Raw genomic sequence first — 57671 nt, forward strand, 5'->3', positions numbered from 1 at the left:
CTGCTCACCCCCCTCGCCACCCTCGGCACCTGGGCCGCCACCCACGGCAACGCCGTCACCACCACCCAGACCAGCCCCACCACCTGACCCACCCCCAGCCCCCAGCCCGGGTTGGGGGCTGGGGGCCGGGGCCTGGGCCAGGGCCGGGGCACAACGCCAAACCGCCACCCGCATCCCGGCCCACACCCGGATGCGGACACCCCCTGGGCACACCACCGACAAGCCCATCCGCCGCCGGTCCCCGCCGCCTTTCGCGGGCGGCCGGCGGAACCGGCCAAGCCCCGCTCAGCTCGGAAGTGAAGGCTCCGAAAGAGGAGACGTCGCTCATCCGCTACGCCGTCGAGCAAGCGGTAGAGACCACGCTCGCCCGCTATGCCCCCGATCGATCAGCCTGATCCGAAGCTAGAATTCGTAGCCGCTCCAGCGCCGGAGGGGCCCGCGGAGACGCGACCGTGCGGGTCGTCGCTGTCGGTAAACGATCGAATGACGACAGGGGCGGCGGGCGTCCAATGAACCCAGTGATTCCGGGGCCCGACGGCGGCTCCGATCCAATGAGATCCGATGACGGATGACGACAGGGTCAGATGACACCCAAGGGTCCGATGCGGCGGCAGAAGCGGGGAAACAGCGTGGCCAATCTCGTCTACAAGCGGGTGTCGACCGATCAACAGTCCACCGCCCGCCAGGACCTCGTCCTCGCCGAGGCCGGGATCGAGAACCCTGCCGTCTTCGAGGAGGACCCGGGCACCTCCAGCCGCCTCCGCCCGCTCCAGCGCCCGAAGTTCGGCGAACTGCTCACCTATGCGCGGCCGGGCGACACCGTGCACATCTCCGAGATGTTCCGCCTCGTGCGCGGCAACCAGCACATCCTCGACGTCCTCGAAGTCCTGCACCGCGACCAGCTCGCCCTGCGCATCCACGACGGCGCGTTCTCCGCCATGGACCTCACCGCCCGCCACCCGCGCACCGGCGAGCTGCTGTCCACCGTGAAGTTCATGGTCCAGACCCTCGCCGCCGCCGGCGAACTCCAACGTGACCTTCAGCGTGAGCTGATCTACGACGGACTGCGCGCCGCCGAGGCCAAGGGCAACAAGGGCGGACGCCGATGTGCGCACCGCCTTCCTGGAAGGCCAGTCCATCGCCGCCCTGGCCCGCGAGCACAACGTCAGCCGCGGCGCCGTACGCACCGCCGTCGACGACCTCCTGCCGGAGCGCGTCGCCGCGGCGGAGAAGACGCCGGCGCCGGAGCTGCCGGTCACCCTCGACATGCCGGGCAAGGTGGCCGACTTCCTCCGGAGCTCCGGGCTGGACGACGTCGAGCGAGCCGCGCTCGACCAGGGCGTGACCGTACGGCGCGGCCAGGGCTACACCACCCTGCGCGTCACCGCCGTCCCCTCCGTGCACCGCCAGTTCCTCACCCGCTGCCAGCCGCTCGACGGCGGCCACGACCTCCCCGCGATCCCGGCGCAGCGCAAGGTGCACCGCGAGTACGAGAACCGGGTCAGCGCCCTTACGCCCTGAACACCGCCACCAACCAGGCATCCCGCTGGCTCTTCCCCGGCCGCCGAGCCGGCCAGCCAGCCCGCCCCGACCACCTCTCCGCGCTCCTGGGCGAGATCGGCATCCCAGTCGCCGCCGCCCGCGGCGCCGCCGTCAGACAGCAACTCCTCGAACTGCCCGCCCCCGTCGTCGCGGACGCACTCGGCTACCACGACAAGACCACCAGCCGACTCCTCCGAGAGACCGGCGGGACCTGGAGCCGATACGCCGCAGGCGACCACACCCGGTCACCAACGGGCTGGGCTCCCCGGGGAACCCACGGCAGTTGAATGCGCGAGCCCACCAGTACCGAGGCCGTTCAAGCCCTCGGCGGAGGCCATCGCCGACCGGGCGAGCAAGCCGCACCGCCACCGGGCCCCGTCGCTGCCGGTGCGGGGGCCAGCGGACGAGAAGGACGTGAGTGACGTTCCGGTTCCGAATAGGGTGACGCCGTGCCTCAACGTTCTGGTCAGCCGCCTCTCCCATCCCGCCAGCAACTTGCCAGCCTGCGGGACTTCGTCCATGGAAGGACCTACTCGGCCGCCTCGGTCGCCATCCGGCTCGACGGCGCTCCGCCGCATGCCGAGGGGTCACCCCTGAACGACGTGAGCAAGGTCGCAAATGCCCTGTACGAGGTCGTGAACACTCTCGGCAGGCCGGTGCTCGACGCGGTGCATTCCGGGCAGCCGAACGACGAGGCGTGCGACTCGTGGATTGCGCTCTTGTTGATCGCCCAGCACTGGCGGGACTCACCTGATCTACCAGCAGACCTGAAAGCCCTGGTCGATGGCGCGCTTCCTCTCTGACGCACCTCGCCCGGTCAGACCCCAGAAGGCTGTCACGTTCAGTAGCAATGACGGAACGAGGTGGGCCAACTCGCGACGGTTGAATACGCCAGTATCGACCCCCAGCTTCGCCGCCCTGCCCGCCATCGCGCTCGCCACCGTGCTGTTCCCCGCGCTGGTGTCCGTCGTCACCCCGCAGGCGAAATGACGCATCGGGCCCCGGCCCACCGTCGGCCGCTGCCGGTACCCGGCTGCTGGTGACAGGCCTCCTCGGGGCAACGCCCCCACCCGCCCTCCCTTCCCGCTCCGGGAGGGAGGGCGGGTTCTTTACCCGGTTCTTTCTATAGGGCGTCAGCACCACCGGACGCCGGTCGACCGGCGTCCGGTACGACCTGCGCGGACGCGGCGCGCCGAGCCCGCGAACGCGCAGGTCGGGGCCGCCGCCTCGGGCAGGACCTCCGCAACCCAAAGACGATGCCGAGCGAGCTGCGCGGCTGACGGCATCGGAGCCCGCCATCCGCAGCCGTTCCCCCGCTCCGGGTGGCTCCCCTGCCCGGCAGGACGGGGCGCCGTCCTGCCGGTGCGCGGGCCGAAGGGCCCGGGCGCTCAGGTTCTGACGGGTTTGCCCGTCGAGACCAGCAGGAGGACGGACGAGCCCGGTGCCACCGGTTCTGCGCCGCCCCGGGGGGCACTGCTGATCACCTGCCCGGCGGGAGCGTTCCAGTCCGTGTGCCGCATGATCGTGCAGCTCAGTCCGAGTCCGCGCAGCAGGCTTCCGGCCTGTTCGACCGGCATGCCGGCCAGGTCCGGCAGCGCGATGCCCGCTCCCGCGGTCTGCTCCTGCTCCTGTGTCGGAGTCGCATCGGCGCTTCCGCTCTTGGGGGTGCCGGTGGCGAGCGGGGTGCACGCCCCGTTCGCCGGTGGGGACAGGGACAGGGAGGCGCCGGGCGCGGGCGGCACGGGCTTCAGCGCGAAGAACCCCACCGTGGCGCACGCCAGCACGCAGCACGCCGCAGCGGTGCCGAGGAGCGCCCGGCGGGTGCGGCTGCGGCTGACGACTCGCTCGATCGCGGCCGCGTCGACGACCGGCGCCGTCGGCCCGTCGGCGAAGGAGGCCACCGCGGCACGCAGCTCGTCTTCGAGGCCCGGCTCGAACGGGGCGGCTCCGGACGACGTGTTCCTCACTTCGTACCTCCGAAAGCGGCCGACGGGGTGTGCGGCGCCTGGGCGCCCGATACGGAATCGCGCAGTTTGGCCAGGCCGCGGGCGAGCTGGGACCTCACCGCACTCGAGGAGATGTCCAGGACGTCGGCGACCTGCCGGGCGTCCAGATCGTGCAGGTAGTACAGGACCACCACGCTGCGCATGCCCATCGGCAGCCCGAGCAGTGCCTCGATCAGTTCCGCGCGCAGATCCACCTGCCCGAGCCGGTCCCGGGGGTCGGCCGTCTCGGGCACCCCCGACAGCCCGGGGCGCTCGCCCAGGCGCGACAGCCGCCGCCAGCGGTCGTTGGCCAGGTTGACCAGCACTTTGCGCACGTACGCCTCCGGCGAGTCCGCCACCTCGACCTTCCGCCAGTGTCGGCACGCCCGCTCCAGTGCCTCCTGCACCAGATCCTCGGCCACGTGCACGTCACCAGTCAGCGCATACGCGGTGCGGAACAACGCTCCCGACCGCTGTGCGACGAACTCCGTGAATCCGTTGCCCGGACCGCTCCTGCGAAACCTCACCCGCCGACCTCCTCTCCTCGTCCCATCCCGATCACTGCCCCCATGACGGCGGAACGGGGCCGGGTGCTGCACCGAGCCGCCGGCAGTGACGTGAATCACAGCTGGGACGGAAGGGTGTCCCAGGACCTCGCGCCGCGGCGTCCTGCCCCGCCAGGACCGCCAGCTCCTTCTCTTCCAACGCTGGCTGGCCGTACGGCTCGCGGCGACCACGGACCCCGAACACGAGCAGTTCCTGCGGCACTTCGCCCACTGGCACCAGCTCCGCAAGCTGCGCGTCAAGGCCGACACCGGCCCGCTGAGCGTCAGCACCGCCAGCAGACCACCGCCAGCAGACCACCCAGGCCGGCGCCTTCCTCACCTGGCTCACCCACCGAGGCAGCACGCCGGCAACGGCAACCCAGGCCGATCTCGACGCCTGGCACACCGAGCACTACGCCACCCGCCGCGCGGCGCAACCCTTCCTGCGCTGGTGCATGGACACGCAGCGCATGCCGCGCCTGGCCATCCCCTACCAGGCGACGGCCAACCCACTACCGCTGGGCCAGCACCAGCGGTTGACCGCCCTCCGTTGCGTCCTCGGCAACGAAACCGCGCCGCTGGGGGTCCGGGTCGCCGCCAGTCTCGTCCTGCTGTTCGCCCAGCCCCTCACCCGCGTCGTCCGCCTGACGACCGGCGACGTCCTGGACGACGGCCAGCAGGTCCACCTCCGACTCGGAGACCCGCCCTCGCCCCTGCCCGAGCCTGTCGCCGCTCTCGTTCGCGGCTACCTTCGCTCACTCCCGGCCCACGCACCGGCGGTGAACCTATCCACCCCGCTGGCTCTTCCCCGGCCGCCGCCCAGGCCAGCCGATGAACCCGAACAGCTTGCTCGGCCCCCTCCGTGACCTTGGTGTCCCGGCCCAGCGAGCACGCACCTCCGCCATCCGGCATCTCGTCCTCCAAGCCCCCGCGCCGGTCATCGCCAAGGCCCTCGGCTACCACGACAAGACCGCCACCAGGCTCGTCACCGAGGTGGCGGCACCTGGAGCCGATACGCCCCCGGCGACCACACACGGTGACAGCACCATCGCCCGGCATCAGGAACACACGACACTTCAACATGCGCGCCTACCAGTCCCGAGGCCGGAGTGGGTGGAAACATCACCGACAAGACCGCGGCAAGGTCCCCCGGGGCCCGTCCCGGGGTGCCGTCCCCCGGGGGTGCGGCCCGCGGCGGGGACGGGACGGGAACGGGCAGTAGGATCGGCGGCGTTGCATCCCGTACACCACCGCTAGGAGGCTTTTCATGGCTCAGGTCACGCTGAAGGGAAACCCGGTGCAGGTCGGTGGCGCGCTGCCCACCGCCGGCAGCCAGGCACCGGCGTTCACGCTCGTCGGCGAAGGACTCGCGGACGTGTCCCTGAAGGACTTCGCGGGCAAGCGCAAGGTCCTGAACATCTTCCCCAGCATCGACACCCCGACCTGCGCGACCTCGGTACGCACCTTCAACACCCAGGCCGCCTCCCTCGACAACACCGTCGTGCTGTGCGTGTCCGCCGACCTGCCGTTCGCCCAGGCCCGGTTCTGCGGCTCCGAAGGCCTGGAGAACGTCAAGACCCTCTCCACCCTGCGCGGCCGGGACTTCCACGACACCTACGGCGTGGCGATCACCGACGGCCCACTGGCCGGCCTGACCGCCCGCGCCGTCGTCGTCCTCGACGAGAACGACACCGTCCTGCACACCGAACTCGTCGCCGAGATCGCCGACGAACCGAACTACGACGCCGCACTCACCGTCCTCAACTGACCCACCCCGCACCACCCCCGACCCGCACCACCCCCTTGCTCCACGACGGCCCGCCCCCTGCCACGACCCCCTTTCCCAAGGACACGGCCCAGGAGACGGGCCGCCGCACACCCACCCCACCACACCCCAGAGGGAAAACCCGCCCCCCCCACGACCCCCCCCACCACCAACCCCCTCCAACCCGCACGGCAAACCCACCCACCACCACCCCCAGCCAAAACACCTTCCCCCGACCAACCATTCACTTTTCGTGAATGGTGAATGACGGGTGCTTTTGTGGTTGATCGGAAACAGGAGTGGTGTTCTATCGTGCGCACCCACCGGAACGCGGCCGGGGCCCGTCAGAAGGGGCCCCCGCCGACGAGCCCGGCCAGCACGCCACCGGACGCTCCCGCGACGGGCTGACCACCGGGATCCACCTGGCAGCGGACGGCCGGTGCCGGCCGCGCATCCGGCCCCTCCTGGCCCTGGTTACCGGGCCTACGCGTCTCGGGCCATCCGTGAGCACCTGCGCAGACGCGGAATCCGGGCGGTGATCCCCCAGCCCGCCGACCAGATCGCCAACCGCAAGCGCTTCTGCCCACAGCAAGCCGGCAGTGTGCCAGACCTCGGCCTGCCGTGGCGCCAAACCTCCTGCCACAGCCACAAACGGGTCAAACCAGTGTCTTCGCGGCTCGATTTACGGCACCATCGAAGCCCATACGCAGGAGCAGTCTCCTGGGGGAAACGCATGACCACCACGCCGCCGAACGCGTCAGATGGATCCAGCCCCGGGGTGACGCCGGGTCAGCCCCCGGCATCGCCGTCATCCACGAACATCCCTGATCCTGGTGCTGTCGCAGGGCCTGTCCTACCACCAACCGCCCAGCCGTTGTCGGCTCCCCCTTCCTCCCCTCCCCCTGTGCCGGCCCCGGCCGCTTCCACGGCAGGGCGCCTTCTGGACGACGTGACCAGCGTGCTCGCTCCGGATGGGGCCGCACACCGTGGCGGCAGGCGTGTCCGGTTCGTCGCCTTGACCGTGGCTGTCGCACTGGTGAGCAGCACCGGAGGATGGTGGCTGGCCCACGAGCTCGACAACATGGGATCGGTCGACACCGCCCGTCATCAGGACGCGGCTCAGCGGGAAGTGGACGGCGCACGACCGCCGATCGACGTCACGGTGACCCAGGATACGTTCGAGGAGTACGACCCCGTCAGCTTCCCGAACACGTGGTACATCGTCCTCGACAAGCCGCTCTCCGCCCAGGCGCAGCAGGCACTGACCGCGATCCCGGTCAACCCGCGCGACTTCCGAGAACACGTCCGGAAGGTATGGGAGTTGTTGAGGCCGATGGGCGGTCGGCTGCTGACCGACCAGCCCACGCTGGTCCGGGCGCCCGAGCACTTCACGTACAACGGCACTGCCACCTCCTTTCGACTGGGCCTGGAGAGCCGGAAGACGGCTCCCGTCAACATCGACGACATCACCGCCGACGACGTCGACTGCGTTCCCGCCGATGCCGCGACGGTTGTGCGCTACCCCCCGGAGGGGGAGTCCCCCATGAGAAATCTCGCACTGGATCTCTCCGGACGCAGCAAGGTCCTGGTGGTCGAGGACGAGGGCGGCCAACAGGGCAAGCCGTACTTCCAGGGGGCGTCGATCGCCCTGGGCCAGAACCAGACCGGGAGCAACCTCAAGATCGACGCGATCACCAAGAACGAGACCTGCACGTTCAAGCTCAAGGCCGACTACCGCGTTGCCGGCGAGGCCGCGCCCGGCGCTCCACTGGAGATCCTCGCCCAGGGCAAGCCCTTCAAGGCCGAAGGTGTCCCGGCACGCGCCGTCCAGTACTTCGAACGCGGTTACGGGGATGTCCCCTGGTACTGCGCCGGTACGGTCGAACCGGGCATCTGCGACACCGCCGGATGGCTTCAGGAGCACGTCAAGTAGGGCTTGAGCACGCGGCTCGACCCGGACGTGGCACGTGTTGGACGAAGGAGCCGCCCGGTACGCCTCCGCGAGGAGGCGGGCAGGCTCACCGAAGGATATTCCGCATGCGCTCGACTGGCTTCGGGCCCGGTCCCGGACGTCTCGTCCGAGGGCGACGACGGTGTTCCGGCCGACGGCCGTATCGATGTGCAGATCAGGAACGGCCGTTATTCCAGCCACGTCCCGTCGCGCATGATGACTCTGCCCCGTAGTTCCGGCTCGCCACGCCAGGCGCGCACATTCGTCGGCACCACGCGCAGGTACAGGAAGGAACCCTCCTCCGTACGCGGGTCCCAGCCGAACTTGGCGGCGAACGCGTCCGCCGCGTCTCCGGGGACGTCCTGGTCCGGGAAGCACTCCGCCTCACCCTGGAGAAGCACCACGTCGAAGGTGTCGGGCAACGCCAGGCGCACGCGCGGGTCCTCGCGGAGGTTCCGCGCAGTCACGGAAGTGGCACTGGTGCACATCCACACGGCTCGCCCGTCCCACCGGAACCACAGCGGCACCTGGTGCGGCCCGCGCTCTGGATGCGCTGTCGACACCCATACGTCCCGCTCGGAGACGAGCCGTTCCAGAGTGTCGCGCCTACGCTCCGCAGTCTGGCGGCGAACAATTCCCGTGGTCTGCATGAGTGCCGACGTTAGCCAGCAGGTCCGAAGCGCGCATCAGGCGAGGGACCTACTCCCGGTGACCGATGAGCCCCTCGGCCTCCGCATCGGGATCGGCCGGTCGGGGCAGAGTACGCCCTGCGCGGCGAGGGCTGACAGTGCCAGGCCTGACCAGCGCCGACACCGGCGATGCCTTGATGCCCGCACGCCGGCTGCGACAGCGTCGCGAGAAACAGCCGGCAACCTGACGGCGTTTCGGTGTCAGTGCCTGCGAGCACAATGAAGTACCGCCGCCGGCTTGGGGGAAGAACTGGCGCGGCTGATCCCGCGTCCCGCGAGCCCGTCGGTTCGGGTTCGCGGAGAACCGATCGGCCGCTGCCCGTGGTGCACCTCGTGCGGCACGTCATGGGGGGAGCGGTCAGATGGGCTTCATCGTCATTCTTGTCATCGTCCTGATCGTCATCAAGGTCGTCAGCCTGATGCTGCGGAGCGACGACCCGGGCAGGAAATCCCGTCGCAAGCGTGGAGGCGGGGACAGCAGCGGCGGGGGCTGGGGCGACGGTGGGGGCGGAGGTTGCGGCGGCGGAGGCTGCGGAAGTGGTTGTGGCGGAGACTGAGGCGGCTATCGCAGGGCGTCGCCGCATCCGAACCGGCTCGAGTGTGAGGGATGCGGCCACCGATGGACGTCAGCGTCGAGCCCGGATCACCACGGCGCCATGACCAGCTCGCCGATCACCGTCAGGCCGATCCGCGTCGCCAGCCATGGAGCACGTTCGGCCTCGGCCTGCTTGACGTGCACGAACACCGTGTGGTCGGCCGCCGGCTCCTCCAGGTCGACATCCCGGGCATTCGCGCAGACGGTCACGTAGGCGCCCCTGGGACCCCCGGCGCCGAGGCCGATGTCAGGGGCCTCGGGCCAGCCGAGGAAGTCCCACATCGAGGTGACGGGTGTCGGCGAGTTCCAGCGGCCGAGCGGCAACCTGCAGTGCCTCCTCGCGGTCCGCCGTACGCAGGATGGGTTGGGCATAGGAGTTGGACATGACGGGCAGTCTGCCAGGGCTTCGCGCCGGGCCGTACCGGTTAGACGCACGCCCTCGGTGCGGTCCCAGGCCCCACCGAGGGCGTGTCGGCAAAAGGGTCTGAGCGAGGGGGCCGATCCCCCCCCCCGGAACAGACCGAGGCTCTCGCCGATGGTGACGACGTCTGTCATGGAACCGCTCCTGAACCGCGGGTCCGGGAGGCGCTGCGGGAGGCTCCACGCGTGTCTCCCACGCCTCTCGTGCCGCACGCTGTGACCCCGCGTACGACTACAAGGCTCACCCGGAACCGGAGGTCGTGCATCCCCGTGGCAGGCGCTCGCGGGCCCGGACCTGCTCCGTGGGGGACAGTAGCGGGTCGCCGGGCGGTGCGGCCGGGCGTGCCGTCCCCTACGCCAGGTCCTTTCCCATGATCGTGCACATGGTCTCGTACCTGCGGATCGAGCCGTCCGGCGCCTCCTCGTCCCAGGCGTCGGGCTTCCGGTCGAAGGCCGTGTATCCGAGCCGCTCGTACAGCGCACGGGCCCGCGGGTTGTCGTCCTCCACAGCGAGTTCGGCCCGCCGGAGGCCTCGCGCCAGGATGCGGTCCTCGGCCGCCCGGACGAGCAGGGTGCCGAGTCCGCAGGACTGGAGGGCCGGGAGCACGGCGAGCTGCCACAGCGTGCCCGCGCCCGGGGCGGCCCGGTAGTCGACGCCGCCGATCGCCACGGGGAGGCCGGCGGCGGTGCACACGGCGAGGTAGTCCACCTCGCCGGCCTCCGCCCGCACCAACTCCCGTGCGACATGGCGCAGATGGGTCGCGGATCCCGACCAGGTGCAGGACGGCAGGTCGGCGGACGTCAGATCGCGGACGTGGACGGGTACGACGACCTCGGTCGGTTCGACGGGAAGGGAAGTCATGCCTCCATCCCACCAACCCGAGGGCGTTCCCGCGACCGAATTCCACCGTGCGCCGGCGACCGCGCGTGCCCGTGACCGTGTGCGCCCGCGACCGCGTGTTCCGCGCGGCCGACCGTCGGCCGTGCTGATCGCCGCCGCCGACGCGACGTCGGCCCTCACCACCCGAACCCGGCGGCGAGGACCGACGTCACGGCCGGGGCTCAGCCGCCTCCCGGCAGTGTCCGGTCAGGTGGGCCGGCCGTCACCTCTTGGCCGGCGAGCGGACGTAGACGTGCCAGTCGGAGCCCTCACCGCCCGGGACCAGGTTGGGGCTGTTGTCGCCGAACAGCACCGTCCTGCCGTCGTCGGTCACGAACGGTTCGAGGGAGGCGCCGTCCTGCTCCCCGCCGTCGGGGGCCGTGCTGAGGAGTTCGGTGCGCCCTGTCCTGAGGTCCTGCCGGTACAGGTCGTGGCGCGCCTGGCCGGCCCGGATGATCGTGTCGGAGCAGCCGCCGGAGAAGTAGATCCACCGGTCGTCGGCGGTGATGGCCGCCGACGCGTCCCCCCAGCAGATCGCATCCGGGTTGGCGGACGTCCTGATGCTCAGGACCCGGTCCGTCCGGAGGTCGTGGACGAAGAGCTCGGTGCGGGACTTGCCGCCAGGCAGCGGGGTCGCGCTGAGGCCGTACGCGGCGTAGCGGCCGTCGGGGCTGAGGCGCAGGCGCGGGTCCGCCGAGCCGGGCGTCCCGTCGGCGGTGAGGCCCGCGACGACGGTGGTGCCACTGGTCAGGCTGGTGGCATAGACGGTGGTGTAGCGCGGCCGGGCCAGGCCTGCGGTGCCGCCGTCCGTCGCCGGCAGGAGGTTCGTGGCGTGGGAGCTGAAGCCGACCGTCCTGCCGTCCCCGCTGATCGTCGGGTGTTCGGAGGCGCCGTCCGCGGCTTGTCCGTCGGCTCCGCGGCTGACCAGGCGGGTGGCGCCGGTGACGCGGTCGGTGACGTAGACGTTCCGGGTGTTCGGCGCGACGGGTGCCCCCGGCACGACATCGGCGCGGGTCGACATGAAGACGATGCGCCGGCCGTCGGCGCTGATGGCCGGATCGAAGGATCCATGGTCGCCCTCGCCCTCGCCGGACGCGGTTCCGTTGGTGACGGCGCGGGTGCGGCCCGTCACCCGGTCGCGGACGTGGACGTTGAACACCCCGTTCGCCTCGGCGGAGAACACGATGTAGCGACCGTCGCCACTGATCCCGGCCGTCTCGCCGGTCGAGGTCAGCGGGGTACCGTCGTCTGCGTGGCTGACGAGTTCCGTCCGGCCGGTCCGCAGGTCGCGGACGTACAGGCCGAACAGGAGGCTCGCGCCGTCCGGCACCAGGTTCGTCGCGGACGAGCCGAACAGCGCGTACCGGCCGTTGCCGCTGACGCCCAGGGTCACGGAGTGGTTGTTCGCCCGGGCGCCGTCCACGCCGAGGTCGACCTGGGTGATGGGGCCCCACGCCGGCGCGGCCTGGGCAGGTGCGGCGGTGACGGTGACGGCGGCGGCCATGGCGAGCACGCCGGCGGCGTGCGCCAGTCGACGGGCGCGGGTCGTTCTGTTCGTCGGTTGCATGGTGATGTGTCCTCCCCGGGTGGTTGGTCGGGCCCGCTTCTGCTCCCCGTGTCGGCGGGCCCGGGGGAGAGCCAAGCGCCGGTTTCCGCCCGCAGTCAACGGTGCGGGCGGAAACCGATCGAGAATACGCCGTCGGTCAGGGCCCACGGCCCGGGCCGTCAACTCCCGTCCCGTGCGCGGCTCCTGGACGACATCGATGGATGACGCCAGAGGACGGCCGGCCTGATCACCCCCTCCTGCCGCACTGATCCCGGTTCAGGACCCGGCATCCACCCGCCCGTTCCGGCAGCCCGCCCCGTCGGCCCCGGCGTCGACACCCGAGCCTCACCACTCGACCGGCGAGCCGGGCTGCGACTAGATTGTCAGGTTCCCGACACCATGTCGGGGCAGGTCGCAGACCGCCTTCCGGGAGGACGCCCGTGCACCGCACCGCCGCCAGAACCACCACCGCCCTGCTCGCCGCCGTACTGGCCGGGACTGCCCTCGGGGCCGCGCCCGCCTGGAGCCGTCCGGCCGAAGGCCCCCGGGCGGTACACCAGGTGGAGGTGTTCGCCGAGGACGGCGGCATCTCCCGCGCCCAGGCCCCGACCGGCTCCCCCTACCTCGCCGACCGCCCCCAGGGCCTGGCGCCGGTGCGGGGCGACGGCGAGGTGACGGCGCTGGTGCACAACGGCGAGCCGGCCGCCAAGCTGGACGTGGTGGTGATCGGCGACGGCTACACCGCGCAGGAGCAGGAGAAGTTCCGCGCCGACGCGACCGCGAAGTGGCGCGAGCTGACCGCCGTCGAGCCGTACGCCGCCTACCGCGGGCTGTTCAACGTCTGGGCGGTGTCGGCCGTTTCACCCGAGTCGGGGGTGACCGGCGATCCGGACCAGGCGACGGTGCGGCACACCGCGCTGGGCTCGTACTTCTGGTGCGACGGCGTGGAGCGGCTGCTCTGCGTGGACGAGAAGGCGGTCGAGTCGTACGCGGCGAAGGCCCCGCAGGCGGACCTGGTGCTCGTGGTGGCCAACACCACGAAGTACGGCGGCGCCGGCTACAACGACGTCAAGTCCCCGCTCGGCTACGAGGGGATCGCCACCGTGGCGGGCGGCAACGCGAAGTCCGGACAGATCGCGGTGCACGAGATCGGGCACTCGCTGGGCAAACTGGCCGACGAGTACGCGTACGACGGCCAGGGGACGTACCAGGGCGACGAACCCGCCGAGGCCAACATCAGCACGCTGACCGCCGACCGGATGCGGCAGCAGGGCGCCAAGTGGTCGCGCTGGCTGGGCCGGACCTCGCCGGACGGCGGCACGGTCGGCACCTACGAGGGCGGCGGCTACTACCCGGCCGGACTGTACCGGCCCACCGAGAACTCGATCATGCGCTCGCTCGGACGGGAGTTCAACCTGCCCGGACGCGAGGCGATGATCGCGGGCTTCTACCGCCACGCCACGCCGCTCACCAGCTCCACCCCTGCCGGCAGCCGGCTCACCGCGGCGGACCGGCTCACCGTCGAACTCCCGGTGTCCGGCACCCGGCTGCGCTGGTACCTGGACGGGCGGGAGCTGCCCCGGCTGGGCGGCCGCACCGCGCTGGACCTGGCCGAGCTCAAGCTGACCGGTCCCCGCTCCCGGCCGCACCTGCTCACCGCCGTCGCCACCGACCCGACCCCGGCCGTCGCCGACCCGGCGCTGCGCCCGAGGCTGACGGCGAGCCTGTCCTGGACCGTCACGCGATAGCCGGTCCTCCGGCCGGGAAGCCTCGCCCCCGCGCCCGTCGGCCCATCCCACGAAGGGCCGACGGGCGCGGGGTGCCGCCGTCCACTCAGCTGCACCAGCCCGGGCCGGTCCCCCACCAGTCGCCGGAGTTGTAGTCCCGGCCGCCGAAGTAGATGCACTGTCCGGGGGCGTACAGGTAGGCCGTGGCGTAGTAGCTGAAGTTCGCCAGTTCCTCCTGCCTCCCGCTGCCGTCGCCGAAGGTCAGGTAGGCGCCGGTCAGCGTCGGGGTTCCGATCCTGGTGTTCTTGATGGTGGCGACGCAGTTCTTGCCGGTCGACCTGCTGTAGGTCAGGTAGACCGTCGAGGTGCCGCCCGGCAGGTCGAAGGAATGGGTCCTCACCGGAACGCCGCGGGGCGCCGGCGTGTTCTCCGGTCGTCACCTGCGCCCCGGCGATGTCGTGGAGGTCGAGGTCGAGGGGATCGGTGCGCGCCGCAACCGGGTGGCGGCCGCCCCCGATGCCACGAGTGCCGCTCTCCCCACGGGCGTGGGGAGACCGGCACCGTGAGCCGGGCCCGCTACGGCAGCGGGATGCGCACCACCTGAGGGTCGTGGTCGCTGAGCTGGGCGGCGAACTCGCTGTTGATGTGGACGATGTCGTAGGCGTACGACGTGGCCGCCAGCGAGCGGGAGATCAGGATGTGGTCCAGCACCTGCGAGTTGCCCTCGTACACGTAGGTGTAGCGCTCGGGCAGCGGCAGGGTGCGCGGCAGGTCGGTGAGCGAGCCGCCGGCCGTGAGGATGTCGGCGGTCTGGGAGAACTCGAAGTCGTTGAGGTCGCCGAGCACGATGACCGAGGCGTTCGGGTCCACGGCCAGGATCTGGTCGGTGAAGCCCTTCACCACCGTCGCCTGGGCGTGCCGCTGGCTCTCCGAGGGGTGGGTCGGCTGCTGGTAGCGGCCGAAGAGGGGCTGGTCGCCGCCCTTGGAGTTGAAGTGGTTGGCGATCACGAAGACCGGCTTGCCGTTCCAGCGGAACTCACCGGCCAGCGGCTTGCGGCTGGCGTTGAACGCCGCGTTGCCCGGGTCGATCCGCCCGGGCGAGTACGCCAGCTGCGGCGTGCCGCCCGCGTTCACCACGGAGTCGGCGGTGGTGGAGCCGGCGCCGGGGCGGTCGGTGAAGGAGAGGCCGCGGTCGGTGCGGAACAGGAACACCTGGCGGATGTTGCCGCCGGGCTGGCCGCCGTCCTGGTCGTTCACCGGGTCGATCGCGCGGTAGGAGTAGGCGGGGCCGCCGGCCGCGGTGATGGCCGCGGTGAGCTTGGCCAGGGTCTGGGTCGCGCTGACCGTGCCGTCGTCGGTGGCGCCGGTGTTGTCCTGGATCTCCTCCAGGGCCACCAGGTCGGGCGAGCGCAGGTTGGTGACGATGCCCGCCGCGAGGCCGTCGAACTTGCTCTGCGGGTCGGACGGGGCGAGGTTCTCCACGTTGAAGGTGGCCGCGGCGAGCTGGCCGGCCGTCGGCGCGGCGGTGACCTCGGGGGCGATGCCGCCGGAGGTGACCGCCGGGGTCGCCGTGACCTGGAGGGTGAAGTTGCCGAAGGCGTAGTCGAGTACGCCGACGGTGGCTCCGGTCAGGGTGTCGCCGACGTTGGCGGTCGGGGTGGGCGCGAGTGCCTTCCCGAGGACGACCCGCTCCGGGTTGCCGTCGTTCGCCTGGAGCAGGATGCCGCCCCGGTTGGTACGGGTGGTGCTGCCCTGCGGGACGACCGGGACCTCGCCGAACTTGTTGGTCGGGCCGACCACGGCCGCGTTGTCGATCTCGACCCGCATGCCCTCCAGGGACTCCCAGAAGTCCAGGCCGTCGGTGGCGGGCTGGAAGTTCCCCGCGGTCTCGACGTCCCCGGAGGTGACGCTGGAGATGACCGCGGACGGGGGTATCCGCCCGCCCGGGCCGACCAGGGTCGCGGCGGGCAGCGGCGCGTTGTGGGCGACCACCGTGACGGCGGGCCCGGTCAGTTCGGTGATCGACAGGTTGGTGGTGCCGCCGGTGCCGCCCGGGCGGTACTGGCTGACGGTGGCGCTCACCGTCACCGAGTCGCCGACCGCGACCGAGGGCGCGCCCGCGGTGTAGACGTAGACGCCCTCGCTGGTGCCGGGGTCGTTGTCGGGCTGCGGGTCCTGGTACCAGAAGCCGTTGGGGCCGACGGCCGTCACCACGCCGGGCACGGCACTGACCGCGCTGCCGGCCAGCGGGGAGGTGCGCGCGGCGCCCTGGATGTCGTGGATGCGGGTGCCGCCGGGATTGCCGCCCCCGCCGGTGAAGGAGGAGTTCCGCGGCGTGGGCGCGGTGACCGCGAAGTCCGCCGCGTTGTCGTCGGTGTCGGTGGCGCCGCCGCCCGCGCGCAGGGCGGCGGTGGCGTTCGCCAGGTTGCCGGTCGGCGAGCCCTCGGCGGAGCTCGCGCCGCTGCCGTAGCCGACGAGGTCCTTCACCCCGGACTGGCCCGCGCAGCCCGAAGCACAGGTCAGCGCCGTGCCGTTGGTGACGAGGGCGACCTTGCCCGAGGTCGCGGACATCGCGATCGTGCCGGTGGCGTCCGGCGTCGGCAGCGCGGTGCCCGCACCCGCCCCGGCGGCCTCCTGGACGAGGAGGTAGTGGCCGGGCGCGATCGTCCCGGAGAGGGCGGTCTTCGACCAACTGGCGCCGGCCGCCGAGGCGTACTGCACCGTCCAGCCAGTGACGGACACCGGGGTGGTGCCGCGGTTGTACAGCTCGACGAAGTCGTTGGCGTACGGGGCACCGGAGTTGCCGCCACCGCCGTACACCTGGCTGATCACGATGTCGGGCGACACCGCCTGTGCCACGCCGCCGGGCAGCGCGACCAGCGCCGCCACCACGGCCGCGGCGGAGGCCGCCGCCAGCGTCCGGCGCCGCACGCGCGGCACGCTCGGGGTGATCCGGGGATTCGGGGTGCTCCGCATGAGGCTTCCTCCTGACCGCCGTCCGGCTCGCGGCCCGGCGGTGTGACCACGGATGGGAAAGGTTCGGCGCTGAGGTTGTAGCAGTGCCACCAGATCCCTACCGTTCGCTTCGGGCAACGGCCAGAGGTACGGCGGAAGAACGTTTCTACGCGCGACAAGTGGGAGGCCGTGCTCCGCATGACCGCACGCGGTGTCGGCGGCAGGGCCCGGCCTGCCGGGGCGCCCCCCGGGGGCGAGTCAGCACCACCAACACCTCGCTGTGGCAAGGCACTTGAACGACAGAGCCCGGGTCCGGCAGCACCCCCGCCGCCGGACCCGGGCCGGTCCGCGTCACCGCGCTCGGCACTCCGCCGGGGTTCAGTCCGGTCGCCGTTGCACCGGCGCCGCCAGGGGCGGGCGCCGGCGCAGGGGTGCCAGTTCGCGCTCCAGGGTCCGGACGTCCAGCGCTATCCGCGTCGCGATCTCGCGCGGACCGGTGCCCAGGGGCAGCCGGCGCGACCAGGAGCGCGGCTTGGCCGGGCCGTCCTGGACCATGTCGAAGTTGAGCCGCACCGCGTCGGCGGCGTCGGCCAGGCTCACCAGGATCCTGGTGTCCGCGAGGTCGATGCTGACCTCGTTCCCGATGCACGAGCAGGCCACCAGGCCCTCGATGTCCTCCTCCGCCAGGTACCTGGCCAGGGGTACCGCCCTTCCCCGGACCAGAAACGGACGTTCCACCGGAGTCACCGGAACCGCCTCCTCCCCCAGCAGTCGTACGGAGCCTCGGCCGCGGCGCAAACGCGCCGCAACAGACCGGGCCCGGCCCATGCTCCACCACATCCGCGTGGATAGCCAACGGGGTGTCCGAACTGGCCAATTGGGCGAACGCACCGACCCGGCGCACCGGCGCACGCCCCAGCGCACCGCCCTCGCCGGACGGCCTGGCGGCAGGGGCGTCCCGCACCGGACGGGACGGCGCGAGTGCCCGCCCGCACGACGCGGACGGGCACAGCGGTGGTGCGCGGTCCCGCCGGCCCCGGAGCCCGCCGGGGCTCGGCGGGCGGCCGGGACCCAGCGGCTGCCACGGCCGCGCTCGGCCACGAGGCCCCGCCGGAGTGCTCGAACGCGCTTGCACCCCGAGGTCAGTCGCACGATTGGAAACGTATCGAATTCCTGCTCGCACCTACTTGACTGATCATCAGACTTCTTGCCCATAGGGAGATTGTCCGTGCACGTGCTCCCGATCCATGGATAGCATCTGAATTCCATTCTGTTCGAGCGCTAATCGCCTGGGAGGGGCGGCGCCGGACAGACCGACAGGAGTCTTCACAATGCGCGTGTCCAAGCACGTCCACCCCGTCAGCAACCGCCCGACCGCGGCCGACGTAGCCCTGCCACCGGCGCTGCCCTACCCCGACGGCTGGTCCGCACTCGCCTTCTCCGCCGAGCTCAGGCCCGGCGCCGTCCTGACCCGCCGGCTCGCGGGCGAGGACGTCGTGCTCTACCGGCTGCGCAACGGCCGCCTGCGCGCGATCCGCCCGTACTGTCCGCACCTGGGCGCCCACCTCGGCCTGGCCTCGGTCGAGGGCAACGACCTGGTCTGTCCCTTCCACCGGTTCGCCTTCGACGCCGACGGCCGCTGCGTGCGCACCGGGTACGGCAGCACCCCGCCGCCCAAGGCCGCGCTGGCGCAGCTGCCGGTGCGCGAGGTGAACGAGGCGGTCTTCGTCTGGCGCCACCACGACGGCCGGGAGCCGGACTGGGAGATCCCCGCCTGGCACCGGCTCGGCGACGGGCGGCAGCCGCTGCGCTACGCCTCCTTCGAGATGCCCGGCTACGCCCAGGACGTCATGGAGAACTCCTTCGACCTGGGTCACTTCGTCACCCTGCACGGCTGGCCGGAGGGCGAGTTGGCGGCACCGGTGGAATTCGACGGGACCAGCTTCCACATCTCGATGCTCGTCCGGGAGACCTTCCCGCTGCTCGGGATGCGCGAGGTCCACGTCGAGGTGGACGGGTACGGCCTCACCGCCCTGCACACCGACGTGCACACGCCCTCGCTGGGCCTGGAGATCTGCTCGCTGGTGATGGCCACCCAGGTCGCCCCCGGCCGGATGCAGCTGCGACAGGCGGGCCGCTTCGTGCTGAACGAGCCCGCCGGGCTGCCGCCGGCCCTCGCCCGGGCGGTCAGCCGGTCGGTGACCAGGCTGCTGGCGGGCTTCATGTTCAAGCGCAACCTGGAGTTCACCTCGGCGGACTTCCCGATCTGGTCCACCAAGCGGTACGTGTCGCCGCCCCGGCTCGCCCCGGGCGACGGGCCGATCGGCGCGATGCGGCACTGGGCCCGGCAGTTCTATCCGCAGGACCACCAGGCGCACCTGCCCGGGCCGGGACCGCTCGCCGACCGCAACGGGCAGGACGCGCCCGCGCCCAGCGGGGTCTCCCAGGGCTGAGCCGGCTCTGCCTCCCGCCGCCTGAACCCGTCTGGATCCATCCGGACCCGCCTCTCGACCCGCCCCTGATCCGGCCCCTGATCCGCGCCGACGGCCCGGACCGGAACCGGGCGTCCCGGCGGTACCGTCTGCGTGGAGTACGGACGGGCGGGGCGGGGCGAGGGGAGTCGGCGTGGAGGCACTGGGGGACGGGGATCCGCGGCAGGTGGGCGAGTACCGCCTGCTGCGGAGACTCGGCGCGGGCGGGATGGGCCGGGTGTACCTGGGCCGGACGGCGGGCGGCCGTACCGTGGCGGTCAAGCTGGTGCACGAGCAGTACGCGGCGGACCGGGAGTTCCGGATCCGGTTCCGCAACGAGGTGGCCGCGGCCCGGCGGGTCGGCGGGCGGTGGACGGCCCCGGTGCTGGACGCGGACACCGAGGGCGCCCAGCCCTGGGTGGCCACCGGGTACGTCGCCGGGCCCTCGCTGGCCATCGCGGTACGGGAGTTCGGCCCGCTGCCCGTCGCCGCCGTCCGCTCGCTCGGGGTGGGGCTCGCCGAGGCCCTGCACGCCATGCACGCCCAGGGGCTGGTGCACCGGGACGTCAAGCCGTCCAACGTGCTGCTGGCGCTGGACGGACCGCGCCTGATCGACTTCGGGATCACCCGGGCACTGGACACGACGACCGCGCTCACGCGGTCCGGCTTCGTGGCCGGCTCCCCCGGCTACCTCTCCCCCGAGCAGGCCGGGGGCCGCGGCACCGGGCCCGCCTCGGACGTCTTCTCGCTGGGCGCGGTGCTCGCCCACGCGGCCACCGGCACCGCGCCGTTCGGCTCGGGGGTGAGCGCGGCCGTGCTGCTCTACCGGGCGCTCCACGAGGAACCCGAACTCGACATACCCGACCGGGAGTTGCACGCCCTGGTGACGGACTGCCTGGCCAAGGACCCGGACCGCCGCCCCACTCCGGCGCAGCTGCGCGAGCGGCTGACGACCACCGATCCGGCGGCGGGCGAGCGGCTGGAGCGGCGGGGCTGGCTGCCACCCGCGATCGCCGCCGCGCTGGCCGCGCTCGCGGTGGAGCTGCTGGACCTGGACGGCGAGTCCCCCGCCCGGCCCGCCGGGCCCACCGGGCGGTTCGGCCCGGCGGAGCCGTGGCCCGCCGGGCCGCCGATCCCGGGCACGCCGACGCCGTACCCGTCACCGCAGCCCCCGCCGTACCCCTTGCCGTACCCGCACGCACCGCACTCGGCGACGCAGCCGCGGCCCGCCCGCAACCGGCCCGGTCCCGGCACGCTGCTGCTCATCGCCGTCCTGGCCGTCGCCATGGCGGGCACGGCGGTGTTCCTCGCCACCCGCGACGACGACACCCCCTCCGGCGGCTCCGGAAGCACCTCGCCCACCGCCGGCTCCGGCTCCGCCTCCCCGACCCCGGACGGCGAGGTCCCGGACGCCTTCCTCGGCTCCTGGCAGGGCACCCTGGGCAGCCAGCAGACCCTGCTCAAGCCGGACTTCTCGATCACCATCGCCCAGGGCCGGGCCGACGACCCGGTCGCCCAGATCCACAACAACGAGGGGGCCGGGACCCGCTACTGCGACGCGACCGCCAACCTGGTCCAGGCCACCGCCGACCGGGTGGTCCTGCGCACCGCCCCGATGAACTCGCTCAGCGGCTGCGCCCCCGTCCCGTACGACCAGGTGTACACCCGCAATCCGGACGGCAGCCTGCACCTGCTGGTCGGCGGCTTCTCGGGCGATCTGCGGAAGAAGTAGCCCCGCTCCCCCACTCATCGCAGGACGGCCCCAACTCCCTTGGACTGTCACACCGTTCGGCTCTGCCGGGAATCCCTCACCAGAACACCCGGAACCGCGCTCGACGCGCACTTGAGGAATCAGGCCCCCGGCTCCGCAGCCGGGCCGCCGCCTGGGGAGCGGGCGAGAGCAGCGCGCTCCAGGCGGCCTGGGCGCTGCTGCTGTACCGCGCCGAGCAGTCGGACCGGCCCCGCAGCCCCAACGGCGCGGTGCGGGTCGGCTTCGCGGTGACGGTCTCCGGTCGGGGCATCCCGCTGGACGGCATCGACCGGCTGCCCGGCGCCCTGCGCAACCCGCTGCCGATCTCCGTCCGGGTGCACCCGGGCACCACCGTGCCGCAGCTGCTCGCGGCGCTGCGCGACGGGGTGCTCGACCTCGCCGGGTACGAGTGGGTCTCCCCCGGCCAGGCCCACCGCTGGACGCCCGGCGCGCGCGGGCAGCGGCCGAACAGCCTGGTCGTGCTGGAGCACCGGTCCGCCGGTACGCACCAGCTGCGGCTGGAGACCGACCTGGCCGCGCACGGCATCCACGTGGAGAGCCCCGTCCCGGCCGGCACCTTCACCTCGTACCCCATCACGCTCGCCGCCCACTACGACACCACCGGCGGGCTGGTCCTCACCAGCACCCACGACCGGGCCCTGCTCGCCGACCGCGACGCCGTCGAACTCCTCAACCAGAGCGCCCACTTGCTGCGCTGCTTCCCCGACCTGCCGAGCGGTCTCGGCACCACCGAACTGCTGCGCTCCACGCTCGCCGGGCAGCCCGCACCCCGGCTGGGCGCACCGGTCGGTACCGCGGAGCCCCCGGAGCCGGCCGGGCCCGCGGTGCGGCTGGACGTGCTGCGCGGAGCCGGCCGGCCGGGCGCCGGCTGGGTCCTGCTGCTGCCCCCGGCCGGCGACCCGCACCCGCGCCACCCGGGCGCCGCCCGCGGCCGGCCGGGCCCGCAGGCCCTCGGGGTGCTGCGCCCGGCCGTGCCGGCCCCGCCCCCTGCCGCGTACCGCCCGGTACTCGGCCCGCTGCTGGAGTCCCGCGCGCCGATCGCCCTGGTCGCGCCGCCGGGGCTCGGGATCACCGCGTACGAGATCGCCCGGCTGGGGGCTCCGGCGCAGCCGCCGCTGATGGTGCTGCTCGACGAGGAGGGCGACCTGGCGACGGTGGCCGGCCTGCTGGCGGGGCTTCCGCGCCGTCGCTGAGGCCTGACCCGGAGCCGGAACCGGAGCCCGAGCGAGCCTGAGCCGAAGCCTGAGCGAGCCTGAGCCGGCCGACAGTAGGGTGGCGTCCGTGGCCCGATTCGTCCTGACCCGCCGTTCGCCGCTGCCGCCCGCCGAGTGCTGGCAGCGGCTGACCGCCTGGCCCCGGCACGGGGATCGGGTGCCGTTCACCCGGGTCTCGGTGGCCCGGGGCACCGGCCGGGAGACGGGTGACCTCGTCCTGGCCAGGACGGTCCTCGGGCCGCTGCGCGTCGACGACCCGATGGAGATCACCGAGCTGGTCGCCCCCGGCCCCGGCCGGGACGGACGGTGCCTGCTGGTCAAGCGCGGCCGCCCGGTGCGGGGTTGGGCCGAGCTGCGGGTCCGGGCGGTGGGCGGCGGCAGCGCGGCGGTCTGGACGGAGGAGCTGACGGTCGCCGGGCTGCCCCGGCCGCTCGACCCCCTGCTCGATCCCGTCCTCGCCCGGGCGGGGCGCCTGGTCTTCGGCCGGGTCCTGGAGCACCTCCTGCGGCCGTAGCCCGAACCGGCCTCCACCCGAACCCCGGGACACCTGGCCCCCGACGCGGACGGTCGCGGCCGTGGATCGGGCACCGGGCACCGGGCACCGGCCGTACGGGAATTCGTGGACGTGCCCCCTCCCGCCACGACCCCGTCCCGCCCTCCCCGGCCCGCACGGACCGCCTGCCGGGAACGGGTCAGCCGGGAAGGCGCGGCCCCGCGCCGAGCGGTACGCCGAGGCGCTCGGACTGGGCGACCGAGGCGGGTGAATCCTGGCTCCGGGCCGCCTCCGTCGGGATCCGCGGAGCCGTGGCCGGCCCGCCCGGGGCCGGGGTGTAACCGGGCAGGTGAACGGTGCCCCAGGTGTACGGGTCGGCCTGGGCGCTGCCGAACGGGGACCAGGCCAGACGGCTCCCGCCGGTCCTGTCGGTGGTGTCGGAGTCGTACACGAGGACGTTCGCGGTCATCCGCTCGGGATCGACGGCGGCCGGCAGGTCCGACAGCGGGATCCGCACCTCGACGGTGTAGCCGCGGTAGGGATCGGTGACCCGGGAGGCGACGGTCAGCCCGGGGGCTGTGCCGGCGGCCGGGCCCTGGTGGTTGTCGGCGTCGCGCTCCGCGCAGGGCCCACCGCCGTTCGCCGTGAACGGCAGGACGCCGGCCTTGAACGTGGTCGAGGTGTCGTCGGAGTCGCCGCGCGGATCGATGCCGATCTCGACGGCGTCGGTGCGCCAGTGCCGCTTGCAGTCGTTCAGGGCGTCCAGGGCGCTGCCCATCCGGTCGTCGGTGACCTGGACGAGCACGTACAGGTCGTCGCCGTGGCGGGAGAGCCGGGCGGTCGCGGAGCAGTCGGCGGGGGCGCAGTCCTGGCCCGCCCAGTGCCGCAGCGGGAGTTCGGGCCCGGGGTACTCCCCGGGGCCGGCGGTGCCGTCGACGACGGGCGGGCGGTCGAGTGCCGGAGCGTCGGTCGCGGGAGCGGCGGGGTAGCCGGGCTGGGCGTCGTCGGCCAGCCAGGGCATCTCCACCCGCCGGGTCCAGTCGCGGAACTCGGCGTACAGCGGCCTCAGCCCGGCCTGGTCCCGGACGGGGGCGGGGACCGGTTCGCCGGCCCGGGCGAGGACGGTGAACCACTCGCACGGCAGCTGCCCGGGCGGGGTGTCGACGGTGGCGGGCAGCGAGCCGAGACCCTGGGTCAGGTACCTGCGGGCGGCGTTGCGCTCGATCTGGGCGAAGGTCTCGCCCGAGGAGCCGGAGCGCGCGCCGGTCCACACCCCCTCCACGGGGAGCCCCGTGTGCGGATCGGTCAGCCGGGCGCTGGCGCAGGACGGTCCGACGGGCCCGTCGAAACCCCAGTTCTGGGCCAGCAGCCGGGAGGGCCGCCACGGCCGGTACCCCTCGTCGGTGATCTGCTCGGGGAACGCCGTCGGATCGCCGGCGAGCCGGAACGCCTCGACGGCCAGCCGGGCGGCCTCCTGGTGCCCGCCGTGCTGGTCGAAGGGACGCGGGTCCATCGTCACCACGGTGGCCGGGGTGGTCGCCCGGAGGAGGCGGACGATCCGCGCGAGCGTGTCGGCGGGCTGTTCGGGCACCCCGTTCCAGACGGAGGAGACCAGCGGCGCGGAGAGGGTGTACCAGAAGTCCGGCTTGTCGAGGTAGAAGACGTTGTCGATCCCGGCGAGGCCGACGGCCTCCCGTTCCTCCGTCTCACGGATCAGGCCGAGCCGGGCGCCCTCCTCCGGCCCGACGGCGTTCCCGCCGCCCTCGCCCCGGGTGATGGTCACCACCCCGGTGCTCCGCCCGCTTCGCTCCCGCCACCGGGCGAAGGTGGCCAGCGACTGGAACTCGTCGTCCGGGTGGGCCCCGATGAACAGGACGTCGGTGTGGGCCGGGTCCCGTCCGGCCGGTGCCACGGCACCGGCGGCAGAGCGGGGCGCCGCGCCGTCGGCAGGCACGGCGAAGGCGCAGGCCGTGGCCGCGGCGACGAGGACGGCCGGCCAGCTCCGCCGTACCAGGTTCTGGATCACGGTGCGTGCGTTCCCTTCCGTGCGGCTGTCGCGAGGTGACCGGCGCCCACGGCTTCCCTCGCCTTCTGGTGCCGCCGCACGGCGGCTCGGGCGCGATCCATGCTAGGGATGCCCAGTCGCGGCGGAGTGACACCAGGCCCGGGCAGCGGGCCGGCAGGACCCCGGCGGGGCGGCCGTGCCGCCCGGCCCCGTGCGGAGCCGGAGCGGCACGCCCCCCGCCCGGCGGCCTCACCGGTGGGTGATCAGGCCGGATCCAGGTAGTAGAGGTCCGGCTTGCTGTCCTGAACCACCTGGGCGATCTCGTTGCTGTGGTTCGAGGAGGCGACCCATGTGCCGGAAACCTGGGCCTGGATCGCGAACAGGTTGCTGCCCGCCACCTTCGACTGGTTCTTGGGGCGCACCAGGGCGCGCCCGACCGGAGCGCGGGTCAGCAGCGCCCTCCGCCGAGCATGATCCGCGCGATCAGCTCCTGCCGGCTGCCCACCCCGGTCTTGGTGAACACCGACTTCAGGTGGTCCTGCACCGTGTACGGCGTCATCGCGAGCAGCCGGGACACGTCCCTGGTGTCGCTGCCGCGCACCAGCAGCAACGCCACCTCCCGCTCACGGGCGGTCAGCCCGTACGCGGCCAGGTAGAGCGGCATCACCTCGGCCGGCGAGGCGGGCGAGGCCACCACCGTCACCGCGTCCCGCGCCTCGCCGCCGCGCAGGGCCGCGCCGTGCAGCAGGTACCAGCGGTCGTCCCTGGCCCACACCCGCACCGGCAGCTGCGGTACGACCAGCCCGTGCGCCGTCCGGCGGGCGTGCTCGGCGGCCATCGCCACGCTGGTCGGGACGGTGAGCGAGCTCGGGGTGGGATCGGCCAGCCGGGCGAGCAGGTCCTCGGCCGGCCCGGACAGGGCCTGCAACCGGTTGCGCCGGTCGAGCACCAGCACCGCGGGCCCCTGGTCCGCCCCGTCCGGGGCACCGCTCGCGGACCCGCCCGGCGCGTGGCACGCCCTCAGCGCGTTGCCCAGGTGCCGTGCGGCGACGTCGGCGAGCTCGCGGTGGCGCGCCAGGTACGGGCCGCGGTCCGGGGCCCGCAGGAACGCCGCGCACCCCCACATGCCGCCCGCCGCGTCGAACACCGCTCGCAGCTCGTCCCCGAACCCGGCGGGCGCGACCTGCTCCCTGAACCGCACGCTCTCCTCCAGCCGCCCCCGGCTCGCCCGGCTCAGCGTCTCGGCGTGCACCCCGCTGCGCCGGATCTTGGGAAAGGTCGCCAGATCGTCCGCCCACACCTCCAGCCGCACGGCGTGCTCGAACCCGTCGAGAGTGAGGTCCTCACTCTGCACCGAGTTCACCAGCCCGGTCGCCGGATCCGCGGTGTGCCAGCACACCGCGTCGAACTCCAGGACCGGGCGCAGCAGTTCGTCCGCCCGCCGGAAGACCTCCGGCGCCGTCAGCCCCGCCCCCGCGAGCTCCCGCATCCCCTCGATCGCCGACCGCGCCGCCACCCCACGAGCCCCACGTCGTCCCATGCGGGGAAGCTAGCATGCCGTTCGCACTCGCACCCGTACGGCCGAAAACGGTCGCCTTCCGCACGCGAGGATCCGGCCCCGACAGGTGACGACACCTCAGAAATGGCCGTGGGTCAGCTACTTCGGTCTCCCCGCCGTGCTCCGGCGGAGGCCCGGCGCCAGTCCAGGTACTGCTGACGGACGTATGCCCGCGTCTCGTCGCCGTCGGCGGTGACACCGTCGTGCTCGGTCAGGTACCCGGCCGCGATCCGTGCCCCCGCCACCTGCTCGCGGTCCGCGTCACCGCCCGCCAGCGCCAGGCGGTCGGCCCGGGCGGCGGTGCGCAGCAGGTACTCTCGCCGCCTGCGGGGCGAGCTCCTGGTGGCACTCCGGCGGCCGGCCAGGTCCTTCTCCTCCTGCTCGACACCCGGGGCGTCCGCGTACGCCTCCGCCGCCGTCGGCACCGGTCCGGCCGGTACGACCGGCACCGGCCGGGGCGGCAGCGGCGGCAGGCCGCGGACGTGGAGCACGTCGTTCGCGAACTCCGGCTGGTCGACGGGCAGTCCGTGCCGGCCGAACACGGCGAACAGCTCGGCGAGGGCACGCGGCTCGACACCGCGTGGCCGGTCGTCGCCGGTGACGCCGATCCGGCCGAGCTGCGGGCCCCAGAACCGGCCCGGCGGGTCCACGAGGCGCAGCCGGAGGGTGAGGTGGTGGCCGCTGGTCTCGGTCTCCTCCTCGAACTCCATGGCCAGGCCGCGGATCTCCGACCAGGCGTAGCGGCGCGGGACCAGCAGCCGGACCAGGGTGAGGCCGTCCTCCTCCTCCCGCAGCCAGAAGGTGTGCGGCACCGTGACGGCCGCCGCCACGGCGATCAGCACGCCGATCAGGGTGGCCTCGCCGGGGCTGCCGGCACCCGATCCGACCAGCGCGAACATCGCCACCAGGGCCAGCGCGCAGCCGATCCCGATGTTGCCTCCCCACTGCCGCATGAACGACAGCCGTACCGTCCGCATCCCGCCCCCTGGTGTCCGTCGGTGTGCCGGCTCCACGCTCCCGGGGAGCACCGGGCCCGGGCAAGCACCAGCGGGGAGCTGTGACGGCCCCGTGACGAAGCCGCCGTACCGCGTCACGATGTGTCGGTTCGCTCTATGACACCGTCAGGGCCGGGCCGGCCGCGAGAACCCGGCACAGCCCTCCGATCGGAAGGAACTTCGATGACGGAGCCCGACCACACCACCGAGCACCACCAGGCCGAACGACGGCTGCACAGCTCGTCGTTCGGCCGGGCAGCGGTCGCGTACGCCGAGCACCGCCCGGACTACGCGCGGGCCGCGGTGCGCTGGGCCCTCGAAGCCGCGCCCGGCCCGCGGGTGCTCGACCTCGGCGCGGGGACGGGCAAGCTCACCGCCACCCTGGTCGCACTCGGCTACGACGTCGTCGCGGTCGAACCCGACCAGGCGATGCTGGCCGGACTGCGCGGCTCGCTCCCGGCCGTCCGCGCGCTGCCGGGCAGCGCCGAGGCGATCCCCCTGGCGGACGGGTCCGTCGACGCCGTGGTGTCCGGCAACGCGACGCACTGGTTCGACATGGACGTCGCGGGCCCGGAGATCGCCCGGGTGCTCGCACCCGGCGGAGTCCTGGCCGGCCTGTGGAACGTCTTCGACGACGGGGTCGACTGGGTGGCCGGCCTCGCCCGGGTCGCCGGCCCCGCCGCCATCGGCCCGCGCGACGTGCCCGCGAGCTGGCGCACCGCCACGGCCCGGATGCACCTCCCCGCGTCGGGCGGGGCCGCCCGCTTCGACTCCCCGGAGCAGGCGGAGTTCCCGCACGGGCAGGACCGCACCGCCGACTCCCTCGTCGCCACCCTCGCCACCAAGGCGGGCATCCTGGTCATGCCGGAGCAGCGGCGCGAGGCCCTGCTCGGCGAGGCCCGCGCCTACCTCGCCGCCCGCCCGGAGACCGCCTCCGGCGAGTTCACCCTCCCGATGCTGACCAGCGTCCTGCGCGCCCAGCGGATCTGACCGCCTCGCCGCCGGATCCGGCGGTCGAAGGATGGAGGCCTCAGTCCCCCGCCGGTGCCGGGGCCTGCGCCGGCCCGGCCGGGTGGTCGGGTTCGAGGACGAAGACCGGGATCACCCGCGGCGCCCTCTCCTGGTACTCGGCGTACGGCGGATACGCGGCGACCGCGCGCCGCCACCACCGGGCCCTCTCGTCCCCGGTGAGCTCACGGGCCGTCATGCCCTGCCGCTCGGGGCCGTCCTGGAGGTCCACCTTCGGGTCGGCCTTGAGGTTGAAGTACCAGTCCGGGTGGCGCGGGAAGCCGCCCTTCGAGGCCACCGCCGCGTACCGCCCCTCGTGCTCCACGCGCATCAGCGGAACCTTGTGGATCCTGCCGCTCTTCGCACCGCGCATCGAGACGATGACGACCGGCAGGCCGGTGTCCCGCAGCGTGGTTCCCCGCGTGCCTCCCGAGCTCTCGTACAGCTCGACCTGTTCGCGCACCCACTGCGCCGGACTCGGCTGGTACTCGCCCTCGAGAGGCATCGCATTCACCCCACTGTCGTGTACGGACCGTGCCGGGACGGTCCGGACGCAGGCCTCGCACGAAGGGGACAACGCCGTCCCCGCTCTGCCGACACGGCCAAGTGTGACGGCAACGCTCCGGTGTCGCACCCGGCTCCACGTCCCCGCAGGTCATCGACCGTTCGTGAACGCCCCCGCGGCCGGCGGGCTGCCGGGCCCGCTCCGTGGTCAGCCCCCCCCCGCAGGACGTGCGAACTCGACCGCCGGGCCAGTGTTTCCCCCGCGTTTCCCCACGGCTCCGGGGACGGGAAAGTGCTACGCGCGGAGGGCGGGACCGACAGGAGGCCGCCTCCGTAATCTCGTTGCAGGGCAGGCCCGCCCGACCGAAACGGGATCGCTGGAGGTTCTGTGGGATACACCGTTCTGAGCACGACCAGCGTGCCGGCCGAGCAGCGTTTCGACTGGTGGTGCGACCTGATAGGCCGCTCCGTCGCCCCGTCCGGATCCACAGCCGCCACACCTCCGACTTCGTGGCCGACGCCGGCGCCCTGGATCTGGGGGCGGTCCGGCTGACCACGATGTCCTTTGGGCAGCGCGGCCTGGGAACTGACCGCCGCCTTCCTCGCCCACCACCTCGACGCACACGACCGCCTGCCACCGGAGGCCCGCAACCGCATGCTGCTGGCCCGGATCAACGCCTTCATCGAGGACAACCTGGCCGAACCCGCCCTGTCCCCCACGTCCGTCGCAGCCCACCACGGCATCTCGGTACGGACGCTGCACTACCTCTTCCGGCAGCAGGGGGAGACCGTCGCGGCGACCATCCGCAGTCGCCGGCTGGCGCGCTGCCGGGCAGCCCTGAGCGACCCGGCCCTGCGTGCGCTGCCCGTCCACGCCGTCGGCGCGCGCTGGGGCCTCGCCGACGCCGCCTCCTTCAGCCGATCCTTCCGCGGCGCCTACGGCGTCACCCCCGCCGAGCACCGGCGATCGACGCTCCCCGTCGTCCCCGCCAACCGTCCCGCCCGCCTTGCGCACGGTGTCAAGGAAGGCTGCGCCGAGGGCCAATGACGCCGGCAGGGGGCCCGACGCAGACTTCTCGCACTGGGCCGAAGCCGCAGCCCATCCCACGACCGAGGAGCGAAGATACGAGGAGTGAAGACGCGCGCACGAGGACTGCTGCTGACAGCTGTGGCCACGCTGAGCCTCACCGCCGGCACCGTGTCCGCGGCCGCCCCGGCGAGCGCGGACAGCTGCGTCAACGGGTGGTTCTGCCTCTACTACAACTCCAACGGGGGCGGTGCGTTCGTCAGGATCGGCGGGAACATCCCCAACCTGACGGACTCAAGTTCAACGCCTGCGGCACCAACTGCAACGGCGTCGGTCAGAGCGTCTGGAACAACGCCGGCTCGGCGCGGAACACGAACGACTTCTACGCCGCCACGGTCTTCTTCAAATTCAAGTACATGGGGAACACCGACTTCGTTCCGACCAACTTCCTCAGCAATCTCCCCAATACGAAGAACGAGGACGCCTCGGTGCTGTTCGGCCCGTGAGCAGGCGAACCGTACTGACGGCGTGCGCGGTCGCCGTCTGCGTCGCGGTCGGCGGGGCGGTGGGCTACACGGCCACCGCCGGCCGCGGCCCGGACCGCGCCGGCAGCACGCGGACGGATCTCCCCGTACAGGCGTACCTGCTCACCTACCAGCAGCGCGACGACCTGAACAGCGCGTACGAACGGCTGGTGGAGCGCTGCATGAGCGAACGGGGCGCGCCGATCCAGCCGCTGGCGCACGTGCGCCCGCCCCTGAAGGACTTCCTGGAACGGCGCTACGGCCTGACCGACCTGGAACAGGCCGAACGGTACGGCTACGGGCTCCCTCCCACCAGGGACGCCGCCGCGGCCCCGGCCCCGCCGGAACTGACGGAGGCCCAGCGCCTCGTCTACGACGGCGGTCCGGGCGAGGGGCCGTCGCGGGGCTGTGCGGGCTGGGCCGTGCGGCAGATCGGCGACACCGCCAGGGTCCGGGAGACGCCGGTCGCCATGGAACTTCAGCGGAAGTCGTGGGACGCCTCGGCCAGGGACCCCCGCGTCGTCGCGGCGACGGCCAGGTGGTCGGCGTGCATGAGCGCGCTCGGTTACCACGCCTCCTCGCCCGTGGACACGGCCGCCACGCCGACGTCCGACCCTGCGGCCGAGCGGGCAGAGGCCGCCTCGGGCGTACGGTGCAGCCGTTCGTCCGGCGTCATCCGCGAGTGGTTCGCGGTCGAGGCCGCGTACCAGGACGAGATGATCGAACGGAACAAGGACGCCCTGCTCGCCGAACGGTCCGCCGCGCTGCGGGTCGTCGACCGGGCACACGCGGTGCTCGACGGCTGAGCCCGAGATGACGCGGCGTCAGAAGACGGCCGGCCCGCCCGCATGCGCCACAGGGCGAGCCGGTGCGGCCCGGTGGGATCAGGTCATCGAGCGCAGCACGTTCCGCCTGACCGGCTGCCGCCGGTTCGGCCACCGCTACCTGGCCTTCCTCGGCCCCGCCACCGCCTCGTGCCGCTTCGGTCGCCTCCTCGGGCTCGCCACAGGGGAGACGGCCGTGGCCGCGTTCGGGACGGGCGGCCGGGAGCGGAGGTCCGGGGTGGAGCGTGCGGGAACGGCCGGGGCCCGCGGCCGGGCGAACGGACGTTCGGCCTGATCGCCCCGCCGCGCCCCCGGGGCCGGCCCGGTCCCCGGCCGTGGCGATGCGTGCGTCCGGCGCACCTGCGAGGGGGCGCCCGCGGGTCCGTGTGGCGGCTGTCCGAAAAGGCCTCCGCGCCCGCGGGGCGCGGTTGCGCGGGCCTGGCCGCCGGTCCCGCCGTGCTCAAGCCCGCGCTGCACCGGGAGTCCGACATCGGACCGGACGACCCCTGCGACGTCATCCGGATCCCCACGTCCGTGTTCCCCACGGTGGCACCCCGGCTGGCGCAACTGCCGTACCTCGCGCACTGCCGCGGCGCCAACACCGGGGACCGGCCCGTCCTCGGCCTCCAGGAGGACGGGCTGTTCTCCGTCGTCGTCGCCGGCCGCTTCCCGGCCGCCGGCCCGCCCGGCTCACCGCCGGACGCCCGCACCAAGAACATCGTCCACCTGGTCTCCCTGGAGGGCCACGAGCCGCTCCTCGGCCCCGACCCGGACTTCCAGGGCCGCACGTCCGTCGCCCTGCTGTCGCTGTGCGCCTGGTCGTTCTGGGCGGAGCCGGACGGCAAGGCGCACTTCCGCGACCTCGCCGAAGGACTCACCCGGACACCGGACGGCTCCCGGGCGGCCACCCGCGAGGAGATGTGGCTGCGGCTGCCCTCCCCCTACCCGGACGCCGACGGCACCCCGCCCGCCCGGCGGCAGGTGGCCCGGCGGATCAACGACGGCCACCTGCCGCTGCCGTACCTGACCCGCTCCGGCGAGCGCGCCTTCGGGTGGTACCGAGGGCCGACCTGGACGCCTTCCTGCTCTCCGACGCCGCCCGCGCGGCCGTCACCGAGGCCCTGGACACGGACGACGGCCTCAGGACACGGCTCGCGCCGGTCGTGGACTGGCTGGGGCACCTGCTGCTGCTCGCCCCGGTGCCGTTCACCCACCTCGTGCCGGACTCCCGGATGCTGCCGCCGGAGTCCCTGCGCTTCTTCCACACCGACCCGAACTGGCTGGACGCGCTGGTCGGCGGGGCGCTGGGGATCGGCGCCCAGTCGAGCCGGGACACGCTCCAGGACGCGGTGGTGGCCGCCGCCGTCCGGACGAAGGCCGCGCAGGCGGCGGCCCGCCACCGCGACCGGCAGCGCGACGCCGGGCCCGGCGATCCGGACGCCACCCTCGGCCGGGTCTGCGGAATCCTGCTGCGCTCCGCGCTGGTCTCCGGCTGGCCCCACCTCGCCGTCCGGGCCGTCGACGTGGCCGGTGCCCCGCTGCCGGTGCTGCGGGTGGAGCACCTCTCCCCGACCGTGCTGCTGTGCCTGTTCAACGGGGTGCCCGCCACCGTCGAACTCGCCGAACCCCAGGAGGGGTTCCGCTTCGGCGTCGAGGACGACGGACTGATCCCGCTGCGCAGCCTGCTGCCGGACGCCGGACCACGGCTTCCGCTGGGCGAGCAGCTCGGCCCCGACGTCACCTTCGACGTCCTGCGCCACCTGCGCCCGTCCGCCGACCCCGCCGTACGGGTCCTGGACCTCGCCTCGCTCGTGCCCGCGCTGGCCACCGCCCTGGAATCCGCGCACGGCACGGACGTCGGCGGGGTCGGCCCCGCCGACCTCGCCCCGCAACTGGTCAAGGTGCCGGAGGCGATCCGCTTCGACGGCGTCCACCTGCACTGGGCGCTCCCCCGGGGCCCGCGCCACGGCGTGCAGGACCCGGCGACCGGGGAGGTCGACTACCCGCTGGTGCCCAACCGCTGGCTCGTCACCCGCTTCAGCGGCACCGGCACCCGGCGGGTCAGGGCGTGGGTGATCGAGAGCGACTGCCCGCACACGGCGTACGCCCTGCGGCAGGGCCACCCCCTCGAACACTCCAGCCCCCACCTGGTCACCGGCGCCACGCTGAGCGCCTGGCGGGCAAGCCGGGACCCCTACCGCGGCGCCCGCACCGACGCGTCCCCCCAGGTCCTGCTCGGGCTCGCCTTCCCCCTCGCCGACGGCACGCCCTGGACCGAACGGGCCGCGGCAGACCGGCTGTTCCTCACCGCCATGGGCGCCGGCGACCAGCACTTCACCACCTACGTCCCGCACAGCACCAACGTCTTCTCCTTCATCGACGACCTCTCCGACGTCACCGCGGCGGACACGCTGGGGTACCAGGTCATCGGCTGGTACTCCGACCCGGCCGCCGACGTCCTCGCCACGCTCCCGCCCGGCACCTCGTACGCCGGCCTGCTCGACCGGCTCGCCGCCTGGCTAGGGGCCGTCGGCGACTGGGGCATCCTCGCCCAGGAGCTCACCGGCTTCAACGACCGCCTCGCCGCCCGCGACACCCGCGCCTTCCGCCGCCCCACCACCCGGGACGACGACCTGCCGCACACCGCGGGCCTGGCCGGCTACCCCGACGCCGACACCGAGGACGCGCTGCCCGCCCGCTACCGGGGCCGGGTCACCAGCGTCCCCTACCTCCCCGGTGGCGAGAGCGCGGACTTCCACGAGACCCGCCAGGGCCAGATCCACGTGCGGGAACTCTTCCTCTACGACAAGTTCGGCCGCGTCCTCGACGTCGTCAGCCCCGACCTCCGGCAGGGCGGCCTGCACGAGTACCGCGGCTTCCCGCTGATCGTCGACACCTCCCTGACCACGGAGTCCTCACTCACCCCGACCGTCGCCGCCGTCTCCCAGCTGCCCCCGCGCCCGCTCCAGCCCGCCCGGCTCGACTTCGACCTGCTGGACGCGGCCACCGGTACCCGGGTGGTGGAGACGGCCGCCGACCCGAGCCCCGTCACCGGCTGGCTGCTGCCCGTCCACCTCGACCGCGCCCTGCTGCTGTACGACCCGGCGGGCCGTTTCCTGGGCACCTACCGGCTGCTCACCGACGGCTCCGGCACCCGCACCGGCCAGTGGGAGCCCCCACCCGACGGCACGGTCACCAGCCTCGCCCAGGTCGAGGCGCTCGCCCCGGACCTCGCCGGCCTGGTGCGCTCCCGGTGCCTGGCCACCGAGGCCAACCTCAGCGCGTTCCTGGACGTCGTCGACTCGACCCTGTGGACCACCGACCCGCTCGGGCGGCGCACCGACCAGACCCTGTCCGCCCTGATCGGACGGCCGCTGGCGCTGGTCAGGGCCCGGCTCCGGCTGACCCTGGACGGGCCGCCCCTGACCGACCCCGGCTGGGCGGCCACTGGACGTCGCACGACCTGACCCCGGCACAGACTAACGCGCAGTTCCCTGACCGCCCGCCGACGCTGGAGGACGGTCTGCTCCGGCTCCTGACCGAACCCGAGCCCGAACCCGAGCCCTGAACCCCCGCTCCCCCGCTCCCAGTTCGGATCCTGCCCCCGGTTCCCAGCCCCGTCCGAGTCCGAGTCCGAGCCCGGCCCCGGGCAGTCAACCTCACGCACCAGGAGGCCCCGCCGTGTCCGACCAGCCCCCGCTGCTCACCTACCGCCCCTCCACCAGCCCGGCCCCGCTCCAGGCGAGCACCCCCGGGACCGGGACCGACGGCCGGGTCAACCTGGCCGTCAGCACCGGCAAGAACACCGTGTACTGCGATCAGATCCTGCTGAGCATCCCGAAGGACGCGGAGAGCGGCGGCGCCTACTTCGCTTCCAAACCGCACGTCTCCACCGGCTCCGACCGGTGGACCGTGGCGTCCCTGGTGTCCGTGTCCGCGGAGGAGATCGGCGGCAAGGGCAAGGCCGAGTTCTGGCGGGCCACCCTCAAGTCCGCGGGCGAGGAGTACGACCAGGTCGAGGGCACCCTGGACTTCGGCATCACCGGCGAACTCGGCACCAGCGCGGGCACGATGAACTGCTACATCACGGAGTACTCCGCCACCACGCCCGGCCGGAAGAACTACAGCCACGAGACGTTCATCCTGCCCCTGCCCGTCACCGGCCCGGTCTTCCACCTGCACGCCTTCCTCGCCCGCGGCAGCGCCAGTGCCACCGCCCCGAAGACGGTGTTCAACCGGAACGACTCCGTCTACCTCTCCTGGGAGAGCAACGGCGCCTACTTCCGGGTGTACGACGGCGAGGGCCGGATCGTCCACGAGGGCCCCGAGACCTTCTGTTCGCCCGGCGCCGACCACCTCACCATGGACACCACCTTCACGGTCGAGGCGTCCATGTCGTCGACGCCCGAGGGCGATTCCTTCAAGCCGGTCTACCAGTACGCCACGCTCGCCCTCAGCGTGAAGGACCCGGTCCTGGCCGCGCTGACCGTCGAGGGGGAGATCTCGGGCCGCTCCGGGCTGGACCTGGCCGGCACCGCGACGGTGTACTACCTGACGGTGAACGGCTCGGCCGGTATCGGGAGCAGCCTGTCGGTCAGCGGCAGCGCCACCGTGCAGAGCAGTCTCACCACGAACGGCTACCTGAGCGTCGGGAGCACCGTGTACGCGAACAGCGACCTGCGGGTCAGCGGCACCCTGGAGGCCAACGGGGACCTGAACGCCAACAGCACCCTGAACGCCTACGGAGAGGTCCACGCGGTCAGTGACAACTTCGTCCGGATCCGCGAACTGCGCGGCCCGTACGGCGTGAAGCTCACCATCAACAGCAACACCGAGCTGATCTCAGGATGTGAGCTGGACGTTTCTGGGGACATCAAGCGCAAGGGCCACGGGGTACTCTCCGACCAGGACACCATCGGACTCAACAACCAGTACTACGGCGGCTATCTCTACGCCAGCGACTACGAGAGGGACAGCGACCGCCGGATCCCGTACGTGTGGGTGCCGGGCGACCGGGTGGCCCAGTCGTACTGGCAGATCTCCCGCGGCTGACAGCGGCCGGGGGAAGTCTCCGGGAGAGCCTCTCCCGGATCGCTCCGCCGCCGCGCCCGCCACCACCATCACCACCACCCCGAGAAGAGGCCGTCATGACCATCGGACACCCGGACGCGGTGGTCGTCGGAGCCGGCGTGATCGGCTCCGCCATCGCCCTCGAACTCGCGCGCGCCGGACGGCAGGTGGTCGTCGTGGACAAGGCGGGCGCCGTCGGTCACGGCTCCACCAGCGCCTCCAGCGCGATCATCCGGTTCAACTACTCGGCCTTCGACAGCGTCGCGACCGCCTGGGAGGCCCAGCACCTGTGGGCGTCCTGGCCCGATCACCTGCGACTCCCCGGCCGCCGCCCGCTCGCCGCCTTCCGCCGCACGGGCGCCGTCCTGCTGGACTCCCCGTCCGTCGCGACGTCCGATTCGGCCGCGCTGCTCGACCGCGCCGGCGTCCCGTACGAGCGCTGGGACGGCCCGACGCTGCGCGAGCGCCTCCCCGGGATCGATCCCGGGCGGTACTGGCCGCCGAAGCCGGTGGACGACGACGCCTTCTTCGCCGACCCGTCGGGCGAGCTCGGCGCCCTGTTCACCCCTGACGCCGGGTACGTCGACGATCCGCAGCTCGCCGCCCAGAACCTCGCGGACGCGGCGGCCGAACTGGGCGCACACTTCGCCCTCCACCACACGGTGGTGGCCGTGGACGGGCACGCGGACCGGGTGACGGGCATCCGGCTCGCCGACGGGACACGGATCACCGCTCCCGTGGTGGTCAACGCCGCCGGCCCCTGGTCGGGCGGCCTCAACCGGCTGGCGGGCGTCGGCGACGACTTCACGATCGGCGTGCGCCCGCTGCGCGAGGAGGTCCACCAGGTCGCCGCACCGGACGGCCGGGCCGCCGGCCCCTTCCCGCTGGTCGCCGACCTCGATCTCGGCACCTACATCCGCGAAGCCCCCGGAGGTCACCTCCTGGTCGGCGGCACCGAACCGGACTGCGACCGGCACGAGTGGATCGACGACCCGGACACGGCCGACCCCCGCCCCACTCCCCGGCGCTTCCGCGCCCAGGTGACCCGGGCCGCGCGCCGGTTCCCCGCGATCGGCGTCCCCAACCGGCCCCTCGGAGCGGCGGGGGTGTACGACGTCGCCGACGACTGGACCCCGATCTACGACCGCACCGCCCTCGACGGCTACTACGTCGCCATGGGCACCAGCGGCAACCAGTTCAAGAACGCCCCGCTGGTGGGCCGCTACCTGGCCACCCTGATCGACGCGGTCGACTCCGGGCACGACCACGACAGCGACCCGGTCCACCACCGGTGCGAACACACCGGCGCCCTCGTGAACCTGGGCGCCTTCTCCCGCCGGCGCCCGGTCCGGGCGGACGCGGCGCGCACGGTCATGGGCTGATTCCCCACAGCTCCCCAGCCGTCCTCCCACGCCGACCGACGACGGTCAAGCGCGCACCGGGCGCACCGGTCCCAGCAGGGGTAATACCTCAGAGCCAGTCCTCATCACCCCGGTCGACGTCGTGCAGCGTCTCGCCGAACCGCTCCAGCGCCGCCTCCGGCCCGCAGCCGAAGGCGCGGCCGATGTACTCCCAGGTCATCATGCTGCTACGGGCCTTGCGGCCGGCCAGCAGCGCGGTCGAACCGGCCGCCCGCTCGAACCGGGCGGCCGCACGGGCGGCGGCGTACGGCCTGCCCTCCGTCAGGTCGCAGATCCGGTCCACCAGAGCCGCGACCAGCTCCTCGACCTCGCGCGGCACCACACCCTCGGCCAGGTCGACGTGCCACTCCCAGTCCGCGAACGGCCCGGTGGCCTCGCCCACCGCCTCGGTCGCCGCGTCGTCACCGAAGTCCAGCAGGTGCAGCCGCTCACCCCGCCAGCCGCAGCTGCACCCACTGCGCACCGCGGCGGCCCGAGGACCGTCCGCACCGTTGTAGAGCCACCAGGTGGTGCGCCCGTCCGGCAACGGCTCCGGCTCGCTGCCGTCCGCCAACACCGCCGCCGGGAAACCCTGGTGGCGCCCGCTCTCCTCAAACCATGGCATGCCGTGCCCCTCGCCTCCCTGAAGTACAGCACCAGGGTTCTGAGTCCGTGACGCACTGTCAAGGCTTCGCGACAACCGGTGCGCTCCGCAGCTCAAGGCGGCGCGCGCCGGCCGGGGGCCGGTCGGCCGCCGGCCCCGGGTGGCGGCGCCATCCGCCCTGGCAACGGCCCGCGATGAGGCCGCCACCGGCCCCGAACCGCACCCCACCGCAGCTCGGCACATCGGCATGTCGAGGCGCGGTTCGACCGCGTCGGCCGGCCGGTCACCGGCCGTACGCCCGCTGGCACGCCTGCCTGCCCACCGGGCAGGCCTTCCCGATTACGAGATGATGCGCGACTGCGACACCCTGCTGGTGGTCGGTTCGAGCTTCCCGTACAGCAACTTCCTGCCCGGCTTCGACCAGGCCCGCGCCGTGCAGATCGACCTGGACCCGTCCATGATCGGGATGCGTTACCCGTTCGAGGTGAACCTCGTCGGCGACGCCGCCGGAACGCTGCGCCGCCTCATCCCGCTGCTGGAGCGCAAGGCCGAAGGTCCGTGGCGCAAGTCCGTCGAGGACAACACGGCCCGCTGGTGGGAGGTGATGCGGCGGCGCGCCGAGGTCGCCGCGGAGCCCGTCAACCCGGAGTACGTCGTCCACACCCTGGACGCCCTGCTGCCCGAGGACGCCATGCTGGCCGCCGACTCCGGCTCGGCGGCGAACCGGTACGCCCGGCACCTGCGGATGCGCGGCACCATGCGCGGCTCGCTCTCCGGCACACTGGCCACCATGGGCCCCGGGGTGCCGTACGTGATCGGCGCCAAGTTCGCTCACCCCGACCGCCCGGCGATCGCGATCGTCGGCGACGGCGCGATGCAGATGAACGGCCTGGCGGAGCTGATCACCGCCGCCAAGTACTACCACGAGTGGAGCGATCCGCGCCTGGTGGTGGCGGTGCTCGACAATCACGACCTGAACCAGGTCACCTGGGAGATGCGGGCGATGCAGGGCGCGCCGAGCTTCCTGCCCTCGCAGCACCTGCCCGACGTGCGCTACGCCGACATCGCCCGGTCCTTCGGCCTGGACGGGGTGCGGGTCGAGAGGCCCGAGGACGTCGGGCCCGCGTGGACCGGGCGCTGGCCGCGCGGCGCCCGTTCGTCATCGACTTCCGCACCGACCCGGCGGTGCCGCCGATCCCGCCGCACGCCACCTGGGACCAGATCAAGGCCGCCGCCTCCGCCGTCCTGCACGGCGACAGCGACCGCGGCTCCGTCATCCGCCAAGGGGTGAAGGCCAAGGTCCAGGAGTTCCTGCCCGGCGACGGGAGCTGACCGTGACCGCGGAAGCCGGCAGCGAGGGCCTGGACCTCACGGCCCTGGAACGGGCGCTGCGCGCCGAGGTAGACGGGGAGGTCCGCTTCGACGCCGGCAGCCGCGGCGCCTACGCGACCGAAGGATCGAACTACCGGCAGGTCCCGCTCGCGGTGGTGCTGCCCCACACGGTCGAGGCCGGCGCCGTGACCCCCGCTGCCGGCCCCGGTGACACCTGCGGGTGTGACCGACACCCCCGATCGGTGGTCGCCGGCGCCGGGCAGACGGGAGAGCAGGCGTTCAGCCCGCCTCGGGGAAGCGCTCCCAGACGCGGTGCGTGCCGAGTTGCTCCGCCAGCGCCGAGACGGCCCGCGAGCCGTCCGTCTCGGTGAACACACCCGGCGCGTGCGGATCGACGCCCGCCGCGGCCCACAGGGCGCGGGCGTCCGCGAGACCGGCGATCGGCTTGGCGTGCCGGTAGGCCTCGTTCACCAGCAGGACGACCCGGGAGTCGAGCGTCCGCTGGCCGCCCGCGACCGCGCCGGACTTGGCGTCCCGTGCACCACGGTCATCGGCACCGGGCTCGGGAGTATGGGCCACCAGGAGCGCGTCGAACTCGACGGAGCGGGCGGCGGCGAAGGTCCGCTGCACATCGAGGTCGTCGGCCGCCGGCGCTCCGGTGGGGCCGATGACCAGCGGCAGCAAGCCCGCGGCACGCGCGGCGTCCCGCACGCCGCGGACGACGGCGGGGTCGCCGCCGGTGCCGGCGATGATGCCGAGCACACGGCCGGTCGCGGGCCACCGTTGCCCGAGCTGGGACAGGGCCCGACTGGGGGTGACGTCGACGTGCGCCGCGGCTGCCGGCGCCGGCAGACCCAGCCCGGTGGCGACCTCCCGGCAGAGCTCGTCGTCGATCCGCGCCAGGACGGTCAGCACGCGTTCCCTGATCGCCTGCTCGTGGACCTTGGACAGTTCGAAGGTGTAGGCGGCGATCACGTGCCCGCGTTCCACCGGGCTCAGGCTCAGCCAGAACAGCCGGGGCTGGCTGAAGTGGTCGTCGAACGAGGCGGGCGCCTCGCGCACCTTGGCTCCGGCCGCGATCGGTGTGGGGTGCTCCACGAAGGCGTGGTCGGCGGCGTCGGCGAAGAACGGGCAGCCACCGTCGAGCGAGTTCGGCTTGTACGGCGCGACGCCGCTGTGGACGGCGTCCTGGTGGAAACCGTCGCGGAGCATGTCGTTGACCGGGGCGTGGGTGCGGTTGACCGGGATCTGGGCGAAGTTCGGGCCGCCCAGTCGCGTGATCTGGGTGTCAAGGTAGGAGAAGAGGCGACCGGAGAGCAGCGGGTCGTCGGTGATGTCGATGCCGGGAACGAGGTGGCCCGGGTGGAAGGCGACCTGTTCGGTCTCGGCGAAGTAGTTGGTGGGGTTGGCGTTGAGCGTCATCAGGCCGATCGGCCGGACCCGGGCGAGCTCCTCCGGAACGAGCTTGGTCGGGTCGAGCAGGTCGATGCCCTCGAAGGTCTGCTCCGGCGAGTCCGGGAACGTCTGGATGCCGAGCTCCCATTGCGGGAACACCCCGGCCTCGATCGCGTCCGCCAGATCCCGACGGTGGAAGTCGGGGTCCATGCCGCCGATCAGCTGTGCCTCCTCCCACACCAGCGAGTGCACTCCCGCCTTCGGCTTCCAGTGGAACTTCACCAGCGTGCTCGCGCCCTCGGCGTCGATCAGGCGGAAGGTGTGGATCCCGAAGCCCTCCATCATCCGGTAGGAACGCGGGATGCCACGGTCGGACATGTTCCACAGGGTGTGGTGGGTGGCCTCGGTGTGCAAGGAGACGAAGTCCCAGAAGGTGTCGTGCGCGGACTGGGCCTGGGGGATCTCCCGGTCCGGGTGCGGCTTGGCGGCATGGACGATGTCCGGGAACTTGATCGCGTCCTGGATGAAGAACACCGGGATGTTGTTGCCGACCAGGTCGAAGACGCCCTGACCGGTGTAGAACTTGGTGGCGAACCCGCGGGTGTCACGAACCGTGTCCGCGGAGCCGCGCGACCCCAGCACGGTGGAGAACCGCACGAACACCGGTGTCTCCACCCCCTCGGCCAGGAACGCCGCCTTGGTCACGCCCGCCGCCGTGCCGTAACCGCGGAAGACGCCGTGCGCAGCGGCACCCCGGGCGTGCACCACCCGCTCCGGGATCCGCTCGTGATCGAAGTGCGTGATCTTCTCGCGCAAGTGATGGTCCTGCAGCAGCACGGGGCCGCGGGGTCCGGCCCTGAGCGAGTGGTCGCTGTCCGGCAGGCGGACGCCCTGCGCCGTGGTCAGGTACCCGCCGTTCTGCGCCCGCGCGGCGTCGGCCCCGGCGGCACGGCCTGTCGCCGACACCGCCGCGGGTGCTTCCTGGTCGGGCTTGGGCGGCAGCGGCGCACGCGGCTCGGTCGGTTCCGCCACGGACGGTGACTGCGGGCCGGGGGCACCGGGCACCTGTTCGGTCACTCTCCGCACAGGGTGGGGCTTGTCCATGACTACTCCGATCGGATGTCCGGGCCCGCCCGGGATCGGCGGGGGTACCGGACGCGCGGTTCGCCGCAGCGCCCGGGCGCTGCGGCGGCGAGGCTGGTCCGCCATCGTCTGCCCACCTTCGGCGGGAGCACGCGACCCCGGCGCCCGAAAGGGGCCACCGGTCGCCCGACGAACCTCGCCCGTCGAGCCTCCCCCGGTTGCGGCGCCGCACTGCGCGCCGTGTTCACGGTTCACCCGGGCGCTGCTCGGCCTGACGCCCGGGGCGTCGGCGCCCACCCCGGACGCCGCCGCTACAGCCCGGGGGTGTACGGGGCGATGCCGATGATCAGGATGTCGCGCCGGCCGTCCTCACCGTCGTCGCCGAGCCGGACCGGGCCGACGTAATGGCTGACGCGGCGGTCGTGAACGCCGTAGCCGTCCAGCGGCTCGGTCAGGACGAAGCGGTCGTGAAGGGCCTCGGGCGCCAGCGCGTCGGGTTGCCGCCCGGCACTCTCGGGCGTGGCGATGACGTTCTCCCCGCCCTCGACGTTCCGTCGGCCGATCAGGTGGGCGAAGGTGAAGGTGGCCGGTGAACCACCGTCCTGGTGCAGGCAGTTCGGCGAGGAGACCGCTTCCTCGTCCCGACCGTGCACACCGAGCGCGATCAGGTGGATGCCGACGTAGACGGGGACCCGATGGAGGTCATCCAGCCACAGCGCGTGCCCCAGGTCGGCGCGGATCAGGGCGTCGAGAAGCCGGTTTCCGCGCAGGGCGGGCGGGATGTCGGGCAGTCTCCGGAGCACTCGTGGGTACTCCGGGTTGTGCTCGTCCTGCCAGTACTCGGTGACGGTGCCGAACTCCTCGTCGGGCGCGCCGGGGATGTAGGACAGCTCACCGGTCCACGGCAGGTACACGGCGTGCGAGTAGCGGCGGAACCGGTTGGTCGCCCACGCATACGGATCCCGCGGCAGGTCCCGGTAAGCAGCGGCCAGCACGGCGAAATCCTCCGCCAGGGCTCCGGCGTCGACCCCCAGGTCGGCGGAGTCCAGCCGGGCGTAGCCGTCCCGCCGGACCGTCGTGGTCCGTCCCGCCGGCTGGACTCCGCCCATCCGGCCGGACGTGTTCGCGGTCTCGTCCATCGGCTGCTCCCAGCGCTCGCGGCCGGGCTCCGGCACGGGGCCGTTTCCCCGCCCTGTCCCGCCGTGCCCTTCCACGCTGGCACGCCGCGGGCGGTCGCACCGCCGGGGCGTCCGCCGTGCGGATGAGCGCGGGCCGCGGCCGGCACCAGTCGGAAGTGCGCACGGCTCCGGCCTGCTCGACCGCTGTCTCGCCCGCACCGGCATCGACGCCCAGCAGGAGGACGGCCCCGGGCGGCCGGAGGACCTCGCCAACCTCTGGACGCCGTCGGACACCTCCGACGACCACGGCGCGCACGGCCGCTTCGACAACGAGGCGCGCGAGCGCAGCGCGCAGCTGTGGGCCTCCCAGCACCACGGCCTGCTCGCCGCGGGCGGTGCGGCACTGCTCGGCGCCGCGGCGGGTTCGCTGGCGCGGCGGCGGCTCCCGGCCCTCCCCTGTCGCACGCCGGCTCCATGACCTCGGCGTGGTCCGGAACATCAGGGTCACCGGGTGGGAGCGGTTCGCCTCCCTCAGCGAGAGCCTGCGCCAGGGGCTGACCGGCCCCGGGTTCGTGGCCGACGTCGCGGACGGAACCGCCTTGTGAGGTGAATGGCGTTCACCTACAGTGGTGAACGCCATTCACCTTTGAGGGGGTCCGCAGTGCCCATTGATTCGCCCTCCCCACACCCACACCCACCCCCGTCCGCCGATCGCCGCGTCATGGCCGTGCTGGCGGCAGGGGGAGTCGTCACCACGCTGGTCCAGACCGCCGTCGTGCCGCTGCTGCCGCAGTTGCCTCGGCTGACCGGCGCGGCGCCCGTCGATGTCGGGTGGGTGGTCACGCTCACGTTGCTGACCGGGGCGGTCGCGACGCCGTTGCTGGGGCGGGCCGGGGACATGTACGGCAAGCGGCGGATGCTGCTGGTCTCGCTCGGTGCGCTCGCCGTCGGGTCGCTGGTGTGCTCGTTCGCCTCCACCCTCCCCTGGCTTCTGGCCGGCCGCGGGCTACAGGGGGTGGGGGCCGCGGTGGTGCCGCTGTCGATCAGTTTCCTGCGGGGCGTGCTGCCGCCGCATCGGACGGGTTCGTCGGTGGCGCTGATGAGTTCGACGGTGGGGATCGGTGCGGCTCTCGGTCTGCCACTGGCCGCGCTGCTGGTGCAGTTCGCGGACTGGCATGCGATGTTCTGGGCGATGACCGTGCTCTCGGCGGCGGTGCTCCTGACGGCCTGGTGGGTGCTGCGGGAGGAGCCGGTTCGCTCGCCGGGACGGTTCGACGTGGTCGGGGCGTGCGGGCTGAGTGCGGGGCTGGTGCTTCTGCTGCTGGCGCTGTCCAAGGCGGGTGAGTGGGGGTGGGACAGTCGGCGGGTTCTGGGCCTGTCGGGGGCGGCGCTGCTGATCCTGGCGGGGTGGACCGTCCAGCAGCGCCGGGCGTCGCGGCCGCTGGTGGACGTGCGGCTCGCGACGCGTCCTGCGGTTCTGCTGCCGCATGTGGCCGCTTTGCTGGCCGGGTTCGCGTTCTACGCCAACTCCCTCGTCACCGCGCAGCTGATCCAGGCACCTCGGGTCACCGGGTACGGTCTGGGTCTCTCGGTGGTGGCGGCGGGTGCGTGCCTGCTGCCCAGTGGTGTGATCATGGTGCTGTGCGCCTCCCTGTCCGCCCGACTGTCCGCCGCCCGTGGAGCCAGGGCCACGCTGACCCTGGGCACGGTGGTCATCGCGACCGGGTACGGGCTTCGCTTCGCCGACAGTCGGCAGTTGTGGGCGGTCATCGCCGGTGCGGCCGTGGTCTCGGTCGGCACGGCGCTCGCCTACTCAGCGCTGCCCATGCTGATCATGCGGGCGGTACCGCTGGAGCAGACCGCCGCGGCGAACGGCCTCAACGTCCTCATGCGCACCATCGGGCAGGCCCTGTGCAGTGCGGTGGTCGCCACCGTGCTGGCGGAACACACCCGCGTGTTCGCCGACGTGTCGGGCGTGGCCGTGACGGCGCCTACCCTGGACGGGTACCGCGTGGCCTTCGCCGCGGCGGGGGCGGTCGCGTTGCTGGCCCTCGCGGCCGCCCGCCTCATCCCACGCCGGCCGCGACCCGCACCGTCCCCCCTCCAGGAGGCTGAACACGATGCCCGGCCCGAGCTCCGCCTCCCCCCGCAGCGGCCACCCGCGAACGACGTCCAGGAACCCGCCGGCACCGGCACCGCCGACGTCCGCCCCGGCACCGGACCGGGCGGCACGACCGCGTGACGCCGACGCGCGGCGCACGGAGATCCTCGCCGCCGCCCGGCGTGCGTTCGCACGCCATGCCTACGCCGACACGACCATCGCCGCCATCGCCGATGACGCGGGCGTCAGCCCGGCACTCGTGATGAAGTACTACGGCTCCAAGGAGCACCTGTTCAACCAGGTCTTCACCTTCGACGCCGACGCCACCGCCCTGTTCGACGCCCCTCTGGACGGCCTCGCCCGGCACATGGTCCTGCACCTGCTCGCCACCCAGCGCGGCCGGACCCGCGACCCGATCCTGCGCATCGCCTTCTCCCGTCACCACCTGGAACTCGGCGGTCAGGCCCGGGCCAACTTCCGCACGCAGGTCATCGACGCCCTCGCCGCCCGACTCCCCGGGCAGGACCCCGCGCTGCGAGCGGAACTGGCCATCGGCGTGCTGCTCGGCCTCGGGGCCCTGTACGCGACCGTCCAGGCCGACCGGCTGACGAGCCTGGCCCCCGACGAAGTCGCCGATCTGTACGTCCCGCTCCTGCAACCCCTGCTCAACGGCGAGGCTCCGGCACGTCGCTGAGCAGTACGTTCCCTGCACGAGCCCGGTGATCTTCCGCCGGGCACGCCCGCTCGCAACAGTGATCCCGCGTCAGACGTACACGCTCCGACGTGCCTTCCCGGACGCGCACTTTTCGAACACCCTGGCGGTCCTCGTGGCCAAGGGCTACTGGGCCAGCGCCTACCGCACCATATCCGACCCCGAGAAGCTGGCCGCCTACAACGAGCCGGCCGCTCCGGCCGTCAAGGCCGGAGGCGGACGGGTGCTCGTCCGCGGCGGGCAGCACGCTGGCCGCCGCGGAGTCGCTCGCCGGTGGCCTGCTTGCGCTGGGCCGGCCGACGCGGCCGGTGGGCGGCGCGACGACCGACCGTGAGGTCGCGCGGCTCCCCGCAATGGCTCGACGGATACGAGGAAAGGAGCAGCGCCATGGGCCGATTCGACGCATTCGCCGAATTGTTGGACTACCCGGTGTATGTCGTCACCGCGACGGCAGGGCAGGACCATGCGGGGTGTCTGGTCGGCTTCGCCGGCCAGTGCTCGATCCACCCGCCCCGCTTCGCCGTGTGGATCTCCAAAGCGAACCGTACCTATGCCGTCGCGTCGCATTCGCAGGTGCTGGTGGTCCATCTCCTGCCGACTCACCGGCATGACCTCGCGGAGCTGTTCGGCGGTCGTACGGGCGACGACGTCGACAGCTCGCGCCGCCAGCAGCAGGGTGGAGCCCGGCGGCAGGTGCACGGTGGCGTTTCCACGGGCGGCCTCGACGCCGGTGCCCAGGAGCAGGCTGTGCGGTGCGTGGAGGAGTTCGGCTCGGCCGTCGTGCGTGACGACCAGGGGCGGCGGGTGGCCGGCGTTGGTCCACGTCCAGGTCCAGCCGGACTCCGGGTGCGGACTCAGGCGTCCCAGAACGAGGGTGGCCATCAGCCGGTCGGTGACCCGGCCCATGGCGTGGTCGAGCTGGTCGACCACGCCGCTGGGCGGGCCCGGATGGGACCAGGCGAGGGCGCGGAGCATGTTGCGCAGCTGGGCCATGCCCGCGGCGGCCTCCAGGTCGTGGCCCACGACATCGCCGATGACCAGGACGGTGGCGTCGCCGGGCAGGGTGAAGACGTCGTACCAGTCGCCGCCGACCTGGGAGGCGTCCGGCGCGGACAGGTAGGCGGCATGCAGTTCGACCCCGGGCAGGTCGGGGAGGTGGGGCAGCAGGTGGCGCTGCATCGTCTCGGCGACCCGCCGCTGGCGCTGATACAGGCGCGAGTTGGAGATCGCCACGCCGGCCCGGCGGGTGATGTCCTCCAGCAGCGAGAGGTCCCGGGTGGCGAACCGCACCCGGCCGTCACCGCGTCCCAACGTGAGCGCGCCGAGGACCTCCTTGGCACCGCGGACGGGGGCGATGGCGGCCGAACGCATGCCCGTGGCGGCGAACAGTTCGTGCTGGACGACCGCGATGCCCGAGTCGGGTCGGCCTTGGTAGACCTGCGGGCCGGCCAGGGAGGCGGCGGTGCCGCGCAGGGCGCGCGAGAGCGGCATCGGGGACTGCGGCGACACGGCGGGTATCGGCCCTTCCAGCTCCGGATGCCGGACCGGGCGGCCGTCCCGGTGCTCGACCACGCGGGTGCGCCAGATGTCGCCGGTGTCGTCGATGAGGTCGATCACCATCCAGTCGGCCAGGTGCGGCAGCACCAGGCCTGCCAGCCGGTCGACCATCTCCTCCTCGTTCATCGTCGACGTCAACGAGGTGGTGGTCTCGGCGAGCAGGGCGAGCCGTTCGAGTTCGGACAGCTGCCCGGGAGCGTCGGGAGCCGTGTCGGCCGGGCGGAGGTGGAACAGCACCAGGGTCGCCGGACCGCCGGCCGTCTGGTAGGGGGGTTGCGGTCCACTGCACCGGCAGCAGCACGCCGTCACCCCGCGCGAACCACGTGCTCGCGCCACTGCACGCGGCACGGGACAGCACTGCGTCCATGAGCGGGCACTGCGCCCGTGGGAGAACACTGCCGTCCGGGCCGCGGTGCAGCAACTCGTGGTGGTCTCGGCCGAGCACGTCCGCACGCGCCGTTCCCAGCAGCGCGAGGGCGTGGTCGTTGACCGCGACGATCAGCCCGCTGTCCTCGACCACGTACGCGCCCAGGTCGCCGACTTCCGGCGCCGAACCCGACGGCGCGACCGGCACCGGCTCCTGCCCTCGCATGGGACTCACCCTTCGCCCATCGGATGGGAGTTGGAAGGTGGCACCAGTGGATCACGCGATTGCCGCATCCGCGGGACGCGGGTAAACCACGTCCTGACCCGGTGGCACGGCGGCGAGGCCCGGAAGCCGCCCCGCTGTTCACATGCTGGTGAGCAGCTGCGGCGACAGGGTCTTGATCACGGGTGCGCTCACCCCGATCACTCCAGCGGACCGCGCGGATGCAGGCTATGCCGCGGCGGCCCCCGTGGTGTCCAGCAGCTCGGCGAGCTCGGACCGGTGACCTTTGCGGCGGCGTCGAGGGCGAGCTGGGTCATCTTCTGCTGGTGCTCGGTGGCTGTCTTCAGGGCTTCCTGGGCGCGTTCGCCGGCGGCCTTGTCGTTGCCGGCGGCGGCTTCGATGCCCTTGGTGAGCACCTGGCTCATGCTGTTGAGGCCGCTCATGTCCCGGAACAGGTTGGCGGTCGCGATGGCCTGCGCGGTCTGGAGGCCGACCGGATCGGGCATCGCCACCAGCGGCGTGAACTTCGCCTGGGAGACGCCCATGCCGGCCGCCGTGGTGTCGGGGTTCTGCGCGCGCGAGGCGGTGGAGATCGGGGCGATGTCGGCCGGTGTGATCTGGATGGGCGGGTCCTTCCAGTTCCAGAAGCGGGTGAGGTCGATCTTCTCGGCCGAGTTGGACCGACCAAGGACGGCCTCGGCGAAGACGCCGTTGGTGGCGATGGCGATCGTGCTGGCCACCGGCGTCCCGAACGTGTTGTCGCCCGCCTGGCGGGTCTTGGTCCAGTCATCACGTTCCTGCTCGCTGCCGAAGTTCCAGCGGAAGCCGAGGTAGTTGCCGGTGGCGGCGATCGGCTTCGGGTCCAGCAGCATGCCGAGCGGGACGGGTGCCGCGGTCGAACCCGACGGCGTGTAGGAGTAGTTGGCGAGGATGCGGCTGAGCGTCAACTCGTCGGCGTTGGCCCAGACGGCCCGGCTGTAGTGGCGGCGGTTGTCGTTCAGGCGGTCCAGGACCGCCTGGGGCACGCTCGCGCCCCGCACGTGGAAGCCGATGGACGAGACGTAGGTGCGGCCGCCGGACTTCACCGTCGAACCGAACAGCCCGCAGATGGCCGAGGCGCCGCCGGCGTCCTCGTTCAGGTCGGGTGCGGCGGCGGTGGTCGCGGCGATGCCGAAGTCGGCCACGCCCGAGGTCATCGTCAGGCGCAGCCCGGCGAGGCCGCCGCGGGCGGCCGTGCCGGACCAGGCGTCGACGGAGATCAGCTTGTCGGCGCCGCCGAAGGTGTAGGAGTCGTGTTGCTGCGTGCCGGAGTCGCCGGGGTCGCCGTAGCGGACGGTGCGAGTCGGGAAGACCACCTGGATGCTGCGAACTCCGGCATTGTCGGACCAGACGTCGATCCTGGACGCGTAGGAGGAGTCGTCCTTCGGCTGGTCGTCGAAGGCTGTCGGTGCCTCCCGTGCCAGGATCCGGGACAGTGTCCCGTTACTCATGAGCACCCAGTAGTCCCCGTCGGCGGCCGAGGCGATCTGCGCCAATCCGACGATGTTCTGTAGGCCACCGGTCGTGGGACGGGCCAAGGCCGTCGTACCGGGCGCCATCACGAAGGGCAGAGTCTCGGTGCTGGACTGGGGCTGTACGACGGCCCAGACCGCACCGCCGGAAGTGGAGGACAGACGCTGCACGCCCGGGCCGCCCCGTTGCAGCCAGCCGGTGCCGCTGCGCTCGTACATGGTACTGGACCGACATCGCGTGCATGTGGTTGTAGTTGGTGACGACCCGGGTGAGGACCTGGTCCTTCTCCGACTGCCACGTCTCACGGACGGCCGTCATGTTCCTGCTGCGGGCCGCGGTCGCCAGCTGCTGGGTCCGCGCGCTGATCCGCTGCGACGCCTCGTCCGCGACCGACCGCACACCGGTTGAGCGCGACACCGCGGTCGCGATGCCCGTGCTCGACGACCTGCTCCAGTCGCCGCCGATGCCGAAGAGTGGGACGCCGACGCTGCCGCCGGAGCTGGACGACTGGCTGGCCTGGAACCCGAAGGAGTCGCCGTACTGCTCCTCGCGGGCGATCGCGCTCGCGACCTCGCTGATCGACCGGTTCTGGTCGGTGATTCCGGACAGTGCCTCGTTCTCGGACGCCGTCTCGGTGCCGGTGGCCTTGGTGGTGCGTTGCCAGTCGACGACCGCGACCCTGGTGCTCTCGCCGGGCGCGAGCGCGAGGCTGTGCAGCAGTCGGCCGAGCGTGACGCCCTGGGCCGACCAACTCTGCTCCGTGGTGACGATCATGCCCTCGGCCGGGCGCTCGTAGAACGGCAGGTTCTCCTCGCCGGGGTCGATGGCACCGGTCAGTTTGCGCGCGGGCTTCGCCCCGGGGATGTCGGTCAGCACCACCGAGCGGTACCGGACGATCTCCGTCGGGTAGTTGCCGGTAGTCGGAAGCAAGTCCCTCGGTGTCGCACCGTCAAGAGCCGCCTTGTCCACCTCCGTCGTGGGCGACGCACTCGTCGGACCCGTCGAGGTGGCCGTTGGCGTGGTGGCAGGTGTTCCGGTGGTCGGGGTGGTCATCCCGATTCCCGTCTGCGAAGAGGGCGAGGGAGATACCGACATGGCCGCCAGGACTTGCAGCGCCTACGCCAAAAGGCGATTGGCGCCTTCCAGGCCGCTCGAAACTACACAGCCTGATCACAGCATCAGCACAGTTGGCCGAACTTGGCCGGAACCAGTTCCCGCCCCGAGGCCCTTCGGTAGCACCGGCTCCAGGAGGTCGTGCGTAGCCAAACGGCACCGCGCGCCCCGGCACCACGCAGGGCTCACGGCACGACCGGCGACCCAGGAGGTCCGCGGAGCAGCTGCCGAGCCGGAGGTGGGCCGGGGCGGTTGGGTTCAGGCGCGGGCGGGGTGGGTGAGGCCGTGCCAGGCGGCGTAGCCGCCGAGGAGGTCGGAGACGTCGGGGTGGCCGTGGTGGCGGAGCAGGCTGGCGGCGATGGAGGAGCGGTGGCCGCCGGCGCAGTGGACGACCAGGGGGCGGTCGGTGGGGATCTCGTCCAGGCGGGCGGGGAGTTCGGCCAGGGCGATGTGCAGGGAGCCTTCGACGGATCCTGCTTCGCGTTCGCCGCTGGTACGCACGTCCAGGACGGTGGGGGGCTGCTCGCCGTCGAGGGCGGTGCGGAGTTGGTCAGCGGTGAGGCGACTGGCGGGGGTGAGGTCGTCGGCGAGGGCGGGCAGGGCGTTGCCGGGGTTGCGCAGGTAGCCGGCGATGTGGTCGAAGCCGATGCGGGCGAGGCGGGTGACGACCTCGTCCTCGCGGTCCTGGGGCGCGATGATCGCGAGGGTGCTGTCGGGGGTGAGGACGGTGCCGGCCTGTTCGGCGAAGCGGCCGTCGAGGGGCACGTTGACGGCGCCGCGCACGTGTCCCGCGCCGAAGTCCTCGGGGCTGCGGGCGTCGAGGACGACGGCGCCCGCGGTGCGGGCCTGCCTGAAGCTCTCGGGGCACAGCGGGCGGGCGGCGTTCGCGCGGTCGAGCAGCGGGCGGTCCTGCCGGTTGAGGGCGGCGTCGTGGCCGAAGTAGGCGGGGGCGGCGGACTGGCCGGCGGTGACGATGCGGACGAAGGTGTCCTGGTCCATCGGCCGGCAGGCGTAGTTGGTCCGGCGCTGCGCGCCGATGGTGGACCGCTTCTCGGTGGAGAGGTTCTTGCCGCAGGCCGAACCCGCCCCGTGGGCGGGGAAGACCAGGGTCTCGTCGGGCAGGGCCATCAGCTTGCGGTGGACGCTGTCGTACAGCATGGCGCCGAGTTCCTCGGCGGTGACGCCGACCGAGGCGAGCAGGTCGGGGCGGCCGACATCGCCGATGAACAGCGCGTCGCCGGTGAGCACCCCGTACGGGACGGTGTCGTCGGGCTGCTCGAAGACGAGGATGCTGATCGACTCGGGCGTGTGCCCGGGCGTCTCCATGATCTCCAGGGTGACGTCGCCCAGCTCGATCCGCTCTCCGTCGGCCAGCTTGCGGATCGGGTACTCGGTCTCCGCCCGCCGCCCGTACCCGATCCAGGCGCCGGTGCGGTCGGCCAGTTCGAGGTGACCGGCCAGGAAGTCGGCGTGGAAGTGGGTGTTGATTACCGCCTCGACGGTGAACCCGTGGGCCTCGGCGTCGGCGACGTACTCGTCCACGTCGCGGCGCGGGTCGACCACGACGGCGCGGCCGGTGCGCTCGTCGGCGATCAGGTACGAGGCCTGGGAGAGGCAGTCGAGGTAGAACTGGGCGAAGTACACGGGAACCCTCCTGGGCCGCATCGGGCGCCACGGCGCCGTCGTGATACCCCCCTCGGTATATTTGCCAGCATACGGCCTCCGAGGCCGATACGGGCGGGGGTATCGGTGAACGATTTCGATAATACCCCCGGGGGTACTATGGTGGACATCGAGGGGGACGGCCGCCGCCACCGAGCCAGGTACGGGCGGGGCCGAGGAAGCGCCGGCCACGCCGCCGTACCGGGCCACCGGGCCCGTACGGACACCCGTGCGCCCGACGCCGCCCCCGATCCGCCGGACCGCCGCGGTCCGGCCTGCACCACTGGAGACACCCCATGCCTTTGCTGCCGCACGCCCACGGGCCCGGCCCCGATGGGCACAGCGCCCCCGGGCAGACCACCCCCACCAAGGCCCAGGAGCTCGCCCGTACCGGCGCCGCCGTCCTGCTCGACGTCCGGGAGGCCGCCGAGTTCACCGTCGGCCACGCCCCCGGCGCGCTGCACCAGCCGCTGATCGCCCTGGTCGCCGGTGTGCCGCTGCCGCCCGAGGCGGCCGACCGGACCGTGCTGGCGGTCTGCCGCTCCGGCAATCGCTCCCAGCGCGCGGCGGAGCTGCTCGCGCAGCGCGGTATCGAGGTGCTGAACGTGGCCGGCGGCATGCGCGCCTGGGCGCTGGCCGGGCTGCCGGTCACCACGCCCGGAGGCAGCGCCGGGCACGTGATATGACCACGCTGCTCCTGGCGCTCGCCGCCGGTGCCGTGGTCGGGCTCGCGCTGGGCGGGCTGGGCGGTGGCGGCAGCATGCTCGCCGTGCCCGCGCTGGTCTACCTGCTGGGCTTCAGCCCGGCGCTGGCCACCACGGCCAGCCTGGTGATCGTCGCGGCGACCTCGCTGACCGGGCTGCTCGCCCACGCCAGGACGGGCCGGGTCCGCTGGCGCACCGGCGCGCTGTTCGCCGCCGCCGGACTACCGCTAGCCGCGGCCGCGGGGGCGCTGTCCGCCCACCTGCCGGGCGCGCTGCTGACCGGGGCCTTCGCGGTGCTGGCGGCGCTCGCGGCCTGGCGGATGCTGGTACCGCCCAAGGCGCAGGCGCAGGAACGTTCCGCCGCAGGCCTCGGCCGCTCCACGGCGGCGGGCGCCGGGCTCGGCGCCGTCACCGGACTGCTCGGCGTCGGCGGCGGCTTCCTCGCCGTACCTGCCCTGGTCTCGGTGCTCGCCTTCACCATGGCCGAGGCCGTCGGGACCAGCCTGCTGGTCATCTCCGCCAACTCGCTCGCCGCCCTGCTGCCCCGCCTCGGCGCGACCGGCACCATCGACTGGGCCGTGGCCGCCCCCTTCACCGGGGCCGCGATCCTCGGCGCCTGGGACGGCAAGCGGCTGGCCGACAAGCTCAACGGGCGCACCCTGCAGAAGGTCTTCGCCCTCGCCCTGCTCGGCGTCGCCGCGCTGATGCTGGTCACCACGCTGACCTGATCACGGCACCGGGCCCACCCCCACAGTCCCTCCTTCCCGACACCCGGACACCCGGACACCCGGACACCCCCACCGTTCCCCGAGAGGACCCGCATCCCCATGACCACGCCGCTGACCGTCGAGCAGTTCCAGCCCCGCCTCGGACAGCTCACCATCATCGACGTCCGCTCCCCCGGCGAGTACGCCGCGGGCCACATCCCCGGCGCCCTGAACGTCCCGCTGAACCAGCTGGACCGCGCACTGCCGGCGCTGCGCGAGGCCGCCGGCCACAACGAGATCGCCGTGGTCTGCGCCGCCGGGCCGCGCGCCGCCAACGCCTGCGGTCGGCTCGCCGAGGCCGGCATCCCGACCCTCACCCTGGCCGGTGGCACCAACGCCTGGGCGAGCGCCGGACGGCCGCTGGACCAGGTGGCCGGCGCCCGCCGGACGTGGGCGATGGACCGCCAGGTCCGCATGGTGGCCGGCTCGCTGGTACTGGCCGGCCTGCTGGTCGACCTCGCTCTGCCGGGCGCCCGCTGGGTCTCCGCGGCCGTGGGCGCCGGGCTGGCCTTCTCGGCGCTGACCAACACCTGCGCGATGGGCTCGGTGCTCTCCAAGCTCCCCTTCAACCGGCCCCGCCCCGGCGCGCCGGGCCTGGACGAGACGCTCGCCACCCTGAAGCGCTGAAGCACTGACCCGCCGAGCGGCTGACCCGCCGACCCACTGAGCCACCGACCCACTGAGCCGGTGCGCCGCCGAGCCCGGTCCCGGCCCCGACCGTCACGGGGCCGGGACCACCCCCGAGGACGTGAAGGTCCCTGCCCACCCCCGTCGGGCAGGGACCTTCACCTTTCCCGCCGATCACCTCCCGGAAGCCGTCACCGCGCGGCCCGTTGACGCGAACGCGCCCACCATGTGAAATGTCACCCATCACATGCGATGCATCCTAACCCTGAACCTCATCCGATTTGAACGTTCAAACCGCATCGCCCCGTCCCCCCGACCGGAGGTAGCCAAGCCATGCCGCCCCGCACCCGCGCCTTACCGACCGGTGTCGCCCTGCTGGCCGTGCTCGCCGCCCAGGCCCTCGGCGCCGCACCGGCCCCGGCCGCCTCCGGCACCCCGCTCGTCGACGGCGGCAGCTACCTCCTCGGCTCCGCCCTGGACGGCAACTGCCTCGGCCCGCAGTACGCCCAGCCCGCCCCCGGCACCCCGGTGACCGGCGCGGCCTGCGGACGGCCGCTCAGCCAGCGCTGGCAGCTGCGCCGCACCGGCGACGCGTACCTGCTGGTCAACGCGGCCACCGGCCGCTGCCTCACCCTCGGCGGCCCGGAGCCCCGGCCGGCCACCGCCGACTGCGGCGCCTCCCCCGAGGCCGAGCGCTTCACGATCTCCCGCGCACCGCAGGGCACGTACACCCTCACCGCCCGCGGCACCGGCGCCTGCCTGACCGCCGACGCCACGCCGGCACGCCACCACTGCGACGCCCGCCCCGCCCACCGGTGGACGCTCACCCGCACCGAGCCGCTGGTCCTCGCCGACCCCGGCTTCGAACAGGGCTCGGACGGCTGGACCTTCACCGCCCACACCGGCACCGCCGCCAACAACCCGCACGGCGGCAGCCGCCTCGCCTACCTCGACGCCGGGCCCGGGTACGCGGTGAGCCAGCAGGTCACCGCCGTCACCGCGGGCAGCTACGACCTGTCCGCCTGGATCGCGACGGGCGGCGCGGGCGGCAGCCTCTCGGTCAGCGTCAACGGCACCGTGGTGCACTCCCTCCCGCTGCCCGAGCAGACCGTCTACGCCAAGTACTCCCTCCCCCGGGTGCCGGTCTCCCCCGGCGACCGGCTGACCCTCACCGTCGGCTCCTCCCCCACCGGCTGGATCAACGTGGACGACGCCGCCGTCGCCCCGTCCGCCCCGAACGACCCGGTCATCAGCTCCTCCGACCCCGAGGTCGTCGCGCTCTTCGACTGGGCCAAGACCAAGGCCAACAGCTGGGTGCAGCAGGCCGGCACCACCGGCGTGCTCGACCAGGACGAGAACCACCCCGGCGGCACCGGCACCACCACGTACGACGCCACCTACTGGGCCGGCTACCCGTTCCGCTCCGCCTTCTACAGCCGCGACTTCGCCCACCAGCTGGTCGGCGCCCACCTGCTCGGCCTGGACGCCGAGAACAAGACCATGCTGCGCGGCTTCGCCGGCTCCGCCACCGAGGTCAACAAGCTCTACCCGGTCTGGGCGCTCGACTTCGACGCCCGCAGCTACGCCGCCATCGACTACCGGAGCCCCGAACGCTTCGTCCGCGAGCTGCCCGCACCGTTCGAGCTCGTCCAGCAGACCGGCGAGGCCTTCCGCTGGACCGGCGACCGCGACTACGCCGACGACCCGGCCCTCGGCCGGTACGTCCGCAACACCCTCGGCCCGTTCATCGCCGCCCACCCCGGCCCGGTCGACAACCGCGGGCTGCCGATCCCGCAGGCCACCAGCCGCAGCATCTTCGCCGGCACCGCCAGCTACGCCGAGAACGCCACCCGCACCTACGCCGAGGCCGGGGACGCGATCGGCGCCCAGTACCAGGCCTACCTCGCCGCCGCCACGCTGGCCGAAGCCCGGGGCGACGCCGCCTCCGCCGCCGGCTACCGGAAGGCCGCCGAGGACCTGCGCGGCTACGTCAACTCCACCTGGAGCGTGGACGGTTCACAGCCCGGGGAGGTCGTGCACGGCTACGACACCACCGGCAAGCCGGTCACCGGCTGGGGCTACGAGGCGAGCGTGCTGATGCCCGTCAAGCAGCTGCTCGACCCCGGCCCGCGCCGGGACGCCTTCCTCGCCGCCATCGACGCCGCCGACTCGGGCCCGGAGCGCTCGGCCAACCTGGAGGCCTACACCTACCTGCCCGACGCGTTCTTCGCGAACCACGACGGCACCACCGCCTGGAAGTGGATGCGGCAGATCCACCGGAGCACCGGCGAGCAGCACGCCAGCGGCGCGATGCTGAACGGCGACTACCCCGAGGTCCCGTTCACCCTGCTCTCCCAGACCGTCCAGGGCCTGCTCGGCGTCACCCCGGACGCCGCCGGCCACGCCCTCGCCACCACCCCGCAGCTGCCCGCCTCGATGGACTGGCTCCAGGTCGCGGGCATCCCGGTGGGCGGCGGCACGGTGACCGTCCGCCACGACGGTGCCCGGCGCAGCACCGTCACCAACACCGGCGCCGAGCCGCTCACCTGGGAGGCTCGCCTCCCCGGGCGGCACGCCCGTGTCACCGTCGACGGCGAGCCGCGGGAGGCCCGCACCACCACCGTCGACGGCGCGGCCTACACCTCCACCACCGTGATCCTGGCCCCCGGGCGCTCCGCGACCGCGGGCGTCACCGACTGACCCCCACACCGCACCACCCGCGGCCGGCCGGCCCCACCCGGCCGGCCGCACCCCCTCCGCTTCCTGACGGCCCATCATCTCGACATCCCCACCCCCTCAGGAGGGCGCACATGCGCCGAACCCGCCGCCGTCTCGCGGCAACCCTGCTGTCCCTCACCCTCGCCACCGCCGGCCTCGGAGCCGTCGGCCTCGGCACCGCCGCCCCGGCCACCGCGCTCGGCAACGGCAACGCCCTGACCCCGCCCATGGGTTGGAACTCCTGGAACTCCCTCGGCACCGAGGTCACCCAGGAACAGGTCGTCCAGACCATCGACTTCATGGCCGCCAACGGCCTGGTGGCGGCCGGCTACGACACCGTCACCATCGACGACGGCTGGTCGCTGTGGCACCGCGACGGCCAGACCACCGACCTGGTCCGCAACGCCGACGGCGGCATGCAGCTGTACGACGCCGCCGGGAATCCGGTCAGCGGCACCGACGGCACCGGCAACGACCCCACGTCCGGCCACCTGATCCCGCGCCCCGACCACTTCCTCGCGCAGACCGTCGACGGGCACACCGTCAACGGCATCGAGTACCTCGCCCGCTACGCCCACGGCAAGGGCATGAAGTTCGGCCTCTACGCCACCGA

47 protein-coding genes and 8 pseudogenes (1 of these 55 running past the window's edge) are annotated in these 57671 nt (G+C 73.1%); 33 read left to right on the forward strand and 22 right to left on the reverse strand.

The features are described from left to right. Window positions 1-602: 602 nt before the first annotated feature. From ACIQOW_RS08700 to ACIQOW_RS08710, 3 genes and pseudogenes are all read left to right on the forward strand, one after another. Window positions 603-1031, forward strand: a pseudogene (locus ACIQOW_RS08700) (recombinase family protein); the annotation flags it as partial. Window positions 1032-1107: 76 nt separating this feature from the next. Next, window positions 1108-1521 (forward strand): resolvase, encoded by a 414-nt coding sequence (locus ACIQOW_RS08705; protein WP_401081415.1) that lies wholly within the window; start codon window positions 1108-1110, stop codon window positions 1519-1521. Between the two features lie 470 nt (window positions 1522-1991). Further along, complete coding sequence (locus ACIQOW_RS08710; protein ID WP_401081418.1) at window positions 1992-2345, forward strand: hypothetical protein; 354 nt, start codon at window positions 1992-1994, stop codon at window positions 2343-2345. Window positions 2346-2930: 585 nt separating this feature from the next. Here ACIQOW_RS08710 and ACIQOW_RS08715 read toward each other — a convergent pair. From ACIQOW_RS08715 to ACIQOW_RS08725, 3 genes are all read right to left on the reverse strand, one after another. Continuing rightward, entirely contained in the window at window positions 2931-3509 is a 579-nt protein-coding gene (locus ACIQOW_RS08715; RefSeq protein ID WP_401081421.1) for a PASTA domain-containing protein, read from the reverse strand. Continuing rightward, on the reverse strand, window positions 3506-4054 hold the full coding sequence (locus tag ACIQOW_RS08720; protein WP_401081424.1) for a SigE family RNA polymerase sigma factor: 549 nt from the start codon (window positions 4052-4054) through the stop codon (window positions 3506-3508). The genes ACIQOW_RS08715 and ACIQOW_RS08720 overlap by 4 nt, the downstream gene beginning before the upstream one ends. Before the next feature lie 530 nt (window positions 4055-4584). Next, on the reverse strand, window positions 4585-4758 hold the full coding sequence (locus tag ACIQOW_RS08725) for a hypothetical protein (protein ID WP_401081427.1): 174 nt from the start codon (window positions 4756-4758) through the stop codon (window positions 4585-4587). A 581-nt stretch (window positions 4759-5339) separates the two neighbouring features. Between ACIQOW_RS08725 and tpx the strand changes: the two genes are divergently transcribed. The 3 genes and pseudogenes from tpx to ACIQOW_RS08740 all read left to right on the forward strand — a co-directional run bounded on the left by tpx (window position 5340) and on the right by ACIQOW_RS08740 (window position 7770). Next, on the forward strand, window positions 5340-5840 hold the full coding sequence (gene tpx, locus ACIQOW_RS08730; protein ID WP_401081430.1) for a thiol peroxidase: 501 nt from the start codon (window positions 5340-5342) through the stop codon (window positions 5838-5840). 383 nt (window positions 5841-6223) lie between these two features. Continuing rightward, window positions 6224-6414: pseudogene (locus tag ACIQOW_RS08735) on the forward strand (IS5/IS1182 family transposase); the annotation flags it as partial. 372 nt (window positions 6415-6786) lie between these two features. Next, window positions 6787-7770, forward strand: coding sequence for a hypothetical protein (locus tag ACIQOW_RS08740; protein ID WP_401082900.1), 984 nt, complete (start codon window positions 6787-6789; stop codon window positions 7768-7770). Between the two features lie 206 nt (window positions 7771-7976). Here ACIQOW_RS08740 and ACIQOW_RS08745 read toward each other — a convergent pair whose 3' ends face one another. Further along, window positions 7977-8438, reverse strand: a complete 462-nt coding sequence (locus ACIQOW_RS08745) for a pyridoxamine 5'-phosphate oxidase family protein (protein WP_401081433.1) — start codon at window positions 8436-8438, stop codon at window positions 7977-7979. Between the two features lie 401 nt (window positions 8439-8839). On the opposite strand from ACIQOW_RS08745, the gene ACIQOW_RS08750 reads away from it, so the two are divergent. Continuing rightward, complete coding sequence (locus tag ACIQOW_RS08750; protein ID WP_401081436.1) at window positions 8840-9034, forward strand: hypothetical protein; 195 nt, start codon at window positions 8840-8842, stop codon at window positions 9032-9034. Between the two features lie 86 nt (window positions 9035-9120). Here the strand turns inward: ACIQOW_RS08750 and ACIQOW_RS08755 are convergent, their stop codons facing one another. The 3 genes from ACIQOW_RS08755 to ACIQOW_RS08765 form a co-directional block, all read right to left on the reverse strand. Further along, entirely contained in the window at window positions 9121-9396 is a 276-nt protein-coding gene (locus ACIQOW_RS08755) for a hypothetical protein (protein ID WP_401081439.1), read from the reverse strand. 448 nt (window positions 9397-9844) lie between these two features. Further along, complete coding sequence (locus tag ACIQOW_RS08760) at window positions 9845-10354, reverse strand: GNAT family N-acetyltransferase (protein WP_401081443.1); 510 nt, start codon at window positions 10352-10354, stop codon at window positions 9845-9847. 241 nt (window positions 10355-10595) lie between these two features. Further along, on the reverse strand, window positions 10596-11939 hold the full coding sequence (locus ACIQOW_RS08765) for a hypothetical protein (protein ID WP_401081446.1): 1344 nt from the start codon (window positions 11937-11939) through the stop codon (window positions 10596-10598). Window positions 11940-12358: 419 nt separating this feature from the next. On the opposite strand from ACIQOW_RS08765, the gene ACIQOW_RS08770 reads away from it, so the two are divergent. Then, entirely contained in the window at window positions 12359-13666 is a 1308-nt protein-coding gene (locus ACIQOW_RS08770) for a M64 family metallopeptidase (RefSeq protein ID WP_401081449.1), read from the forward strand. A gap of 85 nt (window positions 13667-13751) precedes the next feature. On the opposite strand, the gene ACIQOW_RS08775 is transcribed toward ACIQOW_RS08770, so the two are convergent. Continuing rightward, entirely contained in the window at window positions 13752-14045 is a 294-nt protein-coding gene (locus ACIQOW_RS08775) for a hypothetical protein (protein ID WP_401081452.1), read from the reverse strand. 22 nt (window positions 14046-14067) lie between these two features. On the opposite strand from ACIQOW_RS08775, the gene ACIQOW_RS08780 reads away from it, so the two are divergent. Continuing rightward, window positions 14068-14211, forward strand: coding sequence for a hypothetical protein (locus ACIQOW_RS08780; protein WP_401081455.1), 144 nt, complete (start codon window positions 14068-14070; stop codon window positions 14209-14211). Window positions 14212-14221: 10 nt separating this feature from the next. Here ACIQOW_RS08780 and ACIQOW_RS08785 read toward each other — a convergent pair whose 3' ends face one another. Together ACIQOW_RS08785 and ACIQOW_RS08790 are read right to left on the reverse strand one after the other, a co-directional pair. After that, complete coding sequence (locus ACIQOW_RS08785) at window positions 14222-16621, reverse strand: lamin tail domain-containing protein (protein WP_401081458.1); 2400 nt, start codon at window positions 16619-16621, stop codon at window positions 14222-14224. Window positions 16622-16978: 357 nt separating this feature from the next. Beyond that, window positions 16979-17338 (reverse strand): hypothetical protein, encoded by a 360-nt coding sequence (locus ACIQOW_RS08790; protein ID WP_188298949.1) that lies wholly within the window; start codon window positions 17336-17338, stop codon window positions 16979-16981. A 593-nt stretch (window positions 17339-17931) separates the two neighbouring features. Between ACIQOW_RS08790 and ACIQOW_RS08795 the strand changes: the two genes are divergently transcribed. From ACIQOW_RS08795 to ACIQOW_RS08810, 4 genes are all read left to right on the forward strand, one after another. Next, on the forward strand, window positions 17932-19053 hold the full coding sequence (locus tag ACIQOW_RS08795) for a Rieske 2Fe-2S domain-containing protein (protein WP_401081461.1): 1122 nt from the start codon (window positions 17932-17934) through the stop codon (window positions 19051-19053). A gap of 172 nt (window positions 19054-19225) precedes the next feature. Next, window positions 19226-20803, forward strand: coding sequence for a serine/threonine-protein kinase (locus ACIQOW_RS08800; protein ID WP_401081464.1), 1578 nt, complete (start codon window positions 19226-19228; stop codon window positions 20801-20803). Window positions 20804-21069: 266 nt separating this feature from the next. Next, window positions 21070-22035, forward strand: a complete 966-nt coding sequence (locus tag ACIQOW_RS08805) for a hypothetical protein (protein WP_401081467.1) — start codon at window positions 21070-21072, stop codon at window positions 22033-22035. 88 nt (window positions 22036-22123) lie between these two features. Then, window positions 22124-22570 carry an SRPBCC family protein gene (locus ACIQOW_RS08810; RefSeq protein ID WP_401081470.1) on the forward strand — a complete coding sequence of 149 codons (447 nt, stop codon included), beginning with the start codon at window positions 22124-22126 and terminating at the stop codon, window positions 22568-22570. 178 nt (window positions 22571-22748) lie between these two features. Here ACIQOW_RS08810 and ACIQOW_RS08815 read toward each other — a convergent pair whose 3' ends face one another. From ACIQOW_RS08815 to ACIQOW_RS08830, 4 genes are all read right to left on the reverse strand, one after another. Beyond that, the gene (locus ACIQOW_RS08815; RefSeq protein ID WP_401081473.1) at window positions 22749-24575 is read right to left on the reverse strand and encodes a sugar-binding protein; all 1827 of its coding nucleotides are present in this window, start codon (window positions 24573-24575) and stop codon (window positions 22749-22751) included. 242 nt (window positions 24576-24817) lie between these two features. After that, complete coding sequence (locus tag ACIQOW_RS08820; RefSeq protein ID WP_401081476.1) at window positions 24818-24976, reverse strand: hypothetical protein; 159 nt, start codon at window positions 24974-24976, stop codon at window positions 24818-24820. 26 nt (window positions 24977-25002) lie between these two features. Further along, the gene (locus ACIQOW_RS08825) at window positions 25003-26094 is read right to left on the reverse strand and encodes a LuxR C-terminal-related transcriptional regulator (RefSeq protein WP_401081479.1); all 1092 of its coding nucleotides are present in this window, start codon (window positions 26092-26094) and stop codon (window positions 25003-25005) included. Window positions 26095-26207: 113 nt separating this feature from the next. Then, the gene (locus ACIQOW_RS08830) at window positions 26208-27065 is read right to left on the reverse strand and encodes a hypothetical protein (protein ID WP_401081482.1); all 858 of its coding nucleotides are present in this window, start codon (window positions 27063-27065) and stop codon (window positions 26208-26210) included. Between the two features lie 225 nt (window positions 27066-27290). Between ACIQOW_RS08830 and ACIQOW_RS08835 the strand changes: the two genes are divergently transcribed. Further along, window positions 27291-28097, forward strand: coding sequence for a class I SAM-dependent methyltransferase (locus tag ACIQOW_RS08835; protein ID WP_401081485.1), 807 nt, complete (start codon window positions 27291-27293; stop codon window positions 28095-28097). 40 nt (window positions 28098-28137) lie between these two features. Here ACIQOW_RS08835 and ACIQOW_RS08840 read toward each other — a convergent pair whose 3' ends face one another. Continuing rightward, a complete protein-coding gene (locus tag ACIQOW_RS08840) occupies window positions 28138-28620 on the reverse strand; it encodes a nitroreductase family deazaflavin-dependent oxidoreductase (RefSeq protein WP_401081487.1) in 483 nt (160 codons plus the stop codon). Between the two features lie 564 nt (window positions 28621-29184). Here ACIQOW_RS08840 and ACIQOW_RS08845 point away from each other — a divergent pair. From ACIQOW_RS08845 to ACIQOW_RS08875, 7 genes and pseudogenes are all read left to right on the forward strand, one after another. Further along, window positions 29185-29667: a helix-turn-helix domain-containing protein gene (locus ACIQOW_RS08845; protein ID WP_401081490.1), complete on the forward strand. Its 483-nt coding sequence runs from the start codon at window positions 29185-29187 to the stop codon at window positions 29665-29667. Between the two features lie 150 nt (window positions 29668-29817). Then, window positions 29818-29883 (forward strand): annotated as a pseudogene (locus ACIQOW_RS08850) (hypothetical protein); the annotation flags it as partial. Further along, complete coding sequence (locus tag ACIQOW_RS08855; RefSeq protein WP_401081492.1) at window positions 29862-30152, forward strand: hypothetical protein; 291 nt, start codon at window positions 29862-29864, stop codon at window positions 30150-30152. The pseudogene ACIQOW_RS08850 and the gene ACIQOW_RS08855, both read left to right, overlap by 22 nt. Beyond that, a complete protein-coding gene (locus tag ACIQOW_RS08860) occupies window positions 30149-30976 on the forward strand; it encodes a hypothetical protein (protein WP_401081494.1) in 828 nt (275 codons plus the stop codon). Before ACIQOW_RS08855 ends, ACIQOW_RS08860 begins: the two co-directional genes overlap by 4 nt. 1070 nt (window positions 30977-32046) lie before the next feature. After that, complete coding sequence (locus tag ACIQOW_RS08865) at window positions 32047-34461, forward strand: hypothetical protein (RefSeq protein ID WP_401081497.1); 2415 nt, start codon at window positions 32047-32049, stop codon at window positions 34459-34461. 214 nt (window positions 34462-34675) lie between these two features. Then, entirely contained in the window at window positions 34676-36046 is a 1371-nt protein-coding gene (locus ACIQOW_RS08870) for a hypothetical protein (protein WP_401081500.1), read from the forward strand. Between the two features lie 95 nt (window positions 36047-36141). Then, a complete protein-coding gene (locus ACIQOW_RS08875) occupies window positions 36142-37446 on the forward strand; it encodes an NAD(P)/FAD-dependent oxidoreductase (protein ID WP_401081502.1) in 1305 nt (434 codons plus the stop codon). A gap of 88 nt (window positions 37447-37534) precedes the next feature. Here ACIQOW_RS08875 and ACIQOW_RS08880 read toward each other — a convergent pair whose 3' ends face one another. Further along, on the reverse strand, window positions 37535-38089 hold the full coding sequence (locus ACIQOW_RS08880) for a hypothetical protein (RefSeq protein WP_188295735.1): 555 nt from the start codon (window positions 38087-38089) through the stop codon (window positions 37535-37537). Window positions 38090-38402: 313 nt separating this feature from the next. On the opposite strand from ACIQOW_RS08880, the pseudogene ACIQOW_RS08885 reads away from it, so the two are divergent. Beyond that, window positions 38403-39400: pseudogene (locus ACIQOW_RS08885) on the forward strand (thiamine pyrophosphate-dependent enzyme); the annotation flags it as partial. Beyond that, window positions 39397-39585: pseudogene (locus tag ACIQOW_RS08890) on the forward strand (hypothetical protein); the annotation flags it as partial. The pseudogenes ACIQOW_RS08885 and ACIQOW_RS08890, both read left to right, overlap by 4 nt. A 94-nt stretch (window positions 39586-39679) precedes the next feature. Here the strand turns inward: ACIQOW_RS08890 and ACIQOW_RS08895 are convergent. Together ACIQOW_RS08895 and ACIQOW_RS08900 are read right to left on the reverse strand one after the other, a co-directional pair. Beyond that, a complete protein-coding gene (locus tag ACIQOW_RS08895; protein WP_401081505.1) occupies window positions 39680-41899 on the reverse strand; it encodes a catalase in 2220 nt (739 codons plus the stop codon). A gap of 290 nt (window positions 41900-42189) precedes the next feature. Beyond that, complete coding sequence (locus ACIQOW_RS08900; RefSeq protein ID WP_401081508.1) at window positions 42190-43053, reverse strand: 2OG-Fe dioxygenase family protein; 864 nt, start codon at window positions 43051-43053, stop codon at window positions 42190-42192. 664 nt (window positions 43054-43717) lie between these two features. On the opposite strand from ACIQOW_RS08900, the gene ACIQOW_RS08905 reads away from it, so the two are divergent. The 4 genes and pseudogenes from ACIQOW_RS08905 to ACIQOW_RS08920 all read left to right on the forward strand — a co-directional run. Further along, window positions 43718-45238 carry an MFS transporter gene (locus ACIQOW_RS08905; protein ID WP_401081510.1) on the forward strand — a complete coding sequence of 507 codons (1521 nt, stop codon included), beginning with the start codon at window positions 43718-43720 and terminating at the stop codon, window positions 45236-45238. A 22-nt stretch (window positions 45239-45260) separates the two neighbouring features. Beyond that, the gene (locus ACIQOW_RS08910; RefSeq protein ID WP_401082840.1) at window positions 45261-45791 is read left to right on the forward strand and encodes a TetR family transcriptional regulator; all 531 of its coding nucleotides are present in this window, start codon (window positions 45261-45263) and stop codon (window positions 45789-45791) included. Between the two features lie 133 nt (window positions 45792-45924). Then, window positions 45925-46083, forward strand: a pseudogene (locus tag ACIQOW_RS08915) (DUF1330 domain-containing protein); the annotation flags it as partial. Window positions 46084-46196: 113 nt separating this feature from the next. Continuing rightward, window positions 46197-46406: pseudogene (locus tag ACIQOW_RS08920) on the forward strand (flavin reductase); the annotation flags it as partial. A 129-nt stretch (window positions 46407-46535) separates the two neighbouring features. Here the strand turns inward: ACIQOW_RS08920 and ACIQOW_RS08925 are convergent. The 3 genes and pseudogenes from ACIQOW_RS08925 to ACIQOW_RS08935 form a co-directional block, all read right to left on the reverse strand. Further along, a pseudogene (locus tag ACIQOW_RS08925) lies at window positions 46536-47180 on the reverse strand (PP2C family protein-serine/threonine phosphatase); the annotation flags it as partial. After that, window positions 47107-47958: a PAS domain-containing protein gene (locus ACIQOW_RS08930; RefSeq protein WP_401082843.1), complete on the reverse strand. Its 852-nt coding sequence runs from the start codon at window positions 47956-47958 to the stop codon at window positions 47107-47109. The gene ACIQOW_RS08930 and the pseudogene ACIQOW_RS08925, both read right to left, overlap by 74 nt. A 197-nt stretch (window positions 47959-48155) precedes the next feature. After that, the gene (locus ACIQOW_RS08935; protein WP_401081513.1) at window positions 48156-49685 is read right to left on the reverse strand and encodes a hypothetical protein; all 1530 of its coding nucleotides are present in this window, start codon (window positions 49683-49685) and stop codon (window positions 48156-48158) included. Between the two features lie 38 nt (window positions 49686-49723). Here ACIQOW_RS08935 and ACIQOW_RS08940 point away from each other — a divergent pair, with 38 nt between their 5' ends. Beyond that, window positions 49724-50263 carry a hypothetical protein gene (locus ACIQOW_RS08940; protein ID WP_401081516.1) on the forward strand — a complete coding sequence of 180 codons (540 nt, stop codon included), beginning with the start codon at window positions 49724-49726 and terminating at the stop codon, window positions 50261-50263. 575 nt (window positions 50264-50838) lie between these two features. On the opposite strand, the gene ACIQOW_RS08945 is transcribed toward ACIQOW_RS08940, so the two are convergent. Then, window positions 50839-52224 carry a rhodanese-like domain-containing protein gene (locus tag ACIQOW_RS08945; RefSeq protein WP_401081518.1) on the reverse strand — a complete coding sequence of 462 codons (1386 nt, stop codon included), beginning with the start codon at window positions 52222-52224 and terminating at the stop codon, window positions 50839-50841. A 314-nt stretch (window positions 52225-52538) separates the two neighbouring features. On the opposite strand from ACIQOW_RS08945, the gene ACIQOW_RS08950 reads away from it, so the two are divergent. The 5 genes from ACIQOW_RS08950 to ACIQOW_RS08970 all read left to right on the forward strand — a co-directional run. Beyond that, a complete protein-coding gene (locus tag ACIQOW_RS08950; RefSeq protein WP_401081521.1) occupies window positions 52539-52928 on the forward strand; it encodes a rhodanese-like domain-containing protein in 390 nt (129 codons plus the stop codon). Then, window positions 52925-53674, forward strand: coding sequence for a sulfite exporter TauE/SafE family protein (locus ACIQOW_RS08955; RefSeq protein ID WP_401081524.1), 750 nt, complete (start codon window positions 52925-52927; stop codon window positions 53672-53674). The genes ACIQOW_RS08950 and ACIQOW_RS08955 overlap by 4 nt, the downstream gene beginning before the upstream one ends. Window positions 53675-53773: 99 nt before the next feature. Continuing rightward, on the forward strand, window positions 53774-54340 hold the full coding sequence (locus ACIQOW_RS08960; RefSeq protein ID WP_401081527.1) for a rhodanese-like domain-containing protein: 567 nt from the start codon (window positions 53774-53776) through the stop codon (window positions 54338-54340). A 333-nt stretch (window positions 54341-54673) separates the two neighbouring features. Then, the gene (locus ACIQOW_RS08965) at window positions 54674-57040 is read left to right on the forward strand and encodes an RICIN domain-containing protein (RefSeq protein WP_401081530.1); all 2367 of its coding nucleotides are present in this window, start codon (window positions 54674-54676) and stop codon (window positions 57038-57040) included. A gap of 110 nt (window positions 57041-57150) precedes the next feature. Continuing rightward, window positions 57151-57671, forward strand: the 5' portion of a protein-coding gene (locus tag ACIQOW_RS08970) for an alpha-galactosidase (RefSeq protein WP_401081533.1). It continues 1534 nt past the right edge of the window; only the first 521 of its 2055 coding nucleotides appear in the window; it begins with the start codon at window positions 57151-57153; its stop codon lies beyond the right edge, outside the window.

This window comes from Kitasatospora sp. NPDC091335 (assembly GCF_044757205.1).
In the GTDB taxonomy this organism is placed as follows: Bacteria; Actinomycetota; Actinomycetes; order Streptomycetales; family Streptomycetaceae; genus Kitasatospora.

What these genes read in the sequence shown, in the direction of transcription:
- tpx (WP_401081430.1), top strand. Translation starts at nt 5,340, where the DNA reads ATGGCTCAGGTCACGCTGAAGGGAAACCCGGTGCAGGTCGGTGGCGCG.
- ACIQOW_RS08745 (WP_401081433.1), bottom strand. Translation starts at nt 8,438, where the DNA reads ATGCAGACCACGGGAATTGTTCGCCGCCAGACTGCGGAGCGTAGGCGC.
- ACIQOW_RS08750 (WP_401081436.1), top strand. Translation starts at nt 8,840, where the DNA reads ATGGGCTTCATCGTCATTCTTGTCATCGTCCTGATCGTCATCAAGGTC.
- ACIQOW_RS08760 (WP_401081443.1), bottom strand. Translation starts at nt 10,354, where the DNA reads ATGACTTCCCTTCCCGTCGAACCGACCGAGGTCGTCGTACCCGTCCAC.
- ACIQOW_RS08765 (WP_401081446.1), bottom strand. Translation starts at nt 11,939, where the DNA reads ATGCAACCGACGAACAGAACGACCCGCGCCCGTCGACTGGCGCACGCC.
- ACIQOW_RS08785 (WP_401081458.1), bottom strand. Translation starts at nt 16,621, where the DNA reads ATGCGGAGCACCCCGAATCCCCGGATCACCCCGAGCGTGCCGCGCGTG.
- ACIQOW_RS08795 (WP_401081461.1), top strand. Translation starts at nt 17,932, where the DNA reads ATGCGCGTGTCCAAGCACGTCCACCCCGTCAGCAACCGCCCGACCGCG.
- ACIQOW_RS08825 (WP_401081479.1), bottom strand. Translation starts at nt 26,094, where the DNA reads ATGGGACGACGTGGGGCTCGTGGGGTGGCGGCGCGGTCGGCGATCGAG.
- ACIQOW_RS08830 (WP_401081482.1), bottom strand. Translation starts at nt 27,065, where the DNA reads ATGCGGCAGTGGGGAGGCAACATCGGGATCGGCTGCGCGCTGGCCCTG.
- ACIQOW_RS08835 (WP_401081485.1), top strand. Translation starts at nt 27,291, where the DNA reads ATGACGGAGCCCGACCACACCACCGAGCACCACCAGGCCGAACGACGG.
- ACIQOW_RS08840 (WP_401081487.1), bottom strand. Translation starts at nt 28,620, where the DNA reads ATGCCTCTCGAGGGCGAGTACCAGCCGAGTCCGGCGCAGTGGGTGCGC.
- ACIQOW_RS08875 (WP_401081502.1), top strand. Translation starts at nt 36,142, where the DNA reads ATGACCATCGGACACCCGGACGCGGTGGTCGTCGGAGCCGGCGTGATC.
- ACIQOW_RS08880 (WP_188295735.1), bottom strand. Translation starts at nt 38,089, where the DNA reads ATGCCATGGTTTGAGGAGAGCGGGCGCCACCAGGGTTTCCCGGCGGCG.
- ACIQOW_RS08895 (WP_401081505.1), bottom strand. Translation starts at nt 41,899, where the DNA reads ATGGACAAGCCCCACCCTGTGCGGAGAGTGACCGAACAGGTGCCCGGT.
- ACIQOW_RS08905 (WP_401081510.1), top strand. Translation starts at nt 43,718, where the DNA reads ATGGCCGTGCTGGCGGCAGGGGGAGTCGTCACCACGCTGGTCCAGACC.
- ACIQOW_RS08930 (WP_401082843.1), bottom strand. Translation starts at nt 47,958, where the DNA reads ATGCGAGGGCAGGAGCCGGTGCCGGTCGCGCCGTCGGGTTCGGCGCCG.
- ACIQOW_RS08935 (WP_401081513.1), bottom strand. Translation starts at nt 49,685, where the DNA reads ATGTACGAGCGCAGCGGCACCGGCTGGCTGCAACGGGGCGGCCCGGGC.
- ACIQOW_RS08950 (WP_401081521.1), top strand. Translation starts at nt 52,539, where the DNA reads ATGCCTTTGCTGCCGCACGCCCACGGGCCCGGCCCCGATGGGCACAGC.
- ACIQOW_RS08955 (WP_401081524.1), top strand. Translation starts at nt 52,925, where the DNA reads ATGACCACGCTGCTCCTGGCGCTCGCCGCCGGTGCCGTGGTCGGGCTC.
- ACIQOW_RS08960 (WP_401081527.1), top strand. Translation starts at nt 53,774, where the DNA reads ATGACCACGCCGCTGACCGTCGAGCAGTTCCAGCCCCGCCTCGGACAG.
- ACIQOW_RS08965 (WP_401081530.1), top strand. Translation starts at nt 54,674, where the DNA reads ATGCCGCCCCGCACCCGCGCCTTACCGACCGGTGTCGCCCTGCTGGCC.